General features: G+C 66.2%; 47 protein-coding genes (1 of these 47 running past the window's edge). 21 read left to right on the forward strand and 26 right to left on the reverse strand.

Going from position 1 to position 57671, the window contains the following annotated elements; all coding sequences use genetic code 11:
* Positions 1–100: 100 nt before the first annotated feature.
* The 3 genes from sufD to QNO00_RS01250 are packed head-to-tail and all read right to left on the reverse strand — an operon-like array spanning position 101 to position 3689.
* On the reverse strand, positions 101–1432 hold the full coding sequence (gene sufD, locus QNO00_RS01240; protein ID WP_229965734.1) for a Fe-S cluster assembly protein SufD: 1332 nt from the start codon (positions 1430–1432) through the stop codon (positions 101–103).
* Positions 1432–2907, reverse strand: a complete 1476-nt coding sequence (gene sufB, locus QNO00_RS01245) for a Fe-S cluster assembly protein SufB (protein ID WP_229965733.1) — start codon at positions 2905–2907, stop codon at positions 1432–1434. Before sufB ends, sufD begins: the two co-directional genes overlap by 1 nt.
* Positions 2907–3689, reverse strand: a complete 783-nt coding sequence (locus tag QNO00_RS01250) for a helix-turn-helix transcriptional regulator (protein ID WP_229965732.1) — start codon at positions 3687–3689, stop codon at positions 2907–2909. The genes sufB and QNO00_RS01250 overlap by 1 nt, the downstream gene beginning before the upstream one ends.
* A 128-nt stretch (positions 3690–3817) precedes the next feature.
* On the opposite strand from QNO00_RS01250, the gene QNO00_RS01255 reads away from it, so the two are divergent.
* The 3 genes from QNO00_RS01255 to QNO00_RS01265 are packed head-to-tail and all read left to right on the forward strand — an operon-like array spanning position 3818 to position 6569.
* Positions 3818–4777, forward strand: coding sequence for an ABC transporter ATP-binding protein (locus tag QNO00_RS01255; RefSeq protein ID WP_229965731.1), 960 nt, complete (start codon positions 3818–3820; stop codon positions 4775–4777).
* Complete coding sequence (locus QNO00_RS01260; protein ID WP_284023362.1) at positions 4774–5517, forward strand: ABC transporter permease; 744 nt, start codon at positions 4774–4776, stop codon at positions 5515–5517. Before QNO00_RS01255 ends, QNO00_RS01260 begins: the two co-directional genes overlap by 4 nt.
* 5 nt (positions 5518–5522) lie before the next feature.
* Entirely contained in the window at positions 5523–6569 is a 1047-nt protein-coding gene (locus tag QNO00_RS01265) for a COX15/CtaA family protein (protein ID WP_284023363.1), read from the forward strand.
* 525 nt (positions 6570–7094) lie between these two features.
* On the opposite strand, the gene QNO00_RS01270 is transcribed toward QNO00_RS01265, so the two are convergent.
* A complete protein-coding gene (locus QNO00_RS01270) occupies positions 7095–7991 on the reverse strand; it encodes a heme o synthase (protein WP_229965799.1) in 897 nt (298 codons plus the stop codon).
* A gap of 459 nt (positions 7992–8450) precedes the next feature.
* Between QNO00_RS01270 and tkt the strand changes: the two genes are divergently transcribed.
* Genes tkt through pgl form a run of 6 tightly spaced genes read left to right on the forward strand, consistent with a single transcriptional unit; the run spans position 8451 to position 16707 of the window.
* Positions 8451–10640, forward strand: a complete 2190-nt coding sequence (gene tkt / locus QNO00_RS01275) for a transketolase (RefSeq protein WP_229965728.1) — start codon at positions 8451–8453, stop codon at positions 10638–10640.
* 23 nt (positions 10641–10663) lie between these two features.
* A complete protein-coding gene (gene tal / locus QNO00_RS01280) occupies positions 10664–11779 on the forward strand; it encodes a transaldolase (protein ID WP_229965727.1) in 1116 nt (371 codons plus the stop codon).
* Positions 11780–11783: 4 nt separating this feature from the next.
* Entirely contained in the window at positions 11784–13412 is a 1629-nt protein-coding gene (locus QNO00_RS01285) for a phosphoglucose isomerase-related protein (protein ID WP_284023364.1), read from the forward strand.
* Positions 13413–14954 (forward strand): glucose-6-phosphate dehydrogenase, encoded by a 1542-nt coding sequence (zwf, locus tag QNO00_RS01290; protein ID WP_229965725.1) that lies wholly within the window; start codon positions 13413–13415, stop codon positions 14952–14954.
* Complete coding sequence (locus QNO00_RS01295) at positions 14951–15886, forward strand: glucose-6-phosphate dehydrogenase assembly protein OpcA (RefSeq protein ID WP_284023366.1); 936 nt, start codon at positions 14951–14953, stop codon at positions 15884–15886. Before zwf ends, QNO00_RS01295 begins: the two co-directional genes overlap by 4 nt.
* Positions 15883–16707 (forward strand): 6-phosphogluconolactonase, encoded by an 825-nt coding sequence (pgl, locus tag QNO00_RS01300; RefSeq protein ID WP_229965723.1) that lies wholly within the window; start codon positions 15883–15885, stop codon positions 16705–16707. The genes QNO00_RS01295 and pgl overlap by 4 nt, the downstream gene beginning before the upstream one ends.
* Positions 16708–16797: 90 nt before the next feature.
* Here the strand turns inward: pgl and secG are convergent, their stop codons facing one another.
* The 15 genes from secG to QNO00_RS01375 form a co-directional block, all read right to left on the reverse strand.
* A complete protein-coding gene (gene secG / locus QNO00_RS01305) occupies positions 16798–17049 on the reverse strand; it encodes a preprotein translocase subunit SecG (RefSeq protein ID WP_229965722.1) in 252 nt (83 codons plus the stop codon).
* Positions 17050–17112: 63 nt separating this feature from the next.
* Complete coding sequence (tpiA, locus tag QNO00_RS01310) at positions 17113–17928, reverse strand: triose-phosphate isomerase (RefSeq protein WP_229965721.1); 816 nt, start codon at positions 17926–17928, stop codon at positions 17113–17115.
* Positions 17929–18041: 113 nt separating this feature from the next.
* Positions 18042–19268, reverse strand: a complete 1227-nt coding sequence (locus QNO00_RS01315) for a phosphoglycerate kinase (RefSeq protein WP_284023367.1) — start codon at positions 19266–19268, stop codon at positions 18042–18044.
* A gap of 66 nt (positions 19269–19334) precedes the next feature.
* Complete coding sequence (gene gap, locus QNO00_RS01320; RefSeq protein WP_229965719.1) at positions 19335–20339, reverse strand: type I glyceraldehyde-3-phosphate dehydrogenase; 1005 nt, start codon at positions 20337–20339, stop codon at positions 19335–19337.
* A gap of 244 nt (positions 20340–20583) precedes the next feature.
* A complete protein-coding gene (locus QNO00_RS01325; RefSeq protein WP_229965718.1) occupies positions 20584–21210 on the reverse strand; it encodes a superoxide dismutase in 627 nt (208 codons plus the stop codon).
* Positions 21211–21326: 116 nt separating this feature from the next.
* Positions 21327–22307, reverse strand: coding sequence for a DNA-binding protein WhiA (gene whiA, locus QNO00_RS01330; RefSeq protein ID WP_229965717.1), 981 nt, complete (start codon positions 22305–22307; stop codon positions 21327–21329).
* Between the two features lie 10 nt (positions 22308–22317).
* A complete protein-coding gene (locus QNO00_RS01335; RefSeq protein ID WP_229965716.1) occupies positions 22318–23346 on the reverse strand; it encodes a gluconeogenesis factor YvcK family protein in 1029 nt (342 codons plus the stop codon).
* On the reverse strand, positions 23347–24246 hold the full coding sequence (rapZ, locus tag QNO00_RS01340; protein ID WP_229965715.1) for an RNase adapter RapZ: 900 nt from the start codon (positions 24244–24246) through the stop codon (positions 23347–23349).
* 120 nt (positions 24247–24366) lie between these two features.
* On the reverse strand, positions 24367–26382 hold the full coding sequence (uvrC, locus tag QNO00_RS01345; protein ID WP_284023368.1) for an excinuclease ABC subunit UvrC: 2016 nt from the start codon (positions 26380–26382) through the stop codon (positions 24367–24369).
* An 80-nt stretch (positions 26383–26462) separates the two neighbouring features.
* Complete coding sequence (locus QNO00_RS01350) at positions 26463–27131, reverse strand: lysophospholipid acyltransferase family protein (RefSeq protein WP_229965713.1); 669 nt, start codon at positions 27129–27131, stop codon at positions 26463–26465.
* On the reverse strand, positions 27118–27831 hold the full coding sequence (locus tag QNO00_RS01355; protein WP_229965712.1) for an HAD hydrolase-like protein: 714 nt from the start codon (positions 27829–27831) through the stop codon (positions 27118–27120). The genes QNO00_RS01350 and QNO00_RS01355 overlap by 14 nt, the downstream gene beginning before the upstream one ends.
* Before the next feature lie 87 nt (positions 27832–27918).
* Positions 27919–30816: an excinuclease ABC subunit UvrA gene (gene uvrA / locus QNO00_RS01360; RefSeq protein ID WP_284023540.1), complete on the reverse strand. Its 2898-nt coding sequence runs from the start codon at positions 30814–30816 to the stop codon at positions 27919–27921.
* 75 nt (positions 30817–30891) lie between these two features.
* Positions 30892–31269, reverse strand: a complete 378-nt coding sequence (locus QNO00_RS01365) for a GntR family transcriptional regulator (RefSeq protein ID WP_229965711.1) — start codon at positions 31267–31269, stop codon at positions 30892–30894.
* 127 nt (positions 31270–31396) lie between these two features.
* Entirely contained in the window at positions 31397–33370 is a 1974-nt protein-coding gene (locus QNO00_RS01370) for an ABC transporter ATP-binding protein (RefSeq protein WP_284023370.1), read from the reverse strand.
* Positions 33367–35100 (reverse strand): ABC transporter ATP-binding protein, encoded by a 1734-nt coding sequence (locus QNO00_RS01375; RefSeq protein ID WP_229965709.1) that lies wholly within the window; start codon positions 35098–35100, stop codon positions 33367–33369. Before QNO00_RS01375 ends, QNO00_RS01370 begins: the two co-directional genes overlap by 4 nt.
* A gap of 416 nt (positions 35101–35516) precedes the next feature.
* On the opposite strand from QNO00_RS01375, the gene QNO00_RS01380 reads away from it, so the two are divergent.
* Together QNO00_RS01380 and QNO00_RS01385 are read left to right on the forward strand one after the other, a co-directional pair.
* Positions 35517–36155 (forward strand): MBL fold metallo-hydrolase, encoded by a 639-nt coding sequence (locus QNO00_RS01380; protein WP_229965708.1) that lies wholly within the window; start codon positions 35517–35519, stop codon positions 36153–36155.
* A gap of 88 nt (positions 36156–36243) precedes the next feature.
* Entirely contained in the window at positions 36244–37626 is a 1383-nt protein-coding gene (locus QNO00_RS01385) for an APC family permease (RefSeq protein WP_284023372.1), read from the forward strand.
* Here the strand turns inward: QNO00_RS01385 and QNO00_RS01390 are convergent.
* The gene (locus tag QNO00_RS01390) at positions 37623–38402 is read right to left on the reverse strand and encodes a trans-aconitate 2-methyltransferase (RefSeq protein ID WP_284023375.1); all 780 of its coding nucleotides are present in this window, start codon (positions 38400–38402) and stop codon (positions 37623–37625) included. The genes QNO00_RS01385 and QNO00_RS01390 overlap by 4 nt on opposite strands.
* 132 nt (positions 38403–38534) lie before the next feature.
* On the opposite strand from QNO00_RS01390, the gene QNO00_RS01395 reads away from it, so the two are divergent.
* From QNO00_RS01395 to QNO00_RS01410, 4 genes are all read left to right on the forward strand, one after another.
* Positions 38535–39371, forward strand: coding sequence for an SDR family NAD(P)-dependent oxidoreductase (locus tag QNO00_RS01395; protein WP_284023377.1), 837 nt, complete (start codon positions 38535–38537; stop codon positions 39369–39371).
* Between the two features lie 82 nt (positions 39372–39453).
* Complete coding sequence (locus tag QNO00_RS01400) at positions 39454–41994, forward strand: DEAD/DEAH box helicase (RefSeq protein WP_229965704.1); 2541 nt, start codon at positions 39454–39456, stop codon at positions 41992–41994.
* A 10-nt stretch (positions 41995–42004) separates the two neighbouring features.
* Complete coding sequence (locus tag QNO00_RS01405; protein ID WP_284023379.1) at positions 42005–42505, forward strand: GNAT family N-acetyltransferase; 501 nt, start codon at positions 42005–42007, stop codon at positions 42503–42505.
* Positions 42502–43851 carry an alpha/beta fold hydrolase gene (locus QNO00_RS01410; RefSeq protein WP_284023380.1) on the forward strand — a complete coding sequence of 450 codons (1350 nt, stop codon included), beginning with the start codon at positions 42502–42504 and terminating at the stop codon, positions 43849–43851. Before QNO00_RS01405 ends, QNO00_RS01410 begins: the two co-directional genes overlap by 4 nt.
* Here the strand turns inward: QNO00_RS01410 and QNO00_RS01415 are convergent.
* Positions 43840–44409, reverse strand: coding sequence for a TetR family transcriptional regulator (locus QNO00_RS01415; protein WP_284023382.1), 570 nt, complete (start codon positions 44407–44409; stop codon positions 43840–43842). The genes QNO00_RS01410 and QNO00_RS01415 overlap by 12 nt on opposite strands.
* A gap of 189 nt (positions 44410–44598) precedes the next feature.
* Between QNO00_RS01415 and QNO00_RS01420 the strand changes: the two genes are divergently transcribed.
* Positions 44599–45375 carry an SDR family NAD(P)-dependent oxidoreductase gene (locus QNO00_RS01420; RefSeq protein ID WP_229965700.1) on the forward strand — a complete coding sequence of 259 codons (777 nt, stop codon included), beginning with the start codon at positions 44599–44601 and terminating at the stop codon, positions 45373–45375.
* 105 nt (positions 45376–45480) lie between these two features.
* Here the strand turns inward: QNO00_RS01420 and QNO00_RS01425 are convergent, their stop codons facing one another.
* The 3 genes from QNO00_RS01425 to coaE form a co-directional block, all read right to left on the reverse strand.
* Positions 45481–46677, reverse strand: a complete 1197-nt coding sequence (locus tag QNO00_RS01425) for a TerC family protein (RefSeq protein ID WP_229965699.1) — start codon at positions 46675–46677, stop codon at positions 45481–45483.
* A 227-nt stretch (positions 46678–46904) separates the two neighbouring features.
* Positions 46905–48995 carry an excinuclease ABC subunit UvrB gene (gene uvrB / locus QNO00_RS01430; protein WP_229965698.1) on the reverse strand — a complete coding sequence of 697 codons (2091 nt, stop codon included), beginning with the start codon at positions 48993–48995 and terminating at the stop codon, positions 46905–46907.
* 82 nt (positions 48996–49077) lie between these two features.
* Complete coding sequence (gene coaE, locus QNO00_RS01435) at positions 49078–49698, reverse strand: dephospho-CoA kinase (RefSeq protein ID WP_284023384.1); 621 nt, start codon at positions 49696–49698, stop codon at positions 49078–49080.
* A 67-nt stretch (positions 49699–49765) separates the two neighbouring features.
* Between coaE and QNO00_RS01440 the strand changes: the two genes are divergently transcribed.
* The 3 genes from QNO00_RS01440 to QNO00_RS01450 all read left to right on the forward strand — a co-directional run bounded on the left by QNO00_RS01440 (position 49766) and on the right by QNO00_RS01450 (position 53171).
* The gene (locus tag QNO00_RS01440; RefSeq protein ID WP_229965696.1) at positions 49766–50443 is read left to right on the forward strand and encodes an IMPACT family protein; all 678 of its coding nucleotides are present in this window, start codon (positions 49766–49768) and stop codon (positions 50441–50443) included.
* A gap of 70 nt (positions 50444–50513) precedes the next feature.
* The gene (locus QNO00_RS01445; protein ID WP_284023541.1) at positions 50514–51629 is read left to right on the forward strand and encodes a class I SAM-dependent methyltransferase; all 1116 of its coding nucleotides are present in this window, start codon (positions 50514–50516) and stop codon (positions 51627–51629) included.
* Between the two features lie 906 nt (positions 51630–52535).
* Positions 52536–53171 carry a hypothetical protein gene (locus QNO00_RS01450; protein ID WP_284023386.1) on the forward strand — a complete coding sequence of 212 codons (636 nt, stop codon included), beginning with the start codon at positions 52536–52538 and terminating at the stop codon, positions 53169–53171.
* Between the two features lie 32 nt (positions 53172–53203).
* On the opposite strand, the gene QNO00_RS01455 is transcribed toward QNO00_RS01450, so the two are convergent.
* Both QNO00_RS01455 and QNO00_RS01460 read right to left on the reverse strand, forming a co-directional pair.
* Positions 53204–54448: an MFS transporter gene (locus tag QNO00_RS01455; RefSeq protein WP_284023387.1), complete on the reverse strand. Its 1245-nt coding sequence runs from the start codon at positions 54446–54448 to the stop codon at positions 53204–53206.
* A gap of 152 nt (positions 54449–54600) precedes the next feature.
* The gene (locus QNO00_RS01460; RefSeq protein ID WP_284023389.1) at positions 54601–54873 is read right to left on the reverse strand and encodes a hypothetical protein; all 273 of its coding nucleotides are present in this window, start codon (positions 54871–54873) and stop codon (positions 54601–54603) included.
* 666 nt (positions 54874–55539) lie between these two features.
* Here QNO00_RS01460 and QNO00_RS01465 point away from each other — a divergent pair.
* Both QNO00_RS01465 and QNO00_RS01470 read left to right on the forward strand, forming a co-directional pair.
* Positions 55540–56853, forward strand: a complete 1314-nt coding sequence (locus QNO00_RS01465; RefSeq protein WP_284023390.1) for an ABC transporter substrate-binding protein — start codon at positions 55540–55542, stop codon at positions 56851–56853.
* 62 nt (positions 56854–56915) lie between these two features.
* Positions 56916–57671 carry the 5' portion of a carbohydrate ABC transporter permease gene (locus QNO00_RS01470; protein WP_284023391.1) on the forward strand. 228 nt of this gene lie beyond the right edge of the window, so only the first 756 of its 984 coding nucleotides appear in the window; it begins with the start codon at positions 56916–56918; the stop codon falls past the right edge of the window.

Below are 57671 nucleotides of genomic sequence, written 5' to 3' on the forward strand. Positions count from 1 at the left end.
CGCTTTCTCCTTGGCCCGCTCTGGTGCTTATTTAAGCTACAAAAAGTGTGGGGGTGCAGCCGCGTTTCCCGGGAGCCGTGCGGCTCCCGGGAAACGCCTGCTAGCTCTCGACGGTGGCGAGCTCGCGCTCGACGGCCTCCGTGAGGCGCTCTTCCAGGGCCGGAACCTTGATCTGCTGGATGATCTCGTTGAGGAATCCGCGGACCACCAGGCGGCGGGCAACATCCTCGGGGATGCCGCGGGCCATCAGGTAGAACAAGTGCTCGTCGTCGAACCGGCCGGTGGCGCTGGCGTGGCCGGCACCCTCGATCAGTCCGGTCTCGATTTCCAGGTTCGGCACGGAATCGGCACGGCCGCCGTCGGTCAGCAGCAGGTTGCGGTTGACCTCGTACGTGTCGGTTCCTTCAGCTTCCTTGCGGATCAGGACGTCACCCACCCAGACGGTGTGCGCGTCGCGGCCCTGCAGGGCTCCCTTGTACATGACGCGGGACTTGCAGTTCGGGACCGCGTGGTCAACGAACAGGCGCTGCTCCAGGTGCTGTCCGGCGTCGGCGTAGTAGAGGCCGAACATCTGGACGTCACCGCCAACCGCCGTGAACTTCGACGACGGCGTGATGCGCACCAGGTCGCCGCCGAGGCTGATCACCACGTGCTTGAACTTGGCGTCGCGGCCGATCTTCGCGTACTGGGCGGAGGCATGAACGCCGTCGTCGTCCCAGTCCTGCACGGAGACAACGGTGAGTTCAGCGCCGTCGCCGACGACGATCTCAACGTTCTGCGAAAGCGTGGCCGATCCCTTGTGGTCCAGGACCACCACTGCCTTGGAGAACTTCTCCGCGGTGATCACGATGTGCTGGGCCGCGGGATCCTTGCCGGCGCCGGTCATGGTCAGCGTGACGCTGCCGTCCACCACGGTTTCGGCCGGGATGGTGACTGCGGTGGCCTCAGTGAAGGCTTCCCAGGCGGCAGCTGCCACCAGGTCTTCGGGGATGCCTGCGGAACCGATGCGGGCATCGGTGCGGGCGATGTTCTCCACGATCACGCCGTCGGGGGCCACAACGGCCACCTCGGGCGCGGTGCCGGTGAGTTCAGCGGTGTGCAGGCCGCGCAGGCGCTTCAGCGGGGTGAACCGCCAGTCTTCTTCACGTCCGGTCAGTTTGCCGAAGTCGCCGCGGTTATAGGAGGTCAGGCGTCCGGCGCGTGAGCTGTCCGGAATGCCTGCCCCTGCGCCGTGGCTGTGGGACTTGCTGCTGTCGCCGCCGAGGATCGCGGAGGATTCGTTCAGCGGAGAGAGGTTCTCGCCCTCTTCGGTGAAACCGTCAATCCGGACGCGGTTGTCCCCGGAGGGGGCACCGATCCTGGCTTTGACGCCCTCTACGGTTTTGCTGACCTGTTCGGTCACGGTTTCGACGACGTCGTTAAGCTTCGACATTAACCGACGGCTCCTTCCATCTGGAGTTCGATGAGGCGGTTGAGTTCAAGGGCGTATTCCATCGGCAGCTCACGGGCGATCGGCTCGATGAAGCCGCGCACGATCATGGCCATGGCCTCGTCCTCGGGCAGGCCGCGGGACATGAGGTAGAACAGCTGTTCTTCGCTGACGCGCGACACCGTTGCCTCGTGGCCCATGGTGACGTCATCTTCGCGGATGTCCACGTACGGGTACGTGTCCGAGCGGGAGATGGTGTCCACCAGCAGGGCGTCGCAGCGCACGGTGTTGGCCGAGTGCTTGGCGCCTTCGCGGACTTGGACCAGGCCGCGGTAAGCGGCACGGCCGCCGCCGCGTGCCACGGACTTGGAGATGATGGAGCTCTTGGTGTTGGGGGCGATGTGGACCATCTTGGATCCGGTGTCCTGGTGCTGGCCCTCGCCGGCAAAGGCGATGGACAGCGTTTCACCCTTGGCGTGCTCGCCAACCAGGTAGACCGCCGGGTACTTCATGGTGACCTTGGAACCGATGTTGCCGTCGATCCACTCCATGGTGGCGCCCTCGTGTGCAATGGCCCGCTTGGTGACCAGGTTGTACACGTTGTTGGACCAGTTCTGGATGGTCGTGTAGCGGACGCGGGCGCCCTTCTTCACGATGATTTCCACGACGGCGGAGTGCAGCGAGTCCGAGGTGTAGATCGGCGCCGTGCAGCCTTCGATGTAGTGGACGTAGGAGTCCTCGTCGGCGATGATCAGCGTGCGCTCGAACTGCCCCATGTTTTCCGTGTTGATGCGGAAGTAGGCCTGCAGCGGGATCTCCACGTGAACGCCCTTGGGGACGTAGACGAAGGAGCCGCCGGACCAGACAGCGGTGTTCAGCGAGCCGAACTTGTTGTCACCCACCGGGATGACGGTGCCGAAGTACTCCTGGAACATTTCCGGGTGTTCCTTCAGCGCGGTGTCGGTGTCCAGGAAGATGACGCCCTGGCGTTCCAGGTCCTCGCGGAGCTGGTGGTAGACAACCTCGGACTCGTACTGCGCTGCGACGCCGGAAACCAGGCGGCCGCGCTCAGCTTCGGGGATGCCGAGCTTCTCGTACGTGTTGCGGATGTCCTCGGGGAGGTCTTCCCAGGTGTTGGCCTGCTTCTCGGTGGAGCGCACAAAGTACTTGATGTTGTCGAAGTCGATGCCGGAGAGGTCTGCGCCCCAGGTCGGCATGGGCTTGCGGGAGAAGTACTTCAGGCCCTTGAGTCGAAGGTCCAGCATCCACTGGGGCTCGCTCTTTTTCGCCGAGATGTCCCGGACGACTTCCTCGCTGAGTCCGCGGCGCGCGTTTGAACCCGCGACGTCGGAGTCTGCCCATCCGTACTCGTAGGTTCCAATGCCCTCAAGTTCGGGGTTCTTTTCCAGGATGTCTGAAATCACAGACTCCGGCACCGATGAGGGCGCCGTTGACTTCTGGGTTACTTGATCCGTCATCACGGCCTTTCTTGCTGATGAATGGATGTGGACTGGTTGGTTGCGGCGCGCACGGGTAGGCGCGTCACAGACCCGGTTCGACCCACGGGGATGTGGGTCGTACAAACGTGACCCCCGCGGGAGAGTGTTGACAGCCGCCGGACATCGACGTCCAGCAGGCGGGCGAAAACTTCGGTTTCCTTGTCGCAGAAGACCGTGTAGGCGGTGGCAAGTCCCTGAATCGGGCAGTGCCCCTGGCACAGCTGCACGCTGAGCAGCGTGCTGGGCTGCTTTGCCGTGCCGATCATGGTGGTCGATCCGACAAAGCCGTCCTTCGTCAGTTCCGCCGCCAGGGCCTGCGCCTTGTCGGCGATCGCGGGTCCGGCTGCTTCAACCACCGGCCGGTAGCGCTCTTCCATCCGGGCGAAGCGGTCAGCGGCGAACTTCTCGATGGCCCCGGGCCCGGCAGCCAGCCCCAGCTGGCGCAGGGCCTCGGTGGCGATGTCCAGGTAGTCATTGCCAAGATATGCCTGGCCCTGCGGGCTCAGCACGTAACGGCGGGCCGGACGGCCGGCGCCCGACGACGGGGTGCTGACCCGCTTGACCTCGATCAGCCCCTTGGCGGAGAGGGCATCAAGATGCCGGCGCACAGCAGCAGGCGTGAAACCCAGCCGTTCGCCGAGTTCCGCGGCGCTCACGGGGCCGTGCTCCAGCACTGCACCCAGGACACGGTCCCGGGTACGTTCCTCCGCTTCGCGGGCTGCTGCCGGCTTGGCCACTGCCTCCGGCTCAGAGTTGCTCATAGAATACACAACACAAGCATGACCTAATCTGTTCCCGCATGCCACTAAGGACAGGCTTCCCATCGCCGGAGTGCCCCGCGGCGTCCGCCGCCGCCGGGTGCATCCTCCAGTACTACCTAACGTAGAATATGACGGTGCCTAACGACGAACCCTGCCTGACCATCAAAGGCCTGATTAAGGACTGCGGTCCGGTAGCCGGTCTCGACGGCAAAATGATCCGGGTGCTGGCCGGCGTGGATTTCACCGCGCGCCGCGGCTCCGTCACCGCCCTGCTGGGCGCCAACGGCGCCGGCAAGACCACCACGCTGGAATGCGCGCAGGGCCTGCAGCCCATCAACGGCGGCGAGGTCCTGCTGCTGGGGCAGGCTCCCTACGGGGCCGGAGCGGATCTCCGCAGCCGCGTGGGCGTGATGCTGCAGGACGGCGGCCTTCCCCCGTCGGCACGGCCGGTCCCCCTGCTGCACCACATCGCTTCCATGTACGCGGACCCGCGTCCCGTGGAGGAGCTGGTGGCCCGTCTGGGCATCGGCAGCTTCGCCAACACCAACATCCGCAGGCTCTCCGGCGGACAGAAACAGCGCCTCGCCATGGCGGCCGCCCTGATCGGCCGGCCGGAGGTCCTGTTCCTGGACGAGCCGAGCGCCGGACTGGACCCGCAGTCGCGGCAGATTGTCTTTGACCTGATTTCGGAGCTCCGCGCCGAGGGCCTGGGCATCATCCTGACGACCCACCTGATGGACGACGCGCAAAAACTCGCCGACTACGTCTACATCATCGATGCGGGCAAGACCGTTGCGCAGGGCACCGTCGCCGAGCTGACCGCCCAAACCGGCGAGCTTGCCGACCAGCGGCTGCTGACCTTCGACGCCGCCCCGGGACTGGACCTGGCCGCCGTCGGGCTCGTCCATCTGGCCGCTGCTGAACCGGTGCCCGGCCACTACACGCTGCGCGGTGCGATTACGCCCGCGGATGTTGCCGCCCTTTCCGCCTGGTGGGCCCGGCTGAATCTCCTTCCGTCCGCCATCCACATGGCCTCGCGGTCCCTGGAGGATGTCTTCCTCGACCTTTCCGGAAGGGAAATCCGATGAGCGCTCCCGCCTCCCTGCCCGTGCGCATCCTTAATCAGGGGCGCTACGAGGCCATCACCATGCTCCGCAACGGAGAACAGCTGATCCTGGCCGTCTTCCTGCCGCTGATGGCGCTGGTGGCGCTGTCCGTGACGCCCATCCTGGACGGGCTCGACGGTTCCCGCATCAACATCGCGACGCCGGGGGTCCTGGCCCTGTGCGCCATGTCCACTGCCTTCACCGGCCAGGGCATCGCCACCGGGTTCGACCGGCGCTACGGCGTCCTGCGGTTCCTGTCCACCACCCCGCTGGGCAAGGCCGGGCTGATCGCCGGCAAGGGAATCGCCGTCGTCGCCGTTCTGGCCATCCAAGTGGTGGTGGTGAGCATTGTGGCCGGATTCCTCGGCTGGCAGCCGTCCTGGGCGGGCATTCCGCTCGGGCTCGTCTCCCTGCTGCTCGGTGCCGCCGCGTTCACCGCGCTGGGGCTGCTCGTGGCCGGCACCGTCCGGCCCGAGGCAACGCTGGCCATCACGAACCTGCTCTGGATACTTCTGGCGGCTGCCGGCGGTATCATCATCCCGGCGGTAAACCTGCCGGAGATGCTGCAGCCGTTCGTGGAAATCCTGCCGTCGGCCGCACTGGGTGAAGCCATGCGGTCCGCACTGCTCGACGCCACATTCAATATCCCCGCCACGCTGATCCTGACCGCGTGGACAATCCTGGGTGGCCTTGCTGCTGTCCGCTGGTTCAAATGGAGCTAAATTCCGTGTCATCTGCATCCCCCGGTTCCTCCCCCGCCGTCCCCCAGGCCGGGTCCCCGGACGCGTCATCGCCCGCTGCGTCGCCCGCGGCGGGAAAAACAGTCCGCACTCTTGCCGTTGCAACGCTCGTTGCCAATATCGCCATCGTGGTCACCGGTGGCGCGGTGCGGCTGACCGCTTCCGGACTGGGCTGCCCGGAATGGCCGCTGTGCACCCCGGACTCGCTGACCACCACGCCGGAAATGGGTGTCCACGGGATCATCGAGTTCGGCAACCGCCTGCTGACCTTCGTGCTGGCCGCCATCGCCTTTGCCATGGTGTTCAGCGTCTGGAGCGCCCGCGCCGAGCGCCGTGACCTGTTCCGGCTCTCCATCGTCCTGCTTGCCGGCATTCCCGCTCAGGCGCTGCTGGGCGGCATCACTGTGTGGACGGGCCTGAACCCCTGGATCGTGGGCGGGCACTTCATCCTGTCGATGTTCCTCATTGTGCTGGCCGCCGTGCTGGTCAACCGCGCCTGGCTGACCCCGGCCCAGCTGGCCGGCACCAACGGACCGCTGGCCACCCGCACGCTGCGTCCGCTGCTTGGCGCACTGGGTGTCCTCTCGGCGCTGGCCGTGGTGCTCGGCGTCGTCGTCACCGGTTCCGGACCCCACGCCGGGGATCATGGCGCGGCGCGCAACGGGCTGGATCCGGACCTGATGACCCGCATCCATGTGGTGCCCGTGTACATGCTCGTGTTTGCCCTCGCCGTAGCCCTCTACCTGGTGTTCCGGCATGCCGCTGACGGCCGGCTGCGCCGTTCGCTGCTGCTGCTGACCGCTGTCGTGCTGGCCCAGGCCGTCATTGGCTACGCGCAGCACTTCCTGCACCTGCCGATCGTGCTCGTGGGACTGCACATGCTCGGCGCGTCGCTGCTCACCGCTGCGGCCGCACACGTGGTCTTCACCGGCTTCTCCCGCCAGGTTCCGGGGAAGGATGCCGGTGCTGCTTCCGGCACCGCTGCCCCGGTCCGCCCAGGAGCCGCCGCTTCCGGGACGGACGTCCGCCGGTAGGCCGCCGGCTCACGCCGCCGCACTGGGGCGGGCCTGCCCCTGCGCCACACCATGGGCCGGATTCCTTCGGGAGTCCGGCCCATGGTGCTTTTATCCTGTGCTGCTTTGCCTGCCGGCTGCAGCGGAACCTCATTCCCGCCCGACACGCCGTGTTCCCAGGCCGCACCACTTCTGCTGCCGTTCCGGGGTTCTGCTGCCGGTCCGGGGTTCTGCTGCCGCTCCGCAGTACCAGCAAATGCCCAAATGGCAGGGATATCCCAGTGTGGCAGTGGAAGTGGCGCTAGCTCCCGGGCTCTCCCACATTCCTTAGTGCAGATAACGGGACCAAAACCCTTGTTTTGGACGTTTTTACCCCCTGATCTGCACGAAGGATTCCGCCAAAGGCCCCTGATCTGCACGAAGGATAGCGAACACAAAAAAGGACCCCGCACGCAAAAAAGGACCGGAGTTTCCTCCGGTCCTTCAGGGATGCTCCGACCAAGCCGATGAAATGCCCGCCGGGCCCCTGTAACCCGAACCCGCGGGCTAGAGCAGCGGGCCGCCCACAAACGGATCGACGGCCAGGGCCAGGAACAGGATCGTCAGGTAGCTGATCGAGCCGTGGAAGACCTTCATGGCGGTCTTGTCGGTGATCTCTCCGCGCTGCGCCCGGTTGTGCAGGCGATGGGTTTCGGCAAGGAACCACACACCGCTGAGCACGGCGGCCAGGGTGTAGACCCAGCCGGCGCCGCCCACGGGAACCAGCAGCAGCGAGCAGGCCACGGTGGCGTAGGCGTAGAGCACAACCTGCACCGAAACCAGCTTGGCGCCGGCCACCGCGCCGAGCATCGGCACGCTGGCGTTGCGGTAGTCCTCGCCGTACTTCATGGACAGCGGCCAGTAATGCGGCGGCGTCCACAGGAAGATGATCATGAAGAGGATGAACGCCGGCCATTCCACCCGGTTCGTGACGGCGGCCCAGGCGATCAGCACCGGCATGCAGCCGGCGGCGCCGCCCCAGACAATGTTCTGGGTGGTGCGGCGCTTGAGGATCAGGGTGTACAGCACAACGTAAAGCAGGATGGCGCCCACGCCCAGCAGCCCGGTGAGCGGGTTGGCACCGAACCACAGCAGGGCGATGGAAACAACGCCCAGGATCCAGGCGAAGACCAGGGCCTCCCGCGGAGACACTTCCCCGGTGACCAGCGGACGGCTCTTGGTCCGCTTCATCAGCTTGTCCATGTCGCGGTCGATGTAGCAGTTGAAGGCACCGGCGCTGCCTGCCGCAAGGGCTCCGCCCACCATGGTGGCGACAACGAGCCACAGGCCCGGCAGCCCCCGCTCGGCGAAGATCATGGTCGGCAGGGTGGTCACCAGCAGCAGTTCAATGACGCGCGGCTTGGTCAGAGCCACATAAGCCCGGAGCTTACGGCCTGCCGTCATCTTGCCGGTGTACACCGGAAGGTCGGCGGGGGCTTGCTGCGTTGTCACGGGGCGATCACATCATCCAATCTGGGCCGGAAAAGTCCACCATCATCATAGCCTCTATCGGCTGTAGAAAACGAAGCCCTGCACTGCCGCGCCTGCACGGGGTCCGGACAAGGTCCGGACATGGCCTGCACAAGCGCACCAACACGGCGGAAGTCCCGCTGAAGGAAACGATACGCCCATAGGTCCTGCCCACGGGATAAGGTTGGAGCGGACCTTTCCCGCGGCGGGTAAATTGCCGCTGGGCAGCACCATGCAGGACAAACATGCCACACCCCGGTATGGATTCTTCGGATCCGACTGTTGTGGTGGTTAAGAACCGTATGCACTGGAAGAACCAGCGCGTTCAGGAGTCTCCGGCGTTTGACGCGCCGGTCATCTGTAGTAGAGAGGGGCCCGGTAAACGTGCCACATATGGAAGAGCAAGAACTGATCTGGACAGACCTGGACCGGAAGGCCGTGGACACCGTTCGCGTTCTGGCCGCCGACGCCGTCGAAAAGGTCGGCAACGGACATCCGGGAACAGCCATGAGCCTGGCACCGGCAGCCTACCTGCTGTTCCAGAAGCTGATGCGCCATGATCCGTCAGATCCCCAGTGGACCGGCCGGGACCGCTTCGTCCTCTCCCCCGGGCACACCTCGCTCACGCTCTACATCCAGCTCTTCCTCTCCGGCTACGGGCTGGAGATCGAAGACCTGGAGTCGCTGCGCACCTGGGGCTCCAAGACCCCCGGCCACCCGGAGTACCGCCACACCGACGGCGTGGAAATCACCACCGGCCCGCTCGGCCAGGGCCTGGCCTCTTCCGTGGGCTTCGCGTTCGCCCAGCGCCGCCTGCGCGGCCTGCTCGACGCCGACGCGCCGCAGGGCGAGAGCCCGTTCGACCACACCGTCTGGGTCATTGCCTCCGACGGCGACCTCCAGGAGGGCGTCACCTCCGAGGCCTCATCGCTGGCCGGCCACCAGGAGCTTGGCAACCTCGTGGTGATCTACGACGAGAACCACATCTCCATTGAAGATGACACCGACATCGCCTTCACCGAAGACGTCCTCAAGCGCTACGAAGCCTACGGCTGGCACACGCAGCGCGTGGACTGGACCAAGACCGGCGAGTACGTCGAGGACGTCAACGAGCTTTACTCGGCACTCCTCGCCGCCAAGGCCGAGACCAGCAAGCCCTCCATCATTTCGCTGCGGACCATCATCGGCTGGCCGGCACCGAACAAGCAGAACACCGGAAAGATCCACGGTTCCGCGCTGGGCAAGGACGAAGTTGCCGCCCTGAAGGAAGTCATGGGCTTTGACCCGGACAAGTCCTTCGACGTGGACCCCAAGGTCCTGGAGCACACCCGCCGGGCCGTGTCCCGCGGCGCCGAGGAGCACAGCGAGTGGAACAAGGGCTTCGAGGCGTGGAAGGCGGCAAACGCCGACGGCGCCGCCCTCCTGGAGCGCATCAGCAACGGCACGCTTCCGGCGGGCTGGGAAAAGGCGCTGCCGGAGTTTGATGCCGGCAAGGACATGTCCACCCGCGCCGCTTCCGGCAAGGTCCTCTCCGCCATTGGCCCGGTGCTTCCCGAGCTGTGGGGCGGTTCCGCCGACCTGGCCGAATCCAACAACACCACCATCGAAGGCTCCCCGTCCTTCATTCCGGCGTCAAAGCAGACCAGCACCTGGTCCGGCAGCCCGTACGGACGGGTGCTGCACTTCGGCATCCGTGAGCACGCTGCGGCATCGATCGTCAACGGCATCGTCATGCACAGCGGCACCCGCGCGTTCTCCGGCACGTTCCTGATCTTCAGCGACTACCAGCGTCCCGCCATCCGCCTCGGCGCCCTGATGGGTGTTCCGGCCATCTATGTGTGGACGCATGACTCGATCGGCCTGGGCGAGGACGGCCCCACCCACCAGCCGGTGGAGCAGCTGGCCTCGCTGCGCGCCATTCCGGGCCTGGACGTTGTCCGTCCCGGCGACGCCAATGAGGTTGCCGTGGCCTGGAAGACGATCCTGGAGAACACCGAAAACCCCGCCGGCATCGTGCTGACCCGCCAGAACATCCCCACGTACGAGCGCGGCGACGGCGCAGCCACGGCCGAGACCTTCGCTTCCGCCGAGGGCGTCTCCCGCGGCGGTTACGTCCTGGCGGAGGCTGTCCGGGACGGTTCCGTGGTGACCCCTGACGTCATCCTCATCGGCACCGGCTCCGAGGTCCAGCTCGCCGTCGAGGCCCGCGAGGCCCTGGCAGCCGAGGGCATCGCCGCCCGCGTGGTCTCGATGCCCAGCGTTGAGTGGTTCAACAAGCAGGACGCGCAGTACCGCGAATCCGTCCTGCCGAAGAACATCAAGGCACGCGTGTCGGTGGAAGCCGGAATCGCCCAGGGCTGGCGCGAGCTGGTCGGCGACGCCGGCCGCAGCATTTCCCTCGAGCACTTCGGCGCCTCGGCGGACTACAAGACCCTTTACCGCGAGTTCGGCATCACCGCCGAGGCCGTTGCGGAAGCCGCCCGGGATTCCCTGGCTGCTGCCCACGGCTCGGACACTCCTCCGGCCGGCACCTCTGCCGCGCCGTCGGGCGGAGAATCCACCGAAACCGGCGACCAGAAGTAATTCCAGCAACAAGGAGACAATTCATGACTTCCACTCCCACCGCGCAGCTTTCCGAAGCCGGCGTATCCATTTGGCTGGACGACCTGTCCCGCGAACGCATCGTCTCGGGGTCCCTCAAGAACCTCATCGACAGCAAGAACGTTGTCGGCGTCACCACCAACCCGAGCATCTTCGCTGCCGCGCTGGCCAACGGCGAATCCTACGCCGCCCAGGTGCAGCAGCTCTCCCGCTCCGGCGCCGACGTTGACAAGGCCGTCTTCGAAATCACCACCGACGACGTCATCCAGGCATGCGACGTCTTCGCCCCCGTGGCCGAAGCCACCTCCGGCGTTGACGGCCGCGTTTCCATCGAGGTTGACCCCCGCCTCTCGCGCGACACCGAAGGCACCATCAAGGAAGCCCGCGAGCTGTTCGACAAGGTCGGCCGCTACAACGTGCTGATCAAGATTCCGGCCACCAAGGAGGGCCTCCCGGCGATCTCCGCCACGCTGGCCGCCGGCATCAGCGTCAACGTCACGCTGATCTTCTCGCTGGAGCGCTACCGCGAGGTCATCAACGCCTACATGGTCGGCATCGAGCAGGCCAAGGAAAACGGACACGACCTGTCCACGATCCACTCGGTGGCTTCCTTCTTCGTTTCCCGCGTGGACAGCGAAATCGACAAGCGACTGGACGCCGTCGGCACCGATGAAGCCAAGGCGCTCAAGGGCAAGGCCGGACTGGCCAACGCCCGCCTGGCCTACCAGGTCTTCGAAGAGCAGTTCGCCACCGAGCGCTGGGCCGTGCTGGCTGCCGCCGGCGCCAACGCCCAGCGTCCGCTGTGGGCCTCCACCGGCGTGAAGGATCCGGCGCTGCCGGACACCCTCTACGTCACGGAGCTCGTTGCCCCGCACGTCGTGAACACGATGCCGGAGAAGACCCTGGACGCCACGGCGGATCACGGCGTCATCACCGGGGACACCGTCACCGGCACCTACGCCGCGGCCGGTGCCCTCTTGGACGAGCTGGACCGCCTCGGAGTGTCCTACACCGACGTCGTGGAGCAGCTGGAAACCGAAGGCCTGGACAAGTTCGTGGTCAGCTGGGGAGAACTCCTCGAGACCGTGAAGACCGCACTGGACACCGCAAAAGAGGCATAAGCAAATGACCACACTGTCCTTCGAAGCAGCCGGAGCCGCGCTGGCCGCCGTCGAAAAAAACGTACCTTCCCTGGTGCGGAACGACGTCGCCGCCCGTCTCCTCGCCCAGGACCCCACGCTGTGGGGTCCCGACGCCGAAGCGGAGGCTTCCGTCCGGCTCGGCTGGTTGAACCCTTCCGAGGCCTCCCGGCCGCTCGTGGGACAGATCCGCGGGCTCCGGGAAGAACTGGCCGCCGACGGAGTGACCCGCGTGGTCCTCGCCGGCATGGGCGGTTCTTCCCTGGCCCCGGAGGTCATTACCCGCACCGCCGGAGTGGATCTGACGGTGCTGGATTCCACCGACCCGGATGCCGTCCGGGCCGCACTGGAGAGCCGGCTGGAGGAGACGGTCATTGTGGTCTCCTCCAAGTCCGGTTCCACCGTTGAGACCGATTCCCAGCGCCGGACGTTCGAGCAGGCGTTCACCGACGCCGGGATCGACGCCAAGTCGCGCATCGTGATCGTCACCGACCCGGGCTCCCCCCTGGACAGTGCCGCCCGCGAGGCCGGCTACCGTGCCGTCTTTAATGCCGATCCGAACGTCGGCGGCCGCTATTCGGCGTTGACGGCCTTCGGCCTGGTGCCCTCCGGCCTGGCCGGAGCCGACATTGAGACGCTGCTGGACGACGCCGAAGACGCACTGGAAATCCTCAGTGACAATGCGGCCGACAACATCGGCCTGCAGCTGGGCGCCGCCCTGGGCGGCACCTCGCCGCTGCGCAACAAGGTGGTCATCGTTGATGAAGGATCCGGGCTGGTCGGGTTCCCCGACTGGGCCGAGCAGCTCATTGCCGAGTCCACCGGCAAGCTCGGCACCGGCCTGCTGCCCGTCGTCGTCGAACCCGGCGCGCCGGAAATCACGTCGGGCGCCGCCGATGTGCTGACCGTTCGCCTGGTGGCTGTGGACTCCGACGCCGCACCCGAGGGAGATCAGGCAGTGGTTGCCGGCACCCTCGGCGGCTCCATGATGCTCTGGGAGGTGGCCACCGCCGTCGCCGGCCGGCTGCTGGGCATCAACCCCTTCGACCAGCCCGACGTCGAGGCGGCCAAGAAGGCCGCCCGCGGCATGCTGGACGCGCGCCCAGAACCCACGGCGCCCGCCTTCACCGACGGCGCCGTGGAGGTCCGCGGCCCGGCCGAGCTGCTGGGCAACGCCACCACGCTCCGGGAAGCCCTCGCCGCCCTGACCGGCCGGCTGGGTTCCGACGGCTACCTGAGCATCCACGCCTACTTGGACCGGTTCCGGCAGGCAGAGCTCGCCGGCATCCGTCCTGAACTTGCCGCTGCCACCGGACGTCCGGTGACCTTCGGCTGGGGACCGCGGTTCCTGCACTCCACCGGACAGTTCCACAAGGGCGGCCCGGCACAGGGCGCCTTCCTGCAGATCACCGGCGAGCCGGGCGAGGACCTTCCCATTCCGGGCCGTCCCTTCACCTTTGGCGAACTGATTTCCGCCCAGGCCGCCGGAGACGCCAAGGTCCTCGCGGACCAGGGCCGTCCGGTCCTGCGCCTGAACCTGCTGAACCGGGAACAGGGCGTTCGCGAGCTGGAAGACGCCGTGCGTTCGCTGGTCCGCGAAGACGGGATCAGCTAGATGGCGGATGACAGGACAGGGTCCGGCAACCCGCTCCGGGATCCCCGCGACCGGCGGCTCAGCCGCATTGCCGGCCCCTCGTCGCTGGTCATCTTCGGCGTGACCGGCGACCTGGCCCGGAAGAAACTGATTCCGGCCGTCTACGACCTGGCCAACCGCGGCCTGCTGCCGCCCAGCTTCTCGCTGGTCGGCTTCGGCCGCCGGCCCTGGAGCCACGAAGACTTCGCGGCCCGGGTTCTGGAATCCGTCCGGGCCCATGCCCGCACCCCGTTCGACGAGAACGTGTGGAAGCAGCTCTCCGAGGGCATCCGGTTCGTCGAGGGCGGCTTCGACAGCGACGAGGCCTTCGTGCATCTCAAGAGCACCCTCGAAGACCTCGACGCCGAGCGCGGCACACGCGGCAACCACGCGTTCTACCTCTCGGTTCCGCCGAAGTCCTTCGAAGAGGTTTGCCAGCAGCTTTCCCGGAACGGGCTTGCCGAGACCTCCCAGGGCAAATGGCGCCGGGTCGTCATCGAAAAGCCTTTCGGCCACGACCTGAAATCGGCGCGTGAACTGAACAACGTCGTGGAGTCGGTGTTCCCGGCGGATTCGGTGTTCCGCATCGACCACTACCTGGGCAAGGAGACGGTCCAGAACATCCTGGCCCTGCGTTTCGCCAATCAGATGTTCGAACCGATCTGGAACTCCAACTTCGTTGACCACGTCCAGATCACCATGGCCGAAGACATCGGCATCGGCGGACGGGCCGGCTACTACGACGGCGTCGGCGCGGCCCGCGATGTCATCCAGAACCACCTGCTCCAGCTGCTGGCGCTCACTGCCATGGAAGAGCCCATCTCCTTCGACGCCGACCACCTGCGCGCGGAGAAGGAAAAGGTGCTCGCCGCCGTCCGGCTTCCCGAGGACCTGTCCAAGCACTCAGCACGCGGCCAGTACACCGGCGGCTGGCAGGGCGGCGAAAAGGTCACCGGCTTCCTGGAGGAAGAAGGGTTCAACCCGGATTCCACCACCGAGACCTTTGCCGCCGTCCGGCTGGACATCAACACCCGCCGCTGGGCCGGGGTTCCGTTCTACCTGCGGGCCGGCAAACGGCTGGGCCGGCGCGTCACTGAAATCGCCGTGGTGTTCAAGCGTGCGCCCAATCTGCTCTTCCGCGACCACAACGACCACGACTTTGGCCAGAATGCCATTGTGATCCGGGTCCAGCCGGATGAAGGCGCCACCATCCGCTTCGGATCCAAGGTGCCGGGCACGCAGATGGAGGTCCGGGACGTCTCCATGGACTTCGGATACGGCCACTCCTTCACGGAGTCCAGCCCGGAAGCGTACGAACGCCTCATCCTCGATGTGCTCCTGGGCGAGCCGCCGCTGTTCCCGCGGCACCAGGAAGTTGAACTGTCCTGGAAGATCGTCGACCCGTTCGAAGAGTACTGGGAGTCCCTGGGCACCCAGCCGGAACCGTACGCTCCCGGCAGCTGGGGTCCGGACTCCGCCGATGAACTGCTCGCCCAAGACGGAAGAACCTGGAGAAGGCCGTGATTGTTGAACTGCCGGACACAACAACGTCCAAGGTATCCAAGGAAATTGTCGCCATGCGCGAAAAAGGCGGCGTGGTGACCCTGGGACGCGTGCTGACCCTGGTCGTCGACACCCAGCCCGACTTCGTCGAGGAGGCCATTGCCGCCGCCAACGAAGCCAGCCGGGAACATCCCTGCCGGATCATCGTGCTCGCCGAGGGCTCCCCGACGGATGAAACGAGGCTCGACGCCGAGATCCGCGTCGGCGGCGACGCCGGCGCCTCCGAGGTCATCGTCCTCTCCGGGCACGGCGAGCTCTCCGGGGAAAGCGTTTCGCTGGTCTCGGCGCTGCTGCTGCCGGATGCTCCCATCGTCGTTTGGTGGCCCCACGGCGTCCCGGAAAACCCCTCCCGGACGCCACTGGGCAGCATCGCCCACCGCCGGATTACCGACGCCGCGACCGAGGCCGATCCCAAGAAGGCGCTGCTGGCGCTGGGCGACGACTATGCCGACGGGGACACCGACCTGAGCTGGACCCGGCTGACCAACTGGCGGATCCAGCTGGCGGCGGTGCTGGACGGTGCAGGGCCGGATCCGGTGTCCTCGGTGACGGTGGCCGGCGCGTCGGATTCCGCCAGCACCTTCCTGCTCGCGGCCTGGCTGAAACACGCGCTGCGGGTTCCGGTGAAGATCGTCGAGGGCGAGCCTGGCACCGGCATCCACCAGGTGGTCTTCACCCGGGCCGGCGGCAACGTTGAGCTGCTCCGCCCGGACCAGATTACGGCGCACCTGACCCAGCCGGGCCAGCCGGAACAGCAGATCTCGCTGCCGCGCCGCAACCTCCGCGACTGCCTGGCCGAGGAGCTGCGGCGGCTGGACCCCGACGAGGTTTACGGTGAAGTACTGACGCAGGGGCTGGCAGCCTGCCTGTCCCAGGAAGGGGCTAACGCATGAAGCACTCACCCAACGGAGTGAGCATCCACCCGAATGTCGAGGCCCTGACCGCGGCGACCGCTGGCCGGCTGATCACCAAGCTGGTGGACGTGCAGAGCCGGCGCGGGGAAGCCACGGTGGTGCTGACCGGCGGCACCGTGGGAATCGCCGTGCTCGACGCCGTCTCCACGGCCCCGGCCCGGGTTGCCGTGGACTGGTCCAAGGTGAACTTCTGGTGGGGCGACGAACGCTTCCTGCCGGCGGACTCCCCCGACCGCAATGCCGTGCAGGCCCGCGGTGCCCTGCTGTCACGGCTTCCCGTGGACCCCGCCCGGGTGCATCCGGTTCCCGCGTCCGACGACGCCGCCTCCGTTGAGGACGCGGCGGCCGGCTACGCCCGCGCATTGGCCGCAGCTGCCGCGCAGGAGGACCTGCCGTGGGGCGTGAAGTCCCGGGATCCCCGGCTGCCCCGGTTCGACGTGCTTCTGCTGGGGGTTGGCCCCGACGCACACATCGCCTCGCTGTTCCCCGAGATGGCCGGCGTTCGCACCACCGGAGAAACCGTGGTGGCCGTGCGCAACGCGCCCAAGCCGCCGCCGGAGCGGGTGTCGCTGACCCTGGAGGCGATCAACACCGCCGAAGAGGTGTGGCTGACCGTCGCCGGCGAGGACAAGGCCGGTGCGGTGGGCCTGGCCCTGGCCGGCGCCGGACCGGTCCAGGTACCCGCCGCCGGAGCACGCGGACTGATCAAGACCCGCTGGCTCATCGACCAGGCGGCCTCCTCCCAGCTTCCCGACCGGCTTCTGGACCCCGAGGGCTCCGGGTCCGGCACCGGGAACTAGCCGGCAGACGAAAGCCCCGGGGATCCTTGCGGATCCCCGGGGCTTTTGACGTTCTGTCCGCAGGTGCCTCTGGCAGTGGCTATGCTTCGCCTAAGCTTCGCCGGAGAAGCGCTGGATCAGGCCCAGGGCGACAATCACGGCTCCCCACGAGAGTCCCAGGATGACGGTGAAGCGGTTAAGGTTCTTTTCGGCAACCCCGGAGGAACCCATGCTGCTGGTCATGCCGCCGCCGAACATGTCCGACATGCCGCCGCCCCGCCCCTTGTGGAGCAGGATGAGCAACGTCAGCAACAGGCTGGTGATGGCAAGAAGAACCAACAGGATAATCTTCAGAATTTCCACTTACGGCCTTTCGGGGGTGACTCATGGATTGGAGACACTGCTGCCGTGCAGGTCAGCTGCAAATCAGTCGGTCACCAGGTGTTGTTCGAACCTGACAATATTAGCAAACTCGGTGACATCCAAACTGGCGCCGCCCACCAGCACGCCGTCGACGTCGCGCTGCTTCAGAATGCTTGCCGCATTTGCTGCCTTCACGGACCCCCCGTAGAGCAGGCGGGTCTTGGCGGCAACGGCGTCGTCGTACAGGTCAGCGATTTCGCTGCGGATGGCTGCGCACATTTCCTGTGCGTCTTCGGGGCCGGCCACTTCGCCCGTGCCGATGGCCCAGATCGGTTCGTAGGCGATCACCAGGCTGGAAACCTGCTCGGCGTCAAGGCCGGCCAGGTCGTTGCGGACCTGCTCAAGGGTGTGCTCCACGTGCTGGCCCGACTGCCGGATTTCCAGCCCTTCGCCCACGCAGAGCACCGGCACCAGGCCATTGCGGTAGGCGGCCTTGAGCTTTGCGTTCAGCAGTTCGTCGGTTTCGCCGTGGACGGTGCGGCGTTCGCTGTGGCCTACCAGGACATACTTGCAGCCCAGCTTGGACAGGAAGGCACCGGAGATGTCGCCGGTGTAGGCGCCGGAATCCTGCGGCGAGAGATCCTGTGCACCGTATTCCAGGTCAAGCTTGTCGCCCCGGATCAGGGTCTGGACGCTGCGCAGGTCGGTGAACGGCGGGAAGATCGCCGCCTCCACACGGTTGTAGTCGTGCTGCGCGTCCTTGAGCGTCCACGCCAGCTTCTGCAGGAGGGTGATGCCCTGGACATGGTCCATGTTCATCTTCCAGTTGCCCGCGATCAGCGGTGTCCGATCAAATTTGCCGTTGGTCGAGGTAGTCATCATCGCTCCGGTTTCTTAGGTGGTATGGGATTGGTGGGATCTGTCCGGGCGGGGAAGGGCGGACATGACAGTGCGGGCCCGCAGCCGTGAGGCAGCAGGGCCCGCACCGGATGTTACTGGTTGAGGACGGTCAGCCCCGGCAGTTTCTTGCCTTCGAGGTACTCCAGCGAAGCACCGCCGCCGGTGGAAATGTGCCCGAAGTCGCTGTCGCTGAAACCGAGTTTGCGGACAGCGGCAGCGGAATCGCCGCCGCCCACCACCGAGAAGCCGTCGGAGTCCTTCAGCCCCTGCGCGATGGCGCGGGTGCCGTTGGCGAACGCGTCAAACTCGAAGACGCCCATGGGACCGTTCCAGAAAATGGTGCGGGCGGAGCGGATCTTTTCGGCGAAGGCGGCAGCGGAATCCGGGCCAATGTCCAGTCCGGTGCCGGAGGCAGCAAACCGGCTGTTCTCGATGGCGTCGGCCGGGACCACTTCGGAGTCCGCATCGGCCGCGAACCTGTCAGCAACCACGATGTCGGCGGGCAGCACGAATTCGCAGCCCATCTCCTTGGCGCGGCTGAGGTAGCCCTTGACGTTCTCGATCTGGTCCGCCTCCAGCAGCGAAGCGCCGACCTTGAAGCCCTGCGCGGCGAGGAAGGTGTACACCATGCCGCCGCCGACGAGCAGGTAGTCTGCGCGCTCCATGAGGTTCTCGATCACGGCCAGCTTGTCCGAGACCTTCGAGCCGCCGAGAACGACGACGTAGGGCTGCTCGGGGCTCTCGGTGAGCTTCTTCAGGACCTCAACCTCGGTGGTGACCAGGTCGCCCTGGTAGGCGGGCAGCACCTCGGCGATGTCGTAGACGCTGGCGTGCCTGCGGTGCACCGCACCGAAAGCATCGTCCACGTACGATCCGCTGTTGTCCGTCAGTCCGGCAAGTTCGCGGGCCAACGCCAGGCGATCGTCGTCGTTCTTCGACGTTTCGCGCGGATCGAACCGGATGTTCTCCAGTACCAGGACGGAGCCCGGTGCCAGCGAAGCCGCCAGCGCGTGGGCGCTTTCACCCACCACGTCGGCGGCGAACTCGACTGCAAACGGTGCGAGTTCGTCCAGCCGGTCAGCGGCGGGCTTCAGCGAGTACTTCTCCTCCGGCGCGCCCTTCGGCCGCCCCAGGTGCGCCATGACGATCACCTTGGCTCCGTGCTCCACCAGTTTCCCGATGGTCGGGATGGACGCACGGATGCGTCCGTCGTCGGCCACCCGGCCGTTGTCCAGCGGCACATTCAGGTCCGAGCGGACCAGCACATACCGATCATTGACGCCGTCGCTGATCAGTTCCTCGAGAGTCTTGACTGTCATGTCTACCTTTACGTCCCTTGCGGGCATTGGGGGTGGGGCTGTGGATCGGTTGTGGACGGGACGTGGCTAGAGGCTGGACGCCACCAGTTTGGTCAGGTCCACCAGGCGGCAGGAGTAGCCCCACTCGTTGTCGTACCAGCCGACCACCTTCACCTCGTTGCCCATCACGCGGGTCAGTCCCGAGTCGAAAATGCACGACGCCGGATCGGTGACAATGTCCGAGGACACGATCGGTTCATCCGTGTAGCGCAGGATGCCGTTCAGCGGACCGTCGGATGCCGCCTTGTACACGGCGTTGATTTCCTCGACGGAGGCTTCCCGGCTGAGCGTGACGGTGAGGTCGGTGACCGAACCGGTGGGCACCGGCACGCGGAGGGCGAAACCGTCCAGCTTGCCGTCCAGTTCCGGCAGGACCAGGCCGATGGCCTTGGCGGCGCCGGTGGACGTGGGCACGATGTTCAGCGCCGCCGCGCGGGCTCGGCGCAGGTCGCGGTGGGGGCCGTCCTGGAGGTTCTGGTCAGCGGTGTAAGCGTGAACGGTGGTCATGAGGCCGCGCTCGATTCCGAACGCCTCGTGAATGACCTTCGCCAGCGGGCCCAGGCAGTTGGTGGTGCAGGAGGCGTTGGAGACGATGTTGTCGGTCTCCGCGTTGTAGTCGCCGTCGTTGACGCCCATGACGATGGTGCGGTCAGCACCCTTGCCCGGAGCGGAGATCAGGACCTTCTTGGCCCCGGCGTCGAGGTGCTTCTTGGCGTCCTCTGCCTTGGTGAAGAACCCGGTGGACTCAATGACGACGTCAACGCCAAGGTCCTTCCAGGGGAGGTTGGCAGGGTCCCGCTCGGCGAGGACCTTGATGGTCTTCCCGCCGACAACCAGGTCCCCGTTGCGTACTTCCACGTCAGCGCCGATGCGGCCGGTCACGGAGTCGTACTTCAGGAGGTGGGCCAGGGTTTCGGGGCTGGTCAGGTCGTTGACGGCCACAATGTCGAGGTCGGCGTTCTGCTCCAGTGCTGCGCGGAAGTAGTTTCGTCCAATGCGTCCGAAGCCGTTGATTCCAACACGAGTAGTCACTTTTCTGTCTCCTTGATTGCGGGTGTACCGAAGAAACGTGACCTTGTGTCTGCGCAGGCCACTGGTCTGACGGGATTGGAGGAACCGGAAAACTGATCCCGGGCCTGCCGGCAAACACTCTGCCGGCCGGGCCGGGAGGCCCCGCCGGGCTTCTCAGCCCGGGCGGGAACCCTCGAACTCATCTTACGCGCCGGCCCTGTCCCGTGTACCGGTGGAGGGCCGGATTTGTACGCCGCAGACGCGATTATGCCGGGAGAATCAGTCCCTGGGCGCCGGTGCGGGCGGCCTCGAAGCGGGTGGCCACATCGGCCCAGTTGACGATGTTCCAGAAGGCCTTGACGTAGTCGGCCTTCACGTTGACGTAGTCCAGGTAGAAGGCGTGCTCCCACATGTCCAGCATCAGCAGCGGAATGGTTCCGACGGGAACGTTGCCCTGCTGGTCGAAGAGCTGCTCGATCACGAGGTTCTTGCCCAGCGGCTCGTAGGCCAGCAGTGCCCAGCCGGATCCCTGCAGCGACATCGCGGCAGCGGTGAACTGGCCGCGGAAGGCGTCGAAGGAACCGAAGAAGTCATCGATGGCGGCAGCGAGCTCGCCAACCGGCTTGTCGCCGCCTTCCGGTGAGAGGTTGTTCCAGAAGATGCTGTGGTTGACGTGGCCGCCGACGTGGAAGGCCAGATCCTTGGACAGCTTCGGGATGGTTGCGAAGTCACCCTTCTCGCGGGCTTCGGCCATCTGTGCCAGTGCCGTGTTGGCGCCGGCCACGTAGGTGGCGTGGTGCTTGTCGTGATGCAGTTCCATGATGCGGGCGGAGATGTTCGGCTCCAGTGCCGCGTAATCGTACGGCAGTTCCGGCAGAGTGTATTCGTTCACAAAATCCTCCTGATGAGTCGGAAATAGATCGGCTCGGTTATCCGGACGGCGTTTCCACCCGGAAACTTTCGGTGCCGCCAAAAGGCAGCATGCTTATGCCATCTTATGCTTTAACGCTACTCGTCAAGCATCTCAGGAGTCACATTGGCCTCGGTTCCGGGGATGCCCAGCTCGGCGGCCCGCTTGTCGGCCATGGCCAGGAGCCGGCGGATGCGTCCGGCGATGGCGTCCTTGGTCATGGGCGGTTCGGCCAGGTGTCCCAGCTCGTCGAGGCTGGCCTGCTTGTGGGCCACGCGCAGCTCCCCCGCGTACCGCAGGTGCTCGGGCACGTCGTCGCCGAGGATGTCCAGCGCACGGTCCACCCGGGCTCCGGCGGCAACCGCGGCCTGCGCCGAGCGGCGGAGGTTGGCGTCGTCGAAGTTGGCGAGCCGGTTGGCGGTGGCCCGGACTTCCTTGCGCATGCGGCGCTCTTCCCAGACCATCAGGGCATCGTGGGCGCCCATGCGGGTGAGCAGGGCGGCGATGGTGTCGCCGTCGCGGATGACCACGCGGTCGATTCCGCGCACCTCGCGGGCCTTGGCGGCAATGCCGATCCGGCGGGCCGAGCCCACCAGGGCCAGGGCGGCTTCGGGGCCCGGGCAAGTCACCTCCAGCGAGGAGGAGCGGCCCGGCTCCGTCAGCGATCCATGGGCGAGGAAGGCACCGCGCCACACGGCTTCGGCGTCGGCGGCGGAGCCGTTGACCACCACTGAGGGCAGCCCGCGGACCGGACGGCCTCGGGCATCCAGGAGTCCGGTCTGGCGGGCGAGTGATTCGCCGTCCTTGACGACGCGCACCACGTAGCGGCTGCCCCTTCGCAGGCCTCCTCCGGACACCACAATGATGTCGGAGGCGTGGCCGTACACCTCGGCTATCGCGGCACGCAGCCGCCTCGCCGTGGAAGCGAGATCCACTTCGGCTTCAATAACAATGCGCCCGGAAATGATGTGCAGTCCTCCGGCAAATCGCAGCAAGGCCGATACTTCCGCTTTGCGGACGGAGGACTTTTTCACATCAAGGCGTGAAAGTTCCTCTTTTACTGCTGCGGTCAATGCCACAAATACACTCCTAGTTCTCCCCAAACATATCGTGGTACGCGGTGGCCAGGCGCAACGGATCATGGATCGGCCGGCCGGTCGCTGCCCCCACCTTACCGAAAACGGGCCGCCCACCCATCTTGGCCACCGCCTCGCCGAAGGCCTCCGGATCCTCAATGACGGCCGGATCCACCAGCACGGCGTCCACCCGGAACCCGGGCGCATAGCGCTGCACCTCGGCCAGATGGTCAAGTGCCGACATGCCGGCGGTTTCCTTCGTTTCGTTGCTCAGGTTCATGGTCAGGCAGCGTTTGGCCTTCGTCCGGCAGAGTGCGCTCCGCAGTTCCGGCAGCATCAGGTGCGGCAGCACCGACGTGTACCAGGACCCCGGGCCAAGGATGACCCAGTCCGCCCGTTCGATGGCCGTGACCGCTTCGGGGCAGGCCACCGCATCAGCAGGAGTCAGCCGGACGCCGGTGACCTTGCCCCGGGCTCCGGCCGTCGCCAGCCGGGCCTGTCCGGTCACCAGTTCCAGATACTCGCCGGAGGCCGTGCGCCGCAGCACGTCGCCCTCGATGGTCAGCGGCTGCGTGGACATGGGCAGGACCTGGCCGCGGGCGCCGAGCAGCGCGCCGGCCCACTGCAGGCCGGCGACGGGATCGCCCAGCAACTCCCACAACGTCACGATGAGCAGGTTCCCGAGGGCATGGTTGTCCAGGGAGCCCTTGACCCCCGGCCGGGACTGGAACCGGTGCTGCATGACGTCGCGCCAGGTCCGCCCCCAGTCGGTGTCGTCGCAGAGGGCAGCCAGGGCCATCCGGAGGTCGCCGGGCGGCAGCACGTCAAGCTCGTGGCGCAACCGGCCGGAGGACCCGCCGTCGTCGGCCACCGTGACCACCGCCGTCAGGTCGGTGGTCAGCAGCCGCAGCGCCGACAGTGACGCGGACAGTCCGTGGCCGCCGCCCAGGGCCACCACTGCCGGGGAACCGTCCTTGCCGCCGGCGTCCCGGGCCGCGCCGGCCTGCGGAATCATCGGCAGCGGCCCGGTCAGGAACGTCATCTACTCGCGCCCGAGGTCGCGGTGGTGGGCGCTGACCGTCACGTGCGGCAGCTGCGCCAGGCGCTTGGCCAGTTCCTCCGTCACCGCCACTGAGCGGTGCTTGCCGCCGGTGCAGCCGACGGCGATGGTGGCGTAGTGCTTGTTCTCCCGCCGATAGCCGTCGATGACCGGGACCAGGGCTTCAACGTACCGGTCCAGGAAGTCCGCGGTGCCCTGGGCCTGCAGGACGTAGTCGCGGACGTCTTCGTCCAGGCCGGTGTGCGGGCGCAGCTGGGGAACCCAGTGCGGGTTGGGGATGAAACGGACGTCCGCCACATAGTTGGAATCCACCGGCAGCCCGTACTTGAACCCGAAGCTCATCACGTTCAGCCGCAGCACGATCGGCCCGGATTCGGTGAAGAGCTCGGTGATGGTGGTGGCCAGGGCGTGGACGTTCAGCTTGGAGGTGTCCACGACGACGTCGGATGATTCGCGCAGTTCCTTGACCACATCCCGCTCGGCGGCGATGCCGTCCAGGATGCTGCCGTCCTCCTGCAGCGGGTGGGGGCGCCTGCCCTGCTCAAAGCGGCGCACGAGGGTTTCATCCTCGGCGTCCAGGAACAGCAGCCGGTAGGAGACGCCGGCTGCACGGAGGCCGCTGAGGGCCTCCCTGATGTCCTTGAACAGTTCCTTGCTGCGGACGTCGATGACCACAGCCAGCTTGGGGATGGAATGCGGCATCCGGGACACCAGCTCGGTCAGGGTGCCCAGCATCAGCGGCGGCAGGTTCTCCACCACGTACCAGCCATGGTCCTCGAGGGCGTTGGCGGCCGTGCTGCGTCCGGCGCCGGACATGCCGGTAACCACCAGCAGCTCCGACTCGGCGGGCTTGACCGGGGTCAGCGCGTCCTGTTCGTTCATGTCCGTCGTCCCATCCTTAGGGTTCTTTTTTTGGCACAGGTCTCTCCCCGTGCCGGTTTGTGCTGTATTAGAGCCCGAAGCGCACCCGCTCCAGGGAAGGAAGCCGATTATCCAGCCTAGCTAAGTTTCCATGATTTCGCCGGTGGCCATGTTCACCGCGGGGGCGCCGGCCGAGCCGCCCTTCTCCGCGAGCTGGGCGTGGACCGACGCCGCCAGCGCCGGCCCGATGCCCGGCACCCGCTGCAGCTCCTCCGCCGAGGCACTGCGCAGCTTTTTGACCGACCCGAACTCCTTGAGCAGCGCTGCACGCTTGGCCGGTCCGAGGCCGGAAATCTCGTCCAGCAGGGACGCGGTCATGGATTTGGCCCGCTTCTGGCGGTGGAAGGTGATGGCGAAGCGGTGTGCTTCGTCGCGGATACGCTGGAGCAGGAACAGGGCTTCGGAGGCACGCGGCAGGATCACCGGGAAGTCGCTGTCCGGGACCCACACCTCCTCCAGCCGCTTGGCCAGGCCCACCACGTAGATGTCGGTGATGCCCAGGTCCGCCAGGGCCCGGGAGGCCGCCGCCACCTGCGGCTGGCCGCCGTCGACCACCACCAGGTTGGGCGGATAGGCGAACTTGGCCCGGGGAGCGGCGGTGAGCGTGTCCGTCAGCGGCTGGACATCGGTGCCGGTGCGTTCCGCGGGCAGCTTGGCCAGCGCCTCGGCCGCTGCGGGGTCGGCGGCCGGATCCGCGTTTTCGGCGAGGTAGTTGCGGAAACGGCGGGAGATGACGTCGTACATGGCCGAGGTGTCATCCCGGGCCGCGTCGCCGGTGATGGAGAACTTGCGGTAGTCGGACTTCTTCGGCAGCCCGTCCTCGGCCACCACCATGGAGGCCACCACGTTGGTGCCGGAGACGTGGGAGATGTCGTAGCACTCGATGCGCAGCAGGGCCACCGGCAGGTCCAGGGCTTCCTGCAGTTCCTGCAGCGCGGCGGAGCGGGTGGTGATGTCCCCGGCGCGGCGGCTTTTGTGCAGACGCAGGGCGTCGGCGGCGTTGCGGGCCACCGTCTCCATCAGGGCCTTCTTGTCGCCGCGCTGCGGAACACGGATGTCCACCCGGGACCCGCGCAGGCCGGAGAGCCACAGCGCCAGCTCGTCGGCGTTGGCCGGCAGCTCCGGAACCAGCACCTGGCGGGGAATGCGGTCGGTGGAGGCTGACTCCCCGTAGACCTGCTGGATCAGGTGCTCCACGAGGTCCGAGGTGTCGGTATCCTCGACCTTCTCCACGACCCAGCCGCGCTGGCCGCGGATCCTGCCGGCCCGAACGTGGAACACCTGGGCCGAGGCTTCAAGCTCGTCTTCCTCGAGTGCGAAGATGTCGGCGTCGGTGTCCTCGCTCAGCACCACGTTGTTGCGCTCGAAGACCTTGCGCAGGGCCGAGATGTCGTCGCGGAGCCGGGCGGCGGACTCATAGTCCAGTTCGGCCACGGCGGCCTGCATCTCCTTCTCCAGCGTTCCGATGAAGCGTTTGCCTTCGCCGGACATGAAGTCGCAGAGTTCGGCGGCCAGCTGGCGGTGGTCCTCCGGGCTGATCCGCCCGACGCACGGTGCCGCGCATTTGTCGATGTAGCCCAGCAGGCAGGGCCGGCCGGTGCGCTCGGCACGCTTGAAGACACCGGAGCTGCAGGTGCGGACGGGAAAGACGCGCAGCAGGGTGTCGAGGGTCTCGCGGATGGCCTTGGCGGGGTAGAACGGACCGAAGTAGCGGGTGTCCTTGCGCCGGTCTCCGCGCATCACCTGCGCCCGGGGATACTTCTCCCCCATGGTGACGGCCAGGTACGGATAGGACTTGTCGTCCCGGAACATGATGTTGAACCGGGGGTTGAATTCCTTGATCCAGGTGTACTCCAGCTGCAGCGCTTCCAGCTCGGTGCCCACCACAGTCCATTCGACGCTGGAGGCGGTGTGCACCATGGCCCGCGTCTTGGGCAGCAGGCCCCGCGGATTCGCGAAGTAGGAGTTCAGGCGGGAGCGGAGGTTCTTGGCCTTGCCGACGTAGATGACCCGTCGGTGCTCGTCACGGAAACGGTAAACGCCTGGAGCGGTGGGGATCTCCCCCGTTTTCGGCCGGTATGTTGCTGGATCTGCCACGTTTCCATCCTACGGTTGCTGCCGGGCGCCTTTGCGCAGTCCCGGGCGGCTTTTCGCGGGGCGCTGAACCGGCTGCCGGCTTACCCTTCGGGCTTGCTCTGGTTGTAGCTGCCGGAGCGTTCCTGCCCGGAGAGCTCGGCAATGGCGTCCATGACGCGGTCGGTGGCCTGGCGCCGGGCGGGCAGGGCGTGGTTGGGTCCGGTTTTTTGGAAGTACAGCGGCCGGCCCACCTTCATGGTGAAATGCTGCGGTTTGATCCATTTCTTGCCCGCCGGCTGCAGGTTTTCGGTGCCGATCAGCCCCACTGGCACCACCGGCGCCCCGGAGGTCAGCGCCAGCCAGCCCACACCGGTCCGCCCGCGGTACAGCAGGCCGTCCCGGGACCGGGTGCCCTCCGGGTAGATGCCGATCCCGCTGCCCTGCTCAAGCCGGTCCAGCAGGGTTTGCAGCGCCGCCACTGACGCGGCCTGCTGGTCCCGTTCCACGGGAATGGATCCCACGCCCTCAAAAAAGGTCCGCATCGCGGCGCCCTTGACGCCGGTGCCGGTGAAGTACTCGGCCTTCGCGAAGAAGGCCACGGGGCGCGGCATCAGTGCCTGCGTGAGCACGCTGTCCAGAAACGACAGGTGGTTCGCCGCCACGATGAACGCGCCGCTGGCCGGAACATTCTCCAGGCCGATGACGGTGGGCCGGCACAGGGAAGCGATCAGGCCGCGGGTGGAGGCCCGGGTCAGGTCATAAACGCTCATGTGCGCAGGCCCTTTCCTGCACACGGAAGCTGTGCTCCGTCAGCAGCGCCGCCAGCAATTCCTCCGCCGAATCGACGACGGCGGCCGCACCGGCCGCTGCCAGCTCGCCGTCGCCGGCAAAGCCCCAGCTGACGCCGATGCAGTCCAGGCCGTTGGCTGCTGCTCCCTCCACGTCGTGCCGGCGGTCCCCCACCATGACGGCGCGGTCATACGTGCCGGCGTGCCGGTCCAGCGCAGCCCGGATGATGGTGGTCTTGCCGTCGAGGGCCGCTGCGGCCTGCTCGTCGGCGGGTGAGCCGTGCACGGAGTCGAAGAGTTCCGAAAGTCCCTGCACGCGGAGCAGTTCCTGCGCCAGCGGTTCGGGCTTCTGGGTGGCGACGGCCACGACGCTGCCGTCGGCGCGCAGCCGCGAGACGGCTGCCTCGATGCCCGGGTAGGGGCGGCTCTGCGCCATTCCGGTGTCCCGGTAGCCGGCGCGGTAGTGTGCGATGACCTCATTAACGCGGGCTTCCGGAACGCCGGCGATTTCCCGCAGCGATGTCACAAGCGCAGGTCCGACCATTCGCTGGAGTTCCGCCGCCGGAGGGACGGGCAGGCCGCTGGCGGCGAGGGCGGTGCTGATGCCGCCGGTGATGCTGCCCGCCGGATCCACCAGGGTTCCGTCAAGGTCGAAGAGCACTAAGAGCCGGGATTCTTTCACCGGGACAGTTTCCCACACCTGCGGCCCGGTACGGAAAAAGGCATTCCCGGCGGGGAATACCTTTTTCCGTACGGGCGACGCAGAGATCTACGCCGCGCCCTTTTGCTTGTCGAACATTTCGGCAAGGAACCTGCCGGTGTGGCTGACCTCGGAGGACGCCACCTTTTCCGGTGTTCCGGTGGCAATCACCTGTCCGCCGCCGTTTCCGCCTTCCGGACCCATGTCGATGATCCAGTCGGCGCTCTTGATCACGTCAAGGTTGTGCTCGATGGTGATCACCGTGTTGCCCTTGTCCACCAGTCCCTGCAGGACCAGCAGCAGCTTGCGGACATCCTCGAAATGCAGGCCGGTGGTCGGCTCGTCGAGCACGTACACGCTGCGCCCGTTGGAGCGCTTCTGCAGTTCCGCCGCCAGCTTCACGCGCTGCGCCTCGCCGCCGGACAGGGTGGTGGCCGGCTGGCCGAGCCGGACATAGCCCAGCCCGACGTCAACGAGCGTGTTCAGGTGCCGGGCAATCGGCGAGAACGCGGCGAAGAACTCCGCAGCCTCCTCGATGGACATGCCCAGGACCTCGGAAATGTTCTTGCCCTTGTAGTGCACCTCGAGGGTTTCGCGGTTGAACCGTCCGCCGTGGCAGACCTCGCAGGGCACGTAGACGTCCGGCAGGAAGTTCATTTCAATCTTCAGCGTGCCGTCGCCGTGGCAGGCTTCGCAGCGGCCACCCTTGACGTTGAAGGAGAAGCGGCCGGGCAGGTAGCCGCGGACCTTGGACTCGTTGGTCTCCGCGAAGAGCTTGCGGATGTGGTCCCAGACGCCGGTGTAGGTGGCCGGGTTGGAGCGCGGGGTGCGGCCGATCGGGCTCTGGTCCACGTGGATGACCTTGTCCAGGTTCTCCAGCCCGTCAATGCGCAGGTGCCGCCCGGACACGTGCTTGGCGCCGTTGAGCTTGGCGGCCAGCGTCTTGTACAGGATGTCGTTGATCAGCGTGGACTTGCCGGATCCGCTGACGCCCGTCACCGCGGTGAAGACACCGAGCGGAATGGACACGTCGATGTTGCGCAGGTTGTTTTCCCGCGCCCCGACGATCTTCAGCTGGCGGGACTTGTCCACCTTGCGGCGTTTGGCCGGGATCTCGATCTTCCGGCGGCCGGACAGGTACGCGCCGGTCAGGGACCGCTCGTTGGTGAGCAGGTCCGCCAGGGAGCCGGAGTGCACCACTTCGCCGCCGCGCTCACCCGCACCCGGTCCGATGTCCACCACCCAGTCGGCTTCGTGGATGGTGTCTTCGTCGTGCTCCACGACGATCAGGGTGTTGCCGAGGTTGCGCAGCCGGGCCAGGGTCTCGATGAGGCGCCGGTTGTCCTTCTGGTGCAGTCCGATGGAGGGCTCGTCGAGGACGTAGAGGACGCCCACCAGGCCGGAGCCGATCTGGGTGGCCAGGCGGATGCGCTGCGCCTCGCCGCCGGAGAGGGTGGCCGCTGCCCGCTCCAGGCTCAGGTACTCGAGCCCGACGTCGAGCAGGAAGGTCAGGCGGGCCAGGATTTCCTTCAGGACCTGGTCGCCGATCTTCGCTTCGCGGGTCGTGAGTTCCAGCCCGCCGAGGAACTCGGCCGCCTCGCGCAGGGGCAGGGCGGCCACCTGGGCAATGTTCTTTCCGTTGATCAGCACCGACAGCGACGCCGGGTTCAGCCGGGCTCCGCCGCACTCGGGGCAGGGGATTTCCCGCATGTACTCCTCGTACCGGTCACGGGCGCTGTCCGATTCGGTCTCGAGGTGCTTGCGGTGGATGTAGGAGATGACGCCTTCGAAGCCGGTGCTGTACTTGCGTTCGCGGCCGAAGCGGTTCTTGTACTGAACCACCACCTTGTGGTCCTTGCCGTTGAGGATGGCCTCGCGGGCCTTGGCCGGCAACTTCTTCCACGGCACGTCCATGGAGAAACCCATGTCCTTGGCCAGGCCGGCCAGCAGCCGGTTCCAGTACTCCAGGGTGGCGTTGCCCAGCGCCCAGGGCGCCACGGCTCCCGCGGCCAGGCTCAGGTTGGGGTTGGGGATCACCAGCTCCTCGTCAACCTCCAGCCGGCTGCCGATGCCGGTGCAAACCGGGCAGGCGCCGAAGGGGTTGTTGAAGGAGAAGGACCGGGGTTCAATCTCATCGATCGCCAGCGGATGCTCGTTCGGGCACGCCAGGTGCTCGGAGAAGGGCCGGATCCGGTCCTCGCTCTTCTCGTCGACGTCCACGAAGTCCGCCAGGATCCGGCCCTCGGCCAGGCCCAGCGCGGTCTCCACCGAGTCGGTCAGGCGCTGCCGGATGCCGTCCTTGGCCACCAGCCGGTCCACCACCACCTCGATAGTGTGTTTGTACTGCTTGCCCAGCTTGGGCGGATCGGAGAGCTGGATCTGCTCGCCGTCGACCTTTGCGCGCGAGTAGCCCTTGGCGGCGAGCTCCTTGAACAGGTCCACGAACTCGCCCTTGCGTCCGCGCACCACCGGAGCCAGGATCTGGAACCGGGTGCCTTCGGGCAGCTCGAGCAGCTGGTCGACAATCTGCTGCGGTGTCTGCCGTGACACGGGCTCGCCGCAGATGGGGCAGTAGGGGGTGCCGACACGGGCCCAGAGCAGGCGCATGTAGTCGTAGATCTCGGTGATGGTTCCGACGGTGGAGCGCGGGTTCTTGGAGGTGGACTTCTGGTCGATCGACACCGCCGGAGACAAGCCCTCGATGAAGTCGACGTCGGGCTTGTCCACCTGCCCGAGGAACATCCGCGCGTAGGAGGAGAGCGACTCGACGTACCGCCGCTGGCCCTCGGCGAAGATCGTGTCAAAGGCCAGGGAGGACTTGCCGGATCCGGAAAGTCCGGTGAAGACAATCATCGCGTCGCGCGGCAGATCCAGATCCACGTTGCGGAGGTTGTGCTCCCGTGCGCCCTTGACGATGAGGCGGGAGAGATCGTTGCCGCTGTGCGGCTCGTTGGCACTATCGGCCATCAAAGAGGTAGCTGTAGACACAAATTCCACTGTAGTTCACCGGTTGGTTCGAAGATGTATTCGACGCCGCAGTGTTCACCGCAGGCGAAGAGCCGTCTCGACGTAGGTCACGGCCTCTTGCGGATCAAGCCCGTTGGCGCGGACGGAATCGGCAAAGACCCGTGCCGCCTCGGCCACCCGCCGCCGTCCGTTGTCTCCGGCGGCTGCGATGACGGTTCCTGCCCGCGAGCGCGTGGTGACCACTTCGGCCTGTTCCAGTTCGCGGTACGCCCGGGCCACGGTGTTGACGGCAAGGCCCAGCCGGGCGGCGAGCGCGCGGACCGGAGGCAGGCGGGTTCCCACGGCAAGGCGTCCCTCATTGGCGGCATCAAGGATCTGAACCCTCAACTGCTCAAACGGGGGAACCGTGCTTGCGGCGTCGATGCGGACCCAGGACAGGACGTCGTCACTCATGGGACCGCCTTCGGGTTGGAGAGCTGGAACCGTCCGAGGGATTCAACGGCCGGGTGCGTTGCTGCGCGCTGGGCACATGCTGCAGTTCCATTTTGCCATGCCGGTGCTGTTTGCGCCGGGAGGCAGGTCACGGCCCGGGGGCCGGCCCGTCGCCGGTTCCTTCCGCTGCCGCCGCCGGCTCGGAGAACTGGGAGCGGTACAGCTCGGAGTAGAACCCCTCGGCGGCCAGCAGCGCCTCATGGGTCCCCTGTTCCACGATCTCCCCGTGCCGCACCACCAGGATGACGTCGGCATCCCGGATGGTCGAGAGCCGGTGGGCGATCACAAAGCTGGTCCGGGCCTCCCGCAGTGCGTTCATGGCCAGGCGGATGGAGATCTCCGTTCGGGTATCCACCGAGCTGGTCGCTTCATCCAGGACCAGGATGGCCGGGTCCGCCAGCCAGGCCCGGGTGATCGTGATCAGCTGCCGCTGCCCCTGGCTCAGCGTTCCGCCGTCGTACCCCAGGACCGTGTCGTAGCCATCCGGCAGCGAGCGCACGAAGTGGTCCACGTGCGTTGCCCGCGCTGCCTCCACGATTTGTTCCTCAGTGGCGTCCGGCGCGCCGTAGGCAAGGTTCTCCCGAACGGTCCCCTCGAACAGCCACGCGTCCTGGAGCACCATGCCGATCAGTTTCCGCACGTCGTCGCGCCGCATCCGGGCGGTGTCCACCCCGTCAATGGTGATCCGTCCGGCGTCCGCGTCGTAAAAGCGCATCAGGAGGTTCACCAGCGTGGTCTTCCCCGCCCCCGTGGGACCGACAATCGCCACCGTCTGCCCCGGTTCCGCGATGAAGGACAGGCCGCGTATGAGCGGTGCGTCCGGGGAGTAGCTGAAGTCCACGTCCTCAAAGGCCACGCGTCCCTTGACCGCTGTCAGCACCTGCGGCTCCGCGGGATCCGGGGGCTGCTCCCGGTCATCAAGCAGTTCGAACACACGTTCGGCTGAGGCGACGCCGGACTGCAGCATGTTGATCAGCGAACCGAGCTGCCCCAGCGGCTGGGAGAACTGGCGGCTGTACTGGATGAAGGCCTGCACTCCCCCGATGGAGAGGCGCCCGTTGGCCACCAGGAGCCCGCCGACCACTGCCACCGCCACATAGTTGAGGTTGGAGATGAACTGCATGGTGGGCATGATGATGCCGGACACGAACTGTGCCTTGAAGGAGGAGCGGTAGAGGGTGTCGTTGGCCGGCCGGAACCCCTCCACCACCCGCTCCTGCTGCCCGAAGGCCTTCACCACGTCCTGGGCGCTGAACATTTCCTCGATGTAGCCGTTCACCTCCCCCGTGGACTTCCACTGCTGCATGAACTGCGCCTGCGAGCGCCGGGCAATGAAGACGGTGACGACGGCGGAGACGGGGACAGTGACCACGGCGATCAGTGCCAGCAGCGGGGACAGCCAGAGCATCATGCCCAGCACCCCCACGATGGTCAGCACCGAGGTGATGATCTGGGTCAGGGTCTGGGAGAGCGTCTGCGCCAGGTTGTCGATGTCATTGGTGACCCGGCTCAGCACGTCCCCCCGGGATTCCCGCTGGAAGTGGGACATCGGCAGCCGGAAGAGCTTGCCGTCCACGTCCCGGCGCAGCCGGTACATGGCGTTCTGCACCACCCGCGCCGTGACCCGCGCCTGCAGCCAGCCGAAGGCGAACGAGGCAAGGTAGATCCCCAGCACCCCCAGCACCAGCACTCCGAGCCGGCCGAAGTCCAGCCCGGCACCGGGCACCACGTCCATCGCGGCCAGCATGGTCGCGAGCTGGTCCTGTCCGGCACTGCGCAGGGCCTGCACCTGGTCCTCCTTGCTGATCCCCGGCTGCAGCCCCGCTCCGATCACGCCGTCGAAAATGACGTTGGTCGCTTCCCCCAGGATCCGCGGTGCACTGACCGCGAGCGCCACCGAGACGACGGCGGCCACCAGCACCAGTGCCACCCGCAGCCGGTCCGGGGCAGTCAGCGCCACGATCCGCCGGACACTGGCCCGGAAGTTCAGCGGCTTCGCGGCGGGAGCGGCAGCTCCCGCGGCACGGGGTCCGCCGTGTGCAAGCCTTCCGGGGCCGCTCACTGCACTTCCTCCGCCGTGAGCTGGGATTCAACAATTTCGCGGTAGGTGGGCGAGGCCGCCATCAGCTCCGCATGTGTGCCCTGCCCGGCGACCCGTCCTTCCTCCAGCACCACGATCCGCGCGGCATCGGTGATGGTGTTGACCCGCTGGGCGACGATGAGCACCGTGGAGCTGCGGGTGCGCTGCTTCAGTGCGGCGCGCAGCCGGGCGTCGGTGGCAAAGTCCAGGGCGGAAAAGCTGTCGTCGAAGAGGTAGATCGAGGGCTGGACGACCAGGGCGCGGGCAATCGCCAGGCGCTGCCGCTGTCCACCGGAGAAGTTGCCCCCTCCCTGCTCCACCCGGTGCTCCAGCGCCCCCTCGGCGGCGCGGACAAAGTCGTCGGCCTGCGCAATCTCCAGGGCCTCCCACAACTCGGCGTCGGTGGCCTCCGGCTTGCCGAAGCGCAGATTGGAGCCGATGGTGCCGGCAAACAGGTACGCGCGCTGCGGCACCAGGCCGATGCCGCTGCGCAGCGAATGCAGCGTCACTTCCTCGATGTCCTGGCCGTCGATGCTGATTCCCCCCGAGGTGGCGTCCAGCAGCCTGGGGACCAGGTTCAGCAGTGTGGATTTGCCGGCGCCGGTGGATCCGATGATGGCCGTGGTCTGCCCCGACTCCGCGGTGAAGCTGATTCCGGAAAGCACCGGCGCCTCCGCCCCGGGATAGGTGTAGCCGACGTCGTCGAACGCCAGGGTGCCGCCGTCGTACACCAGCGGCGGCGCCCCCTCGGCGTCGTGCACGGTGCTCTCGGTGTCGAGGACCTCGCAGATGCGTTCGGCGCAGACCGCGGCGCGGGGCAGCATCATGATCATGAACATGGACATCATCACGGCCATCAGGATCTGCATGATGTAGGCGAGGAACGCGGTGAGCGCGCCGATCTGCATCTGCCCGGCATCAATCCGGTAGGCACCGAACCACACCACGGCCACGGAGGCCAGGTTGGCCACCAGCATGGCGGCCGGAAACAGCAGCGCCATGTACTGTGCGGTCCGCAGCTGGGTTCCGGTCAGGTCGCGGTTGGCGGCGTCGAACCGGGCCTCCTCCGTGCGCTCCCGGACAAAGGCGCGGATCACGGCGACCCCCATGATCTGTTCGCGCAGCACCGAGTTCACCCGGTCGATCTGCTTCTGCGCCCGCCGGAACAGCGGGATCAGCCGGCGCAGCACCAGCCCGATCACGGCGAACAGGACCGGCAGGATCAGCAGCAGGACCCCCGACAGCGGCACATCCTGGTTCAACGCCAGCACCACCCCGCCCACACCCATGATCGGCGCCGAGACCATGACGGTGAACGTCATCAGCAGGGCCATCTGCACCTGCTGCACGTCGTTGGTGGTGCGGGTGATCAGCGAGGGGGCGCCGAAGACTCCGACTTCCCGCGAGGAGAAGGACTCCACCGTCGTGAAGAGGTCATCGCGGATGTTCCGGCCCACGCTCATCGCCACCCGGGCGGCGAAGTAGGTGGCCGTAACCGCGCAAAGGACCTGGCCGGCAGTAATGGCGAGCATCCAGCCGCCAATGTCCAGGATCACGCCGGTGTCGGCCCGGACCACGCCGCGGTCGATGATGCCGGCGTTCAGGGTGGGCAGGTACAGCGTGGCGGCGGTGGACAAGAACTGCAGGATGACGACGGCGGCAACGGCTCCCTTGTAGGGTGCCAGGTTCTGCCGGACGAGCCGTAGGAGCACGTTTCCTCCTGGAACTGCCGGGAGGATGCCCGGCACCATCCGAACCTACGCCGCGGCCTCCGGGCAGGCAATACCCATGGGCTGCCGGGCGGGCCTGCCAGCCGGCGAGCGCGGAACCGGCAGGCAGGGCCAGACCGCGGGAGGCATTGCGGCCGTGATTCCCGCACTGGTTCCCAGTCGTTGTTACCTGATGGGGCCGGTGGAACCCCAGGTGTCTCAGCAGCCCCAAACAGTGGGAACCAGTGCAGGGCAGGAGGGCCTGGGGCGAACAGTGTCGACCGGGCCGGCAAGCCGCGAGCGCAGGTGGATGGACCGAGCCCCGGCGAGCGGGGAGCGCAGGACGAGGAGCAGGCAGCGCAGGCAGCCCGGCCTCTCCGCACAGTTGCCGGCGAGCGGGCCGGAACTAGACTGGCGCCATGATTGATTTGGAGAACGTCACCATCCGCAGCCGGTCCGTGGGCGACATGGACAACAATGTCTACGTCATCACCGCCAAGGACACCGGGGCGCAGGTGCTCATTGATGCCGCCGATGACTTGCCCGCGATCAGGGAGCTGCTGGATGAAGCAGCCGCCGATGCCGCTGTTCCCGCGAAGGTGGAGCTGATCATCACCACGCACAGCCACTGGGACCATGTCCGGGCGCTTGCCGCCGCTGTGCAGGCCACCGGAGCGCGGACCGCCGCCGGCAGCGAGGACATTCCGGACATCATGGTGCGCACCGACGTGCCGCTGGAACACGGAGACATCGGCCGCTTCGACGGTTTCGAACTGGAAGCCATCAAGCTGCGCGGGCACACCCCGGGATCCGTGGCCCTGCTGTACCGCGATCCGAGCGGTCCGGCGCACCTGTTTACCGGGGATTCGCTCTTTCCCGGCGGGCTGGGCAACACCCAGAAGGATCCGGAGCGCTTCGCTTCCCTCTATGCCGACGTATTAGAACGTGTGTTCGAATACCTTCCTGATGACACGGTGGTGCACCCGGGACACGGTGCCGGCACCACCCTCGGCGCCGAGCGCCCGCACCTGCCGGAGTGGAAGCAACGCGGCTGGTAGCGGTCCCGATTGCCCTGTTCCGTTGACCGGCTCCTCGCAGCGCCTCTAGGCTCCTAGGAACCGCCGAACCGGATGAGAGCGTGCAGCCGTGGCAAAATCACCGTCCTCGTCGTCGTCCACCCCGGCATCCCCGCACAAACCGCAGATCGGCCTTGTGGCCTGCGTGGCCTTCGGCGTGGGAACGACGGTGGGCGGCGGCGTTTTCACCCTCTCCGGCACCGCCGTAAACCTGGCCGGCCCCGGGGCCGTGCTGAGCTACATCATTGCGGGCCTGGTCATGTCCCTGTGCGCCCTGTCATTCATTGTGGTGTGCACGCGGGCGGAAGACGGCGAATCGGGCTACGGGCCCATCGGCACCATCCTGAGTCCGCTCTGGCGGTTCGTCGTGATGTGGGCGTTCTATCTCAACGGTGCCACGATCATCGCGTACCTGGTGACCTCCTTCGGCGAGTATCTGAGAGGTTATTTCCTGCCGGCCGCCGGCACACTGGTGCTGGCCCTGGCAGCCACCGCGCTGGTCACGCTGCTGAATCTGGGCCCGACTGCGGTGGTGGCGAGGGCGGAAACCTGGGTGGTGGGGATCAAACTGGCCCTGCTGCTGCTTTTTGCCGTGTGGGGCCTCACCGAGCTGCGCCCGGACGACCTGGCCCGGCCGCTGCCCCGGGGAACCGGCGGAGTGTTCTCTGCCGCCGCCCTGCTGTTCACTGCCTACACCGGGTTCAACGTCATTACCAACATGGCCGGCTCGGTCAAAAACCCGCGCAAAACGGTTCCCCGTGCCATCCTGCTCACCATCCTGGTCTCGGGAGCCATTTACCTGGGCACGGTCCTGGCCATGATCGCCAGCGGAATCACCACGTTCACGGCAACCGGCGTCTCCCAGGCCGCCGAGATTGTCATGGGCCCATGGGGTGGCGTGCTGGTGGCCCTGGCAGCCTGCCTCTCCACCCTGTCCGGAGCCAACGCCAATGTGCTCGGCGCCTCCGAAGTGATCCTGCGCATGGTGGCGCGCGGCGATGTGCCGCCGGCGCTGGGCCGGCACACCCGCAAAGGGCACCCGTATGTGAGCGTGCTGTTGCTGGGAATAATCACCGTGCTGCTGGTGCTGCTCAACGACACCACCTTCGTCGTGTCCGTCGCCAACGTGGCGGCCATCATTGCCATGATCGTGGTGAGCATTGCCGCGGCCGTCCTCGGTTTCCGGAAATGGCCGGGAGACGGTGCGAGGCTGCCGTGGGGTCCTGCAATTCCCGTCCTTGCGGTCCTGGCGGCCGCCAGCCAGCTGCCCTCACTGGACCCTGCCGCCCTGCTTACCGGAGTCCTGCTGACCGTCGTCGGCGGGGTGCTGTACCTGGCCCGGCATTACGACCGCGGCGGCCGGGGAACCCGGGCCTCCGCCAACCGGCAGATCGACAACCTGAGCACGCCGCTGATGCGGGCGGCCCGCCGGCATCCGTCCGGGCGGCCTTAGGCCGTTTTCTGCCCGACCATGAAGATGCGGCGGAACGGAAAAACAGTACCCCAGGAGCGCTCCGGGTATGCCGCGCGCAGCAGGGCCGCATATTCAGCTTCAAACCGGGCGAAGGCCTCCGGATCCAGGGCGTCCATGATCGGGCGCAGTGCAGTCCCGCGCACCCACTCCAACACCGGATCCCTGCCGTGCAGGACCTGCGAGTAGGTGGTCTCCCAGACGTCGGCCTCGAAGCCGGCCTCGGTCAGCAGGCTCAGATAGTTGTCCGGCTCGTCCACGGCATCGGCATGCCGCAGCACTCCGTCCAGCCGGGCCGACCACGGGGCGCTCGCCGCCAGGTCACGCATCAGGGCATGCGAGGGTGCTCCGAAGTTGCCCGGAACCTGCACCGCCAGCCAGGCGCCGCCGTCGAGCCGCTTGGCCCAGCGGCGCATCAGCTCCTGATGGCCGGGCACCCACTGCAGGGCTGCATTGGAGACCACCACGTCGGTACCGGGCTGCGGCTCCCATTCCTCGATGCCGGCCTGCACGAAGTCCAGGTTTCCCGGCGCGCGCTCAATTGCCCTGGCCTGCTCCACCATCGCCTGGGAGGAATCGACGCCGGTGACGTGCGCTTCGGGCCAGCGGGCGGCGAGCGCCGCCGTCAGGGTTCCCGGCCCGCAGCCCAGGTCGACCACCCGTCGGGGGTTGTCGGCGGCGATGCGGGCAGTGAGATCAAAAAAGGGGCGGTCGCGGTGCGAGGAGAACTGTGTGTATTTCCGGGGATCCCATTTCATGCCGCCGAGCCTAGCAGCGTCAGCGGCGCGTGCAGCTGGCCGCGTTCATCCGGGGTCATGCCCGCATGCCCGGGCCGGGCAGTGCCGGTGCGGCGCGGGCCGTGGTTGAATCCTGTCCATGGTGGTGCAGACATGGTGAGGCAGACGTGGTTCATCACGGGAGCGGGCCGCGGCCTGGGCCGGGCGCTGGCCGAGCAGGCTCTTGCGGCCGGCCACACAGTCGTCGCTGCCGTGCGGGGCGACCATTCCCTCCAACCCCACGACCGGCTGCTGGTACAGCAACTCGATGTGCGGGACCGGACCAAGGCCAACCTCGCCGTTGAGCACGCCGTCCAGCGGACGGGGCGGCTGGATGTTCTCATCAACAACGCCGGCTACGGTCTGGTTGGAGCCGTCGAAGAGGTCGGCGAAGAGGACGCCCGGGCCATACTGGACACCAACCTGCTCGGGGCGCTGTGGCTCTCCCAAGCCGCGGTGCGCACAATGCGCAGACAGGGGGCCGGGCACATTGTGCAGATCTCCACCGTCGGAGCCCTGGGCGCCATGCCCACCCTCGGCCTCTACAACGCCAGCAAATGGGGCCTCGAGGGTTTCAGCGAGGCTCTCGCCGCTGAGGTCGCGCCGTTCGGAATCCGCGTCACCATCGTTGAGCCCGGCGGCCTCGACACCGGCTGGGCCACGAGCAGCATGCGGTTCAGCAAACCGGTCGCTGCCTATGACGACCTCCGGCGCTCGCTGTTCGGCACCTCCGCGGTTCCCTGGCCCGTGGAGCCCGGAGCCACCGGCGGCGGCACCAGCCCGTCCGAGGCGGCTGCCGCCGTGATCCGCTATGTGCACCATCCCGACGACGGACGCCTCCGGCTCCTCATCGGCGAGGACGCCGCTGAGCAGGTTGCAACCGTGCTCCGGCGCAGGCAGCAGGACTACGGACAGCTGCCGCCCCCGGACACGCCCGGCAACCCGCGCTGAGGACCGGTGAAGGATCCGGAACAGACAGGGCGGAAACGTGCCGTCCCGAGCGCCCGGCGCGGCCCGATAGTCTGGTAGGGACATGAAACTTCTTGAACAGCTTCCTTCCGGCCCCGCCAACACCCGCACCATCGACCCCGATGAGACGTACACGTCCTTCCTGGAATGGGTCGAGAGCCGGGGCATGTCGCTGTACCCGGCACAGGATGAAGCGGTGATGGAGCTGGTGACCGGCAACAACGTCATCCTCGCCACCCCCACCGGCTCGGGCAAGTCCATGGTGGCCATCGCCGCGCACTTCTACGCCATGGCGCACGACGAGCGCAGCTACTACACGGCGCCCATCAAGGCCCTGGTCTCGGAAAAGTTCTTCGCGCTCTGCGAGATCTTCGGCGCCGAGAACGTCGGCATGGTCACCGGCGACTCCTCCGTGAACAAGGACGCCCCGATCATCTGCTGCACCGCGGAGATCCTGGCCAACATCGCCCTGCGCGAAGGCGCCGACGCGGACCTGGGCACCGTCATCATGGACGAGTTCCACTTCTACTCCGATCCGCAGCGCGGCTGGGCCTGGCAGGTTCCGCTGCTGGAGCTGCCGCAGGCCCAGTTCCTGCTGATGTCCGCAACCCTCGGCGACATGACCCGGATCGCCAACGAGCTCAGCGAACTCACCAACCGGGACACCGTCACCGTCTCCTCGGTGTCACGGCCCATCCCCCTGCACTACTACTACGTGGAGACCCCGGTCCAGGAATCCCTCGAGGAGCTGCTGGCCACCAAGCAGGTGCCGGTCTACGTGGTGCACTTTTCCCAGATCGAGGCCATCGACCGGGCCCAGGCGCTGATGAGCATCAACGTCTGCACCCGCGAGGAGAAGGATAAAATCGGCGAGCTGATCGCCGGCTTCCGCTTTGCCCCCGGCTTCGGCAAGACCCTGAACCGGCTGGTCCGGCACGGCATCGGCGTGCACCACGCCGGCATGCTGCCCAAGTACCGCCGCCTCGTGGAGCAGCTGGCCCAGGCCGGCCTGCTGAAGGTCATCTGCGGCACCGACACCCTGGGCGTGGGCATCAACGTGCCGATCCGCACCGTGCTGATCACCGCCCTGTCCAAGTACGACGGCACCCGCACCCGCCCGCTGAAGGTCCGCGAGTTCCACCAGATCGCCGGACGCGCCGGACGCGCCGGCTACGACACGGCGGGCACCGTCGTCGTGCAGGCACCGGAACACGTGATCGAAAACGTCAAGGCCATGGCCAAGGCCCACGCGAAGTTCGGCGACGACCAGAAGAAGCTGCGCCAGGTGGTGAAGAAGAAGCCGCAGGCCGGCTTTGTGTCCTGGGGCAAGCCCACCTTCGAGAAGCTGGTGGACGGCACCCCGGAGCCGCTGACCTCCAGCTTCAACATCACCCATTCCATGCTGCTGAACCTGCTGGAGCGTCCCGGCGATCCGTTCGCCGCAACCAAGAAGCTGCTCACCCACAACCATGAGAGCCGGTCCTCGCAGCTGGCGCTGATGAAGAAGGCGCTGGGCATCTACCGGGAGCTCAAGACCGCGGGCATCGTGGAAGTCCTGCCCGAGCCCGACGTCGACGGCCGGACCGTCCGCCTCAAGGTGCACCTGCAGCCGAACTTCGCCCTGAACCAGCCGCTGTCTCCGTTCGCGATGGCGTCCCTGGAGATCCTGGACCCGGAGAGCCCCTCCTACGCCCTGGACGTGGTGTCGGTGATCGAGGCGATCATGGAAAAGCCGCGGCAGGTCCTCTCCGCGCAGGAGAAGAAGGCGCGCGGCGAGGCCATCGCGGCCATGAAATCCCAGGGCATCGAGTACGACGAGCGGATGGCCCTGCTCGAAGAAGTCACCTATCCGCAGCCGCTGGCTGAGCTGCTGCACCAGTCCTTCGAGGTGTACCGCTCCGGCGCCCCTTGGCTGGGCGAGTTTGAGCTCAGCCCCAAGTCGATTGTCCGTGACATGTACGAGCGGGCCATGAGCTTCGGCGAATACGTCCAGTTCTACTCGCTTGCCCGGTCCGAGGGCGTGCTGCTGCGCTACCTCTCTGACACCTACAAGGCCCTGCTGCACACGGTTCCCCCGGAGCGGCTGCGGGAAGACCTCGAGGACATCATCGAATGGCTCGGTGAACTGGTCCGCCAGACCGACTCCTCGCTGCTGGACGAATGGGAAGAACTGACCAACGGCATCAATCCCGACGCCACCGACGAACCGGTGCTGCCGCCGGTGCCGGATAAGCTCACCGCCAATGTCCGCGCCTTCCGGGTCATGGTCCGCAACGAAATGTTCTCCCGGGTGAAGCTCTTTGCCGATGAGGACGACCGCGCCCTGGGCGAGCTCGACGGCGCCGCCGGCTGGGATGCCGACCGCTGGGCCGACGTGCTGGATGCCTACTTCGCCGAGCACGAAGACATCGACGACGGCCCCGACGGCCGCGGGCCGAACCTGCTGATCATCAAGGAGCTGCCCGGAAAGTGGGAGGTCCGGCAGATCTTCAAGGACCCGGCCAACCACCTGGACTGGGGCATCAACGCAGAGGTCGACCTGGCGGCCTCGGACGAGGCCGGCTACCCCGTCATCAAGGTGATCCACGCCGGCCGCCTCGATTAGGCTGGGCAGCATGGAAATACGCCCCGCCCGCAGAGAAGACGTCCCCGTAATCCTCGAGCTCATTCACGACCTCGCGATTTACGAGAAAGAGCCGCACGCGGTAAAAAACACCGCCGAGGCCCTGGAACGGAACCTGTTCGGGGACAACCCGGCCATCTTCGCCCACGTCGCCGTGGAGCAGGGGGCAGTTCAGGGGTTCGCGCTCTGGTTCCTGAACTACTCCACCTGGGAGGGCACGCACGGGATCTATCTGGAGGATCTCTACGTCAGGCCGGAGACCCGGGGCAAGGGCTGCGGCAAGGCGCTGCTGCGCACGCTGGCCGAGATCGCCGTGGAGCGCGGTTATGCCCGGGTGGAATGGTGCGTCCTCAACTGGAATGAGCCGTCCATCCGCTTCTACAAGTCCCTGGGCGCCGTCCCGCAGGACGACTGGACCACCTTCCGGCTGACTGGCGGTCCCCTGGAGACCTTCGGCGCCTCCGGAACAGCGGCCGCGGACACCTCCGCATGAGCGCTCCGCACACGGCCTCGGCGCCCTACGCGGTCCGCGGCATGCGGGTCACCGACCACCGCTTCACGGTGCCGCTGGACCACGCGGACCCGGACGGTGAAACCATCACCGTCTTCGCCCGGGAATACACCGACGCCGAGCTGCCGCAGGCCGAGGCGGAGCGGCTGCCCTGGCTGCTGTACCTGCAGGGCGGTCCCGGCGGCAAGGGGCCGCGGCTGCTGCAGTTCGGCGGCTGGACCAAGGCCGCTTCCTCCCGCTTCCGCCTCCTGATGCTGGACCAGCGCGGCACCGGGCTCTCCACGCCGCTCACCCGGCAGACCCTGGCTGTGCGGGGGAATGCCGCCGCCCAGGCCGAGTTCCTGGCGCATTTCCGGGCCGACTCCATCGTGGCCGATGCCGAACTGATCCGGGAGGCCCTCGGCTCCGCCCCGTGGACCACCTACGGACAGAGCTACGGCGGCTTCTGCACCCTGACCTACCTGTCCTTCGCTCCGCACGGGCTGCGCGAATCCCTCATCACCGGCGGCCTGGCCCCGCTGACCGGCCCGGCGGACCGGGTGTACCGCGCGACCTTCCGGCGGGTTGCCGCCCGCAACGCCGAATACTTCGCCAAGTATCCGCAGGACCGGACCATTACCACCCGGATCGCCCGGCATCTGGAGTCCGTCCCGGAGTTCCTGCCCTCCGGGGAACGGCTGAGCGTGCAGCGCTTCCAGATGGCAGGCTCCTATCTGGGCGGGAACACCCGCATGGACGGCCTGCACCATTTGCTGGAGGAAGCGTTCGTTTCAACGCCCGACGGCGACCGCCTCTCCGACACCTTCCTGGAAACGGTCCACGGGCTGGTCAGCCGCGCCGCGAACCCGCTGTATGCGCTGCTCCATGAGTCCATCTACGGCCAGGGGAAGGCCACGGACTGGGCGGCGGAACGGGTTCTCGAAGAATTTCCGGAGTTCCGGCCCGACGCGGAGGAACCGCTCTACACCGGGGAGATGGTCTACCCCTGGTACTTCGACGAGGATCCGGCACTGGTGCCGCTGAAGGACACCGCCGAATTGCTCGCCGCCAGGAAGGACTGGCCCGCGCTGTACGATCCGGCGCAGCTGGCCCGGAACACGGTCCCGGTGGCAGCCGCCGTTTACAGCGACGACATTTACGTTGACCGGGACCTGTCCCTGGAGACGGCAGCTGCCGTGCGCGGGCTGCGGGTCTGGGAAAGCCCGGACTTCCACCACGACGGCATCGCCGACGACGGCGAGGGCATCTTTAACCGGCTCCTGGCCATGGTGCGGGGCGAGCCGGAGCACCAGGAGGCAGCGGAGGCAGCGGCCGCCTCAGGCGCCTAACCGCACCACGTCCACTGCTGCGGCCAGGTAAGGTGCCGGGTCCGGTTCCTCCGAGTTGGCCCACTGGATCCACGCCGTGACCATGGCAGCGCCCATGGCCGCTGCGGTCAGTGCCGCACGCGGAGCCGGCAAACCCGCGGCCTCCAGATATGCCGTCAGGGCAGATCCCTTCTGTCCCAGATAGCGGTAGGCCTCGGCGGCCAGCTCAGGGTGGCTGCGGATCAGCCGCAGGCGGCCGCGCGTCACTGCCAGGTCCGGCAGCACCTTCGCTCCCTGGGCGACAGCCATGATCAATGCCGCGCGTATCCCGGGTTCCGAGATGCTCCCGCCGGCGGCTTCCGCCGGCACCGCCGCAGTCCGCAGCCCGGCCGCGATGGCCTGCTGCACCGGTTCGGTGCCGCCCCAGACCAGGGCGGACTTTGAGGAGAAGTACCGGTAAAGGCTCTTGCGTCCGATCCCCGCCGCCCGGGCGATGTCCTCCATGGACGCTCCTTCGTAGCCGTGCTCGGCAAACAATTCCAGCGCGACGGCGGCGATCCTGTCCGGGTCAATACTCACCGGGCGGCCTGCAGCGCGCACGCCTCTTCCGGCGGTGCCGCCCTGCCCGCCCCGTATTTTCGACTTTTCGGATTCCGTGTTTAGGGTTTCCGAAGTTTTGCCGTCATCCATTGGTGCCTCCCAGCTTCAATTAAGACACAAAGTGTCATAATATCGGAAGATCAGTTATTCACTTCTTTGGAGGACCCTTTGAACGCTGCAGCATCCTGGCAGGAATCCATCACCGAAGGCCGTTTCTCGGGCCAGACCGTTATTGTGACCGGTGCCGGTTCGGGCATCGGCCTCGCCACCGCACTGCGCGTGGCCAAGGAAGGCGGCCGCGTCATCGCCGCCGACATGAGCTCCGAACGCCTGGACGCCCTCGTGTCCGAGAACCCGTCACTGGACATCGTTCCGGTTGTCGGTGACATCACCAAGGAAGAGTCGGTCGCCAAGATCGTTGAGGCCGCCGGTGACCGCGTTGACGGTTTGGCCAACGTTGCCGGCATCATGGACAACTTCGCACCGGTGCATGAGGTCCAGGACAAGCTCTGGGACCTGGTGTTCGCCGTCAACGTCACGGCCACGATGCGCCTGAGCCGCGCCGTCCTGCCGCTGATGCTGGCGCAGGGCTCCGGCTCCGTCGTCAACATCACCTCCGAGGCCGGCCTGCGCGGCTCCGCCGCCGGTGCCGCCTACACGGCGTCCAAGCACGCCGTCGTCGGGCTTACCAAGAGCTCAGCCGTGATGTACGGCCAGAAGGGTATCCGCGTGAACGCCGTGGCCCCCGGTGCCACCATCACCAACATCGAGGCCAAGTGGGAATCCGAGATGGGTGCCGCACGCATCCAGCCGCTGATGTCGATGGTGCCCGGCCAGGCCACCGCCGAGCAGCTCGCCGCCTCGATCACGTTCCTGCTCAGCAAGGACGGCACCAATGTCAACGGTGTGATCCTGGCGTCCGACGCCGGATGGAGCGCCATCTAAGGCTTCCGCCTCCACCGAGGTATTAACGAGAGCAGGTCCCCGGCATTTGCCGGGGACCTGTTCTCGTTTACGGGTGTTGCTGCTTGGTGTTGCTGTTGCTCGGTATTACTGCCCGCGCTGTGACCTTGGGTCGTTGGCCAGGAAGTGTGCCCGGGCCTCATCAGTGACTTCCGGAAGCTTCACGTCGTCGCGGTCCTTGGCAACGGTGGTGGCTGCCTGGTAGGACTTGGTGACCTTGTCGTAGGCTTCCACCCGTTCCTCGTGCGGGGCGTCTTCCCCGAGGTTCCGGTACACCTTCAGTGCGTTTTCCAGTGACGCCACGGCCTGGACGGCCTTGGCCTTCGGGCTGAGCAGCGAGGCAACGGTGGCGATCACGATGGTGCCGAGGATGACGGCGAGGGAGACGAAGGTCGGGATCTCCGGAGCCCAGGCCACATGTTCGCCGCCGTTGATGAACGGCAGCTCGTTGACGTGCAGGGCGTGCAGGATCAGCTTCACGCCGATGAACGCCAGGATGACCGACAGGCCGTGCTTGAGGTAGATCAGGCGATCCATCAGGCCGCCCAGCAGGAAGTAGAGCTGGCGCAGGCCCATCAGGGCGAAGATGTTGGCGGTGAAGACGATGAAGGCGCTCTGGGTCAGGCCGAAGATGGCCGGAATGGAGTCCACAGCGAACATCAGGTCGGTAACGCCGATGGTGATGAAGACGATCAGCATCGGGGTGAAGACCTTCTTGCCGTCCACCACCGTGCGGATTTTGCCCTGGTCGAACTTGTCGGTCATGGGCAGGACACGGCGCAGCTTGCCGATCAGCTTGTTGTCGCTGCCCTCTTCTTCGTCTTCACCGTTGTCAGTGGCCTGCTTGTAGGCAGTCCACAGCAGGAAGGCGCCGAAGATGAAGAACACCCAGCTGAAGTTCTCGATCACGGCGGCGCCGATGATGATGAAGATGCCGCGCAGGATCAGCGCGATGATGATGCCGAACATCAGCACTTCCTGCTGGTACTTACGGGGTACCGAGAAGCGGGCCATGATGATGATGAAGACAAACAGGTTGTCGATGCTCAGGCTGTATTCGGTGACCCAGCCGGCCACAAACTGGCTGCCGTACTCCGGTCCGGTGAACACGAACATGGCACCGGCGAAGGCCAGGGCAAGCCCGACATAGAAGCCGACCCACAGGCCGGCTTCCTTCATTGACGGCTCGTGCGGACGCTTAACGACAAGGAGCAGGTCGAAAAGCAGGACGAGTCCGAGGACGACAAATGTGCCGACCTCAAAGACCACGGGTAATTCGGGCATGTAGGGGGACCTTTCGGGCGCGGGAGTGAACGCAAGTCTCTCCGGCATCCGCGAACGCGACGTTCGAACGGCTGCCCGCTGCACCCGGCGGGACGACGATGCCCCACGTGCTGACGGATACAGCGCGGGCGGATACTCCCCTGCGCTGCCAAGAAGTCTATCGCAGCGCGCGCTCGCGGAGAGAAAGCCCTTCCGGACAGAAAGCCCTTCTAGCGGAGGAAAAGCCCTTACGCATGCCCGGCGTTCTGCATCTGCCGCAGTTCCTTCTTCAGGTCACCGACTTCATCACGCAGCCGGGCGGCCAGTTCGAACTGCAGTTCGGCGGCGGCAGCGTGCATCTGCTCCGTCATCGACGCAATGAGTCCCGCCAGGTCCTCCGCCGGAGCAGCGGCGAGGCCGTCCTTGCGGATGCCGCCCTTGCCCTTGCCCGCGGTCTTGCGGTTCTTCTTCTCCGCCGCCTCGGCCAGCAGCGCCTTGGTGTCGGCGTCTTCCCGGGCGAGGGAATCGGTGATGTCGGCAATCTTCTTGCGCAGCGGCTGCGGATCCACGCCGTGGTCCTTGTTGTACGCCACCTGGATGGCGCGGCGCCGGTTGGTCTCGTCGATGGCCTTTGCCATCGAGTCGGTGATCCGGTCCGCGTACATGTGCACCTCGCCGGAGACGTTGCGGGCGGCACGGCCGATGGTCTGGATCAGCGAGGTGGAGGAGCGCAGGAAGCCTTCCTTGTCGGCGTCGAGGATGGACACCAGCGACACCTCGGGCAGGTCCAGGCCCTCGCGGAGCAGGTTGATGCCCACCAGCACGTCGAAGGTGCCCATCCGCAGCTCGCGCAGCAGCTCCACCCGGCGCAGCGTATCGACGTCGGAGTGCAGGTATTCCACCTTGACGCCGTGCTCCAGCAGGTAGCCGGTCAGGTCCTCGGCCATCCGCTTGGTCAGCGTGGTCACCAGCACGCGTTCGTTGCGCTCGGTCCGGGTCCGGATCTCCCCCAGCAGATCGTCGATCTGGCCCTTGCTGGGCTTGACGATCACCTGCGGATCCACGAGACCGGTGGGGCGGATGATCTGCTCCACGTAGCCGTCCGATTTGGACAGCTCGTACTTGCCCGGCGTGGCGGACATGTACACGGTCTGGCCGATTCGTTCCAGGAACTCGTCCCATTTCAGCGGCCGGTTGTCCATCGCCGAGGGCAGCCGGAAGCCGTGGTCCACCAGGGTGCGCTTGCGCGACATGTCCCCCTCGTACATGGCGCCGATCTGCGGAATGGTGACGTGGGATTCGTCAACCACCAGCAGGAAGTCGTCGGGGAAGTAGTCCAGCAGGCAGTGCGGAGCGGTGCCCGGGCCGCGGCCGTCGATGTGCCGGGAGTAGTTCTCGATGCCGTTGCAGAAGCCCATCTGCTGCATCATTTCCAGGTCGTAGGTGGTGCGCATCCGCAGCCGCTGCGCCTCGACCAGCTTGTTCTGGGATTCCAGCTCTGCCAGCCGGACCTGCAGTTCATCCTCGATCTGGCGGATGGCCCGGTGCATCCGGTCCTCGCCGGCCACGTAGTGCGAGGCCGGAAAGACGTACATCTCCTCTTCCTCGCGGATCACGTCGCCGGTGAGCGGATGCAGGGTGTAAATGTTCTCGACCTCGTCGCCGAAGAACTCGATCCGCAGCGCGTTTTCCTCGTACATCGGGATGATCTCCACGGTGTCGCCGCGGACCCGGAAGGTGCCGCGGTGGAAGTCCATGTCGTTGCGGGCGTACTGCATGGACACGAACTTGCGCAACAGGTCGTCACGGTTCATCTGCTGGCCCCGGCGCAGGGTCACCATGCCCTCGATGTATTCTTCCGGGGTACCCAGACCGTAGATGCAGGACACGGTGGCGACCACGATCACGTCGCGGCGCGTCAGCAGCGCGTTGGTGGCTGAGTGGCGCAGCCGCTCCACCTCTTCGTTGACCGAGGAGTCCTTTTCGATGAAGGTGTCGGTCTGCGGAACGTAGGCCTCGGGCTGGTAGTAGTCGTAGTACGAAACGAAGTACTCCACCGCGTTGTTGGGCAGCAGCTCGCGGAACTCGTTGGCCAGCTGTGCGGCGAGGGTTTTGTTCTGCACCATCACCAGCGTGGGCCGCTGGACCTGCTCCACCAGCCAGGCCGCCGTCGCACTCTTACCGGTACCGGTGGCACCGAGAAGGACCACGTCCTTTTCGCCGGCGTTGATGCGTTCGGCGAGTTCCTTGATGGCTGTGGGCTGGTCGCCCGCGGGTGAGTAATCGCTGATTACTTCGAAGGGGGCGACGACTCTCTTGATGTCCTGCGCAAGACTCATGCTTAAACGCTACTCCGCGCTGCGGTCAGGACGTGTCCGCAGTGCGCCCGGTTAGCTGAGGGCTGAACACCGGCGCCGGCCGTCATTTTCCGGTCCGCAGCAGGGCCTCGTTCAGCGGAACCAGGCGGCTGCGCCACAGTTCCCGCACCGCGTCCACCAGCTCCCCGGCCGTGCCCGCATTCACGAGCACGACGTCGGCCGCAGCGGCGCGTTCGGCAGCGCCCGCCTGCGCGGCGATCCGCGCCCGGGCCGCCTCTTCGCTCATGCCGCGGTCCGCAGCCATCCGGCGGATCCGCTCCTGCTCGGGCGCGTCGATGACGAGCACGAAGTCGAAGCTGCGGTGCTGGCCGGTTTCCACCAGCAGCGGGATGTCATGCACCACGATCGTCTCCGGCGCGGCCTGCCGCTCCAGTTCCGCCGCGCGCGCCCGGACCCGCGGATGAACGATTCCGTTGAGGATTTTCCGCTTGTCCGCGTCGGAAAACACCACGGCGGCCAGCGCCGGGCGATCCAGCCGGCCCTCGCCGTCGAGCATTCCGGGCCCGAAGGCGTCGACGACGGCGGTGAGCCCCTCGGTGCCCGGCTCCACCACTTCCCGGGCCAGGGCATCGGAATCGATCACCAGCGCTCCCAGGTCCTGCAGGGTGCGGGCGGCCAGCGATTTTCCGGCGGCGATCCCGCCGGTCAGTCCTACTCTCAGCATGCGCCCAAGGCTACCGTGTGCCGGCGCCCGGAGCGGACAGTCCCGGGGCAGCGCCTAAACTGGACAGGTGAATGAACAGGTCGGAACAACGGGGCGCTACACCACCGTTGCCGGCGAACACCGGCACGAGCTGGAGATCAAGCGTTCACGCTTCATTACCGTCCTGCGGCGGGTTGAAACCGAAGAACAGGCCCGGGCACTGGTCGCCGGGCTGCGCCGCGAATTCCACGACGCCCGCCATCACTGCAGTGCCTTTGTGCTGGGCCCGGACCGGAGCGTGCAGCGCTCCAGCGACGACGGCGAACCCTCCGGCACCGCCGGCATTCCCATGCTGGAAGCGCTGACCAAACGGGAGACGTTCGACGGCGCCGCGGACCTGAGCGACGTCGCTGCGGTCACCGTGCGCTACTTCGGCGGCATCCTGCTCGGCGCCGGCGGCCTGGTGCGCGCCTATTCGGAATCGGTGTCCTCAGCGGTGGCCGGCGCTGCGCTGGTCCGGCGCCGTCGGATGCAGCTGTACGGCATTCCGGCCGGGCATTCCGCGGCCGGCCGGTTGGAAAATGACCTTCGTTCGGCCGGAGTGAGCGTCCTGGGCACCGAGTACTCGGCCGCGGGCGCGCAGCTTAGCGTCGCGCTGCCGGACACCCCGGACGCCCTGGCGGCCTTCCACTCCCGGCTCGCTGCCCTGACCGCCGGAGCCTCCGACCCGGTCCCCCTCGGAACGAAATGGATTGACCTTGACTGACTTCCCCACCGGCAGCGATGCCGGCACCGGCGGCGCCGGCTTCGACGCTGCCGGCTTCGACTTCGCCCGGCTGAGCCGCAGGCCCGATGTGGAGGCCGACAACCTCCAGGCCTGGGATGCCGCCGACCGGCTGCTGCTCGACACTGCAGCGGATGACCTGTCCGCCGCGGCATCGGGCGCCGTCGTCGTCATCGGGGATTCCTACGGTGCCCTGACCCTGGCAGCGGCAGCCCGGCACGGCCTGTCGGGTCTGAGGGTGCACCAGGACCCGCTGAGCGGCGAGCTGGCGCTGGAGCGGAATGCGCGGAAGCTGGGCCTGGAGGGCGCCTTTGCGCACCATGGCCTGGAGCCGGGACTCGTGACGGGCGCCCGCGTGGTGCTGCTGCGCCTGCCCCGGTCGCTGGACGCGCTGGAGGAGATTACCGAGCTGATCGCCGCGCACGCGTCCCCCGAGGTGGTGGTGTACGCCGGCGGCCGGCTCAAGCACATGTCCACCGCCATGAACGACGTGCTGGGACGCTATTTCGCCTCCGTGACGGCCGGGCTGGCCCGGCAGAAGTCGCGGATCCTGACCGTCCGCGCTCCCCTGCCGCCGGAGCAGCGCCCGGCGGCCCGCTTTCCGGTGTCCTCTCGGCACGACGTCGGCCTGGCGGCGCCCCTGGAACTCTGGGCCCACGGTGCTGCCTTTGCCGGTCCGGCCCTGGATATCGGCACCCGGTTCCTCCTGCCGCACCTGGCCGGAGTCCGGCCGGCGGAACGCGCCGTTGATCTGGGCTGCGGCACCGGCGCCATTGCCGCGTACCTGGCGCTGAGCGACCCGAACCTGCACGTGGTGGCGACGGACCAGTCGGCTGCCGCGGTGGCTTCGGCAGCGCGCACTGCCGAAGCCAACGGCGTGGCCGACCGGGTGGAGGTGCGCCGCGACGATGCCCTCGCCGGGCTGCCGGACAGCTCGGAGGACCTGGTGGTCCTGAACCCGCCGTTCCACATCGGCGCCAGCGTGCACGCCGGAATTGCCCTGAAGCTCTTTGCCGACGCCGGCCGCGTGCTGCGGCCCGGAGGTGAGCTGTGGACCGTGTGGAACAGCCACCTCACCTACAAGGCGGCGCTGAACCGGCTGGTGGGCCCCACCCGGGAAGTGGCCCGGAACCCGAAGTTCACGGTGACTGTCAGCACGCGCCGCTAAGGTTTATTGGGACCGGACGAATCCGGAGGAGCCGGCACATCCTGTTCCGCCATCCGCACTCACCGGCCTTAACCTGCGCTGACGTTCCTGGCCTCCGCATGAGTTTCCAAGTGCCTCTCCATAGCGTCGACGGCGCGGGCAGGGCCATCGATCCCGCGCATTCGCACTCCGAGATCTTGGGCTCGGTGTAGTGGGGTCCCCCCGTAACGCGGGAAACAGTGAGGCGATCAGGTTCACGTCTGCGGAGAGTGCATCGACCGTCCGGCGCGGAAGTTCCAGTCCGAACTCGCGGGCTATCCGGGAGAATGCTCGTGGTTTCCAGGTGCTGACCCGGGCGAGCATTCGAAGGGCCCACGGGGCCCTCCCCGTACCAGTGGCAGTACCCAGATCGCGGGTGAAGGGATGCCGGATCCCCCGCCCCTGGTCGAGCGCCATGATCTGATCAGCTTCGCGGTCCGACATGATCGGCCGGGTGAGGCGGACCGGTTGTCCACCATCTTCAATCGTCGAGAGGTAACGCCGCGAGTAGATGTGGAATCTTGTTTCATGGCCACGCAAGTTCGCCTCGGCAGCTACCTCGATCCCGCGCGTTGTCTCACCAAGGTTGTAGCTCTCGGGGGGAAACAGCAGGCGCAGGCTCGGCACGCCACCGGGGCGGCCCAGGTGTTGCGGGTGTCATCCGATACTCACGATGAGACGTCCCGAGTGTTTTGTCCGTCAGATCGTGGATTTATTATCCTGTTTCTCATCCGTATCCCGCCCTTTCATTGACCTGATTCTATTCAGGACAACTGGCTGCATTACCGGCCGGGCCGGTTGTGGCTGATTTACCGGATTGACATCCATACGCGCTGGCCAAGAATTCCCAGGTCGGTAGTGTGGGCCCATGACTTCCAGGTTTCCGTCGTGACTGTGCCACAAAAAACGGGTGCAACGATCTCCAGCGCCCGCCCTCGTCTTTCATGGACGATGCTCGTTCTGGCAACTGCACTATGGCTCGGCCTTTGGTATCTCACGCCAGGACTTCTTGCCAATGGTGCCGGCAAATTTTTCACCAGTGATGCTGACGTGTCGATACTTATCGAGACGAATATGGCGCTCATCATTGTCATCGTCCTTCTGCTCGCGCATCCTCGGTACAACCGGGTCCTCTTTGCACACTCGCGGTCGGGGTGGCTGTACGCGCTGCCGCTCGCGCTGGCCTTGACGGTGCCGTTTCGCTACGAGCTGGAGGCTCCCGTGGCGTTGTACATGTTCTGGATGACTGTCTCCGTGTTCTGGCAGAACTACCTCACCTTCGGGCTGTTGCAGAGCTACATGCGAGAACGGATGCCATTATGGGGTGTGCTCGTCGCCAGTGCGGTCATGTTCTGGATCGGCCACGCAGTGTTCCTTCCGCAAAGCTTCGCACCCGTTCACGTCCTACCGAGCCTGTCGATCCTCGCTCTCGGATTCGTCCTCGCATCGCTACGCCTGGCGTTGAAAACTCTTCATTTGAATCTCGCCCTCCATCTTTCCTTTTACTTCTTCCTGGTCGCGTAAGAGATGAGGCCGCGAGCCCGGTGGCATGACAATCAATTCTGCGTTTGCGGAACGGCACCGGCGTCCATAGAGCTCACCCCGGACCGCAACAGGAGGTGGACGGGAATGAGACCAAGGACGGCGACAGCTGCGGCGGCCCCTATCACCCACTGGACACCCACGATGTCGGCCAGAGCACCACTGCCCAGCATTGTGGTTAACAAAACACCCGAGTAGATAGCTCCACTCGTACCAATAACGCGACCTCTCATAGCTAACGGCGCCGTCAACAACAGCCAGGTCTGGCTCCCCACCCAGGACACCGTGAAAGGCAGTCCGGATAGAAAAAATACAATGAGGGCCATCGGGAAGGAGGGCCAGATCACCAGAACGACGATCAGGCTTTGAGCCACGGCCGCTCCGGCGATAACCGGCAGGTGATAGCCAGCCCGCTTGATGACTGTTCCCATCAGCGGACCTGCCAAGACGGCCGACACGGCGAACGCACTGCTGGCCAGTCCCATTTCACTAGCCGTGGCGCCCACTACCCCCAACATTAAGACGGGAAACAGAGCGGTGAGCGGCCCCTCTTTGACGGCGTCGAGGATTTGGAGAAGAACTAAACCCCTCACCCGGGGATTCCGCCGCAACAATTTTAGGTAGGTGCCGACAGGCTGCATACCACTGGGCGCTGTGCCGTCGGACCCTTCGTTATCATCCCGCGGCGGCTTCGGACGGTACCAGCGACCCAGTGTAAGGCTCAAGATAGCCGAACATGTCATGAAGACAGTCAAGCCGAGCGCGGTCCCGCTAAACCCGACGAGAACCATAATGAAGCCACCAAGCGCCGGAGCAACAAGCCGAGTGGCATTCGATGCAAACGAATTGAGGCCGTTGGCTTGAGGAAGGTTATCAGCCGACACAAGATCAGCGATCAGTACCTGTTCTGCCGGTCGATAAATCTGTTGGATGACGGCTTGCAGGAAGACCAGAAGTGCCAATTTGAACGGCGCTTCAGCAACCACGAACAACCCCAACAAAACGACGACCCGCGACGCCAGGGTGAGTTGCACCACCCGAAGCGGATTCCAGCGATCCGCCACCGTTCCGGCTACATGGCCAAATACAAGTCCTGCTAGCGCAGGGGTGGCGGCGAACACGGCGGTCCACAGGGCTGACCCGGTCAGCCGATAGATATGGACGCTGAGGACAATTCCCATCGACCAACCCACCATGGAGGAAGCGAAGTTAATCGCCCACAGCACTGAAAAACCGGGGTTTTCCCGCACAAATCTCATATGAGGCCACCCGATTCAAAGCTTCAACATTTCCGTCAACACTTCGTAATCCATACCTTCCCCGATGGTGCTACTTTGCATCCATGACAACAACGGAAATCAACTCCTTTCATGAAGGCGGCGCCAAGATCGGCGCACTAATCCGCCATGTGTCAGAAGACCGGATTCAGACAACGCTTGCCTTCAGGACCCAAGGCGGACCTGTCGTCCACTTGTTTCAGGAAACCCGCTTCACCACCAATGTGTTCAACTGGACCGCCTACAGGTACGTCGATCATCTCCAGAACACCAACGTCGAAGTCCGGGCTGCGGAACCGGTGCCACAACGAGACACCCGCACCCCGATCCCCAGCTATGCCGCGCATCTGGTGCTGACGGACTTTCTGTCCACCACCGCTCCCACACGAGAGTTCCACCAGTTCCACGAAGACAATCCTTCGACGGCGGCCTCGGCCTCTTTCGTCCGCCATGGACACGAAACCATTCAGACCCCCCCGTGGCCCGCGGGACGCCGTAAAGATTGTCCTGGAGGTCGACGGACACGAAGGAAATACGTTCTGGTGCATCGACGGAGCACCGGTGAAGTCAGACTGGCAAGGTGCCGCGTCCTACGCCACCACTGACACTGATTTCGCGCTCCGGGGCCTGGACGCCGAAGTCCTGTCCCTCGTGAAGGAAGCCCTGACGGGACTCTAGGTCGAGGGGAACCCCAGACGCCGCCACGCGCAGCGAACCGGGGACGGCATCCCTGGGTCCAGCACACCGCTGATAGTTCGCGGAAGGACCTTTTACGGCGCCCCCTGGAATCAGCCGCAGCGTTGACCTGGCCACTCTCCGCAACCCCGCCGGAGAAACTCAGAGAGCGCTCTCTTGACAGTGACCCGTATCACTTCTAGTGTGATTGGAACGTCAAGAGAGCGCTCTCTCACAGGCACCCGATATCCGTCAGGTTCTACGGAGCGTACGACTCTGTACCAGCTTTCCCCTCCCCTTCGCTTCCCGCTTCCGTCGATCAGGCCTCACGAGAACCACACGGCACGGTCCACTGCCCCGGGATATTTACTGCTCTATCCACACACAAAGGAGTGACCGTGAAGAATTTCCGACATCCCGCAGCGGCTGTGGCAGGTGCCGCCGTAGTGGCCCTGCTCGCCGTAGGCTGCGGCGGCGGCGACCAGGAAGCCGCCAGCGAAGACAATCCCGTCAAGCTGACGGTGACCACCTTCGGAACCTTCGGCTACGACGATCTGTACGCCGAGTATGAAGAAGCCAATCCCGGCATCGACATCGAGCCCACCAACATCGACACCGGCGGCAACGCCCGCACCGATCTCTTCACCAAGCTGGGTGCAGGCTCGGGCGTCAGTGACGTGGTGGCCATTGAGGAAGGCTGGCTGGGCGCCATCATGGAGGTCTCCGACAAGTTCGTTGACCTCAACGAGTACGGTGCGGCAGACGTCAAGGACAACTGGGTGGAGTGGAAGTACAAGCAGGGCACCGACGCCGACGGCCGGGTCATCGGCTACGGAACCGACATCGGACCGCAGGGCCTGTGCTACAACGGCAAGCTTTTTGAAGCCGCCGGGCTGCCCAGCGACCGGGAAGCCGTGGCCGAGTACTTCGGCGGCGACGACGCCACGTGGGACACCTACTTCGAAGCCGGCCGCGCCTACCACGAGAAGACCGGCAAGGCCTGGTACGACCAGTCAGGCTTCGTCTGGAACTCCATGGTGAACCAGATGGACGAGGGCTACTACACCAAGGACGGCGAACTGAACGTCGAAGGCAACGCTGCCATGAAGGAAAAGTTCGAGCAGCTCGCTTCCGCCACCTCCGACGGACTCTCCGGCAACCAGACCGAATGGGACTGGGGCAAGGGCCAGGCCTTCCTTGACGGCTCCTTCGCCACCTTCGTCTGCCCCGGCTGGATGCTCGGCACCATTCAGGGCTCGATCGAATCAGCCGGCGGCGGCACTGACAGCGGCTGGGACTTCGCCGACGTCTTCCCCGGCGGCGCGTCCAACTGGGGCGGAGCCTTCCTGTCCGTTCCCGAAACCTCCGAGCACCCCGAGGAAGCCGCGAAACTGGCAACCTGGCTGACCGCCCCGGAGCAGCAGGTCAAGCAGAGCGCAGCAGCCAACAACTTCCCCAGCACCGTAGAGGCGCAGGAGAAGCTCGCGGCCGACGCCACCCCCAACGAGTACTTCAACGATGCGCCCACCGGCGCCATCCTGGCTTCCCGCGCCGAGGGCGTAGTCGCACAGTTCAAGGGTCCGGACGATTCCGTCATCCAGGAGAATGTCTTCGGCCCCGCCCTGGACCTGCTGGAAACCGGCAGTGCCGATACCGATGAGGCCTGGGCTGAAGCGCTCAAGCTCCTCGACGAGCTGGTTGTCAACAACTAGCATCCACCGCTGCGGGGTCTCCAGCTGCGGCTGGGGACCCCCTTAGGGAGCGCGAGAACCCCATGACCACCACCATTAACCGTCCGCAGGCGACGCCGCCGGCCAAGCCCCAGCCAACGTTCCGGCAGCGCCTGAACGTCTGGGACGTCAAAGCTTCCCCCTACCTCTACATCTCCCCGTTCTTCATCGTGTTCGCCGTCGTGGGGCTGTTCCCGCTGCTCTTCACCTTTTACGTCTCCCTGCATGACTGGCATCTGCTCAAGGGACAGGGTGATTTCATCGGACTGCAGAACTTCACTGCCGTGATGACCGATCGGTACTTCTGGAACTCACTCTTCAACACCTTCAGCATCTTCCTGCTCTCCGCCATTCCCCAGCTCGCCGTCGCCTTGTTCCTGGCCGCCGTCCTGGACCAGAACCTGCGGGCCAAAACCTTCTGGCGCATGAGCGTGCTCCTCCCCTACGTGGTGACCCCGGTGGCGGTGGCCCTGATCTTCACCAGCATGTTCGGTGAGCAGTACGGGCTGATCAACAACATCCTCGGCAACCTGGGAATCGAGCCGATCCTCTGGAAGACCGAAACCCTGCCCAGCCACTTTGCCATCGCGACGATGGTCAACTGGCGCTGGACCGGCTACAACGCCCTGATCCTGCTGGCCGCCATGCAGGCGGTTCCCCGCGACATCTACGAGTCCGCCGCCATCGACGGCGCCGGCCCGTTCCGGCGGTTCTTCAGCATCACCCTGCCCAGCATCCGGCCGACAATGATCTTCGTGGTCATCACCTCCACGATCGGCGGACTGCAGATCTTCGCTGAG

The organism is Arthrobacter sp. zg-Y1219, assembly GCF_030125545.1.
Lineage (GTDB): Bacteria > Actinomycetota > Actinomycetes > Actinomycetales > Micrococcaceae > Arthrobacter_B.

Coding starts and splice junctions, on each gene's coding strand:
- sufD (WP_229965734.1), bottom strand. CDS start 1,432: ATGTCGAAGCTTAACGACGTCGTCGAAACCGTGACCGAACAGGTCAGC.
- sufB (WP_229965733.1), bottom strand. CDS start 2,907: ATGACGGATCAAGTAACCCAGAAGTCAACGGCGCCCTCATCGGTGCCG.
- QNO00_RS01250 (WP_229965732.1), bottom strand. CDS start 3,689: ATGAGCAACTCTGAGCCGGAGGCAGTGGCCAAGCCGGCAGCAGCCCGC.
- QNO00_RS01255 (WP_229965731.1), top strand. CDS start 3,818: ATGACGGTGCCTAACGACGAACCCTGCCTGACCATCAAAGGCCTGATT.
- QNO00_RS01260 (WP_284023362.1), top strand. CDS start 4,774: ATGAGCGCTCCCGCCTCCCTGCCCGTGCGCATCCTTAATCAGGGGCGC.
- QNO00_RS01270 (WP_229965799.1), bottom strand. CDS start 7,991: ATGACGGCAGGCCGTAAGCTCCGGGCTTATGTGGCTCTGACCAAGCCG.
- tkt (WP_229965728.1), top strand. CDS start 8,451: ATGGAAGAGCAAGAACTGATCTGGACAGACCTGGACCGGAAGGCCGTG.
- tal (WP_229965727.1), top strand. CDS start 10,664: ATGACTTCCACTCCCACCGCGCAGCTTTCCGAAGCCGGCGTATCCATT.
- QNO00_RS01285 (WP_284023364.1), top strand. CDS start 11,784: ATGACCACACTGTCCTTCGAAGCAGCCGGAGCCGCGCTGGCCGCCGTC.
- zwf (WP_229965725.1), top strand. CDS start 13,413: ATGGCGGATGACAGGACAGGGTCCGGCAACCCGCTCCGGGATCCCCGC.
- pgl (WP_229965723.1), top strand. CDS start 15,883: ATGAAGCACTCACCCAACGGAGTGAGCATCCACCCGAATGTCGAGGCC.
- tpiA (WP_229965721.1), bottom strand. CDS start 17,928: ATGACTACCTCGACCAACGGCAAATTTGATCGGACACCGCTGATCGCG.
- QNO00_RS01315 (WP_284023367.1), bottom strand. CDS start 19,268: ATGACAGTCAAGACTCTCGAGGAACTGATCAGCGACGGCGTCAATGAT.
- QNO00_RS01335 (WP_229965716.1), bottom strand. CDS start 23,346: ATGACGTTCCTGACCGGGCCGCTGCCGATGATTCCGCAGGCCGGCGCG.
- rapZ (WP_229965715.1), bottom strand. CDS start 24,246: ATGAACGAACAGGACGCGCTGACCCCGGTCAAGCCCGCCGAGTCGGAG.
- QNO00_RS01350 (WP_229965713.1), bottom strand. CDS start 27,131: ATGAGCGTTTATGACCTGACCCGGGCCTCCACCCGCGGCCTGATCGCT.
- uvrA (WP_284023540.1), bottom strand. CDS start 30,816: ATGGCCGATAGTGCCAACGAGCCGCACAGCGGCAACGATCTCTCCCGC.
- QNO00_RS01365 (WP_229965711.1), bottom strand. CDS start 31,269: ATGAGTGACGACGTCCTGTCCTGGGTCCGCATCGACGCCGCAAGCACG.
- QNO00_RS01380 (WP_229965708.1), top strand. CDS start 35,517: ATGATTGATTTGGAGAACGTCACCATCCGCAGCCGGTCCGTGGGCGAC.
- QNO00_RS01390 (WP_284023375.1), bottom strand. CDS start 38,402: ATGAAATGGGATCCCCGGAAATACACACAGTTCTCCTCGCACCGCGAC.
- QNO00_RS01395 (WP_284023377.1), top strand. CDS start 38,535: ATGGTGAGGCAGACGTGGTTCATCACGGGAGCGGGCCGCGGCCTGGGC.
- QNO00_RS01400 (WP_229965704.1), top strand. CDS start 39,454: ATGAAACTTCTTGAACAGCTTCCTTCCGGCCCCGCCAACACCCGCACC.
- QNO00_RS01405 (WP_284023379.1), top strand. CDS start 42,005: ATGGAAATACGCCCCGCCCGCAGAGAAGACGTCCCCGTAATCCTCGAG.
- QNO00_RS01410 (WP_284023380.1), top strand. CDS start 42,502: ATGAGCGCTCCGCACACGGCCTCGGCGCCCTACGCGGTCCGCGGCATG.
- QNO00_RS01425 (WP_229965699.1), bottom strand. CDS start 46,677: ATGCCCGAATTACCCGTGGTCTTTGAGGTCGGCACATTTGTCGTCCTC.
- uvrB (WP_229965698.1), bottom strand. CDS start 48,995: ATGAGTCTTGCGCAGGACATCAAGAGAGTCGTCGCCCCCTTCGAAGTA.
- coaE (WP_284023384.1), bottom strand. CDS start 49,698: ATGCTGAGAGTAGGACTGACCGGCGGGATCGCCGCCGGAAAATCGCTG.
- QNO00_RS01455 (WP_284023387.1), bottom strand. CDS start 54,448: ATGAGATTTGTGCGGGAAAACCCCGGTTTTTCAGTGCTGTGGGCGATT.